Here is a 57,671-nt window from a genome sequence, read left to right on the forward strand (position 1 = left end):
GTTTCAATCCCGGGTCGACCGCACAATGCCCATTCGGCTGATGCACTACGTTGCCTGCTTCTATGACCATTTGCTAAAAGCGAAAGCGACCACGCCCGGTAAAGGCTTGCCGCCCGTGTTCCCTGTTGTGTTATATAACGGGACAGAACGCTGGTCAGCCAAGCATGATATATACGACATGGTGCAGCCTACGCCACCCGTCTTTTTACAGCCTTACCAGCCGCATCTGCGCTATTATTTAATTGATGAAGGTGCTTACACTGATGAGGAACTAGCGCAGCGTCACAGCCCTCTAAGCGGTATATTTAGCATTGAAAACGCGGCCACGAGCTGGGAAAGCCTGCAACAAGCGGTTGACCGCATTGTCGCGATCATTCAGGCAGACCCCCATAAACCGCGCATTGACCCAATCATTACGCGCTGGGTGAAGCGCCACCTGCAACGGCTTGGCGCAGGCATCAACCTGGAAGCGCTTACAAGTTTGGTGGAGGATAAAAACATGTTGGCAGAAAACCTGGAAAACCTGGTGAAGAAAGAGCGGCTAGAAGGTCGTCAGGAAGGTCGCCAAGAAGGTCGCCAAGAGGCTGAGAAGTACGCGTTACAAGAAAAGCGTGAAACGGTACGCCACCTCTTATCGTTTGGAGTGCTAAATGATGAGCAGATTTCCGAAGCGACGGGCCTATCTATTCATGATATTGCAAAACTGCGTATCGAAGGTAAGCACTGACTGAGAAAGCAGCGCCCCGCGCTGCCGGGGGGTGGCTAACACAGCACACCCTATAGGCCAACGGCACAAATGTAGTGCGCGGTAAGCGAAGCGCACCCGCAATGCAGCGCATAGCGCTGCCGGGGTAAGGGCAGCTAGCGCCGCCATCGCCGAGTGAGCTCAGCTCCCACAAAACCGCTGCCCCGCTCATTGTGAGAAACCACCCGCAATGCAGTGCCACCCGCTGCCGGGGTAAGGGCAGCTAGCGCCGCTAGCGCCGCCATCGCCGAGTGAACTCAGCTCCCACAAAACCGGGTGTGTCGATGTGTTGGGGGGCTGTGTAGACTGCTTACTCACTCGGGCTGCTTTTGTGGGAGCCCACTTCAGTGGTGGTCCGACACATCGGCGAAGCAGCGCCCCGCGCTGCCGGGGTTGAGTAACGCAGCTCTATAGGCCAACATGGCCGCTAGCGCCGGGTAACCTCAGCCTCCACAAGAATCAGCATAAACGTATCCCCCACACAGCGCCTGCCACCACATGCCGTGTGTCGAATGTTGATAATCCCCTCATTACCAAAAATTACATAATTTTTTACGACTTCCCCCTAAAGATTTCCTTCGTTGCGCCGTTATTAAGTATAACGGCGCACAACACGCCGAACAGCGGGCCACGTGGCCAGTCTTATTGAAAGGGGAATACCACCATGTCAGTGATCAATACCAACATCACAGCAATGATCGGTCAGCAAAACCTGAGCAAATCTCAGAGCGCGCTGTCTACCTCTATGGAGCGTCTGAGCTCTGGTCTGCGTATCAACAGCGCGAAAGATGATGCAGCTGGTCAAGCCATCGCTAACCGCATGTCTTCACAGATCACTGGCCTGTCTCAGGCTCAGCGTAACGCCAACGACGGTATCTCTGTTGCGCAAACCGCTGAAGGCGCCCTGAACCAGGTAAACGACAACCTGCAGCGTGTGCGTGAACTGACGGTTCAAGCCCAGAACGACACCAACTCTGCTGACGACCGTAAATCCATCCAGGATGAAATCGATCAGCGTCTGACTGAGATCAACCGCATCTCTGAGCAGACTGACTTTAACGGCGTTAAAGTACTGGCTGAAGACCGCAACCTGTCTATCCAGGTAGGTGCTAACGACGGCGAAATGATCGACGTTAAACTGGAAAAAATTACTGCCGGCACATTGAACCTCTCCAGCTTCAATGTGAATGGCCCAGGTGAAGGCCTTGCCGCTGCAGAAACAGCTGACTACGAAAAAGCATACGGCAAAGCCACTGGCGTGACAGGCAATACTGTTTCTGCAGCTGGTTTCCGTGATGAACTGGCAACAAACCTGGGTATTGCTACCGGTTCTGTTACAACTGCTGGCGCTGCGCAGGTTGACGACAATGGTAACTGGTATGTAGATGTTACTATCACCGCTACAAGTGAATCAGAAGTAAAAGCGCTGGGCTTACAGGGTATTGAAGCCACTTCCGGCACTGCGGTTACCTTCCAGGTAGCACTTGAGCCTTCTGAAGCGGCTATCGCAAATGGCTCTACTGATGCTGCCTTCACTGTTGATGGTAGTAAGCTGGGCGCCAAAGATCTGTTAAGCGCTGCTACTTCTGACCCGATGGAGCAGCTTGATAATGCGCTAAAACAAGTTGATGAGCTGCGTTCAGGTTTGGGTGCTATTCAAAACCGTTTTGAATCCGCGATTACCAACCTGCAAACCAACGAAACTAACCTTTCTGCAGCACGCTCACGCATCGAAGATGCTGACTATGCCTCAGAAGTAAGCAACATGACTCGCGCACAGATTCTTCAGCAGGCGGGTACTTCTGTACTGGCCCAGGCCAACCAGGTTCCACAGAACGTTCTTTCTCTGCTGGGCTAATAAGCTGGCGCAGTACACTTCCGCTTTGTCGGATAAAATACAGGCCTCCTTTGGGAGGCCTGTCTTGTTTTGGGTGTTACGCGTTCAGTTAGTTAGGCTATCTATTAGCTGCTTTTCCTACCTTTGCTGCCTCTTCTATACGCGTATGCTACCCAGCAAATATAAATGCGGAATGCCTTCTCATGTCGAAAAAAACATCTGCTTCCATGCCCAGGAAAGCTCGCCAGAATAGCGTCACTGGAAAGAGTGTTCCGTCATCGCTGCATAAGGCAAAAAAACTGGCAGAGCGCCAACCGCAAAATGCGGCTGCCTGGAAACAGCTTGGGGCTGAGCTTTCAGAGGCAGGCTTGCGCCAGGAAGCGCTAGAAGCCCTTGATAAGGCGCTTATGCTGACACCTAACGATGCGGAGGCACTGGCTGTAAAAGGCAGGATTACTCACCAGCTAGGTGACCCCGAGCAAGGCTTGGCGCTCTTAAAAGAAGCGGTAAAGCGCCAGCCAGGTTTTGCAAAAGCCCAGCACTATATCGGTTATATTTACTACACGCAGGCGCGTTACGACGATGCCCTAACCTACGCAGATGAAGCGTGCCGCCTGGCGCCTAATGATGTTGATATGCTCAACACACTAGGCAACGTCTTGATGCAAAAATTTGAATATTCGCGGGCGCAGAAAACGTTAGAGAAGGCAGCGCAACTTGCACCAAATAATTATCTTTCCTGGAATAATCTGGGGAATGTATATAATGCTGTGGGCGACCTTGATAAAGGCTTGGATGCTTATCAACAAGCCCACCGTATTAATCCCCTGGCGCCTGGCCCTTTCTCAAATATTATAACTACATGCCATTATCATCCTCATAAAACGGCTGAGGAAATCACCGGCCTTTGTAAACAATGGGACAATAAATTTTCTGTTCAAACAACCATTAAATCCTACGACAATTTAGTAGACCCTCAAAAGCAATTAAGAATTGGGTTAATTTCTGACGGTTTTCGGGGGCATCCCGTTGGGCGAATGATAACGTCTGCTTTGGAGAATGTGTCGAAAGCGCAGATAGCCCTCTACCTCTATAGCACCAATAATGCGATTGATGGTATTACACAACGGTTACAAGCAGCATCTGAAAAATGGATGAGTATTCAGCCGCTTAATGATGAGCAAGTCGCGGAGCAAGTCGCCAGTGATAAGATTGATATTCTGATTGACCTGGCGGGTCATAATGCGGGCAACAGGGTTCTTGCTGTGAGTAGGCGTCCCGCACCGCTTCAGGTGAAGTGGGTCGGTGGTTTAATTAATACCACGGGGCTCTCTGCTATTGATTACCTTATTAGCGATAGCGTAGAAACTCCCGAGGGAGTGGATGAAGAGTACGTTGAAAAACTCATTCGCCTACCTAACGATTATATTTGCTATGTGCCTCCTGGTGGTTACGAACCCGAGGTAGGGCCCTTACCGGCACGACAGAACGGTTACATCACCTTAGGGTGCTTTAACAACGCGACGAAGCTTAACGATGTCGTATTAGAGCAGTGGGCAAAGCTAATGGATGCGCTGCCTAACTCTAAGCTAATGTTAAAGAGTATGCAGTATAAGAGCGAGGAACGTTGCCAGAAAATTAGAGAGACCATGGCACTGCATGGCATCGAAAGCTCACGGCTTATTATTGAAGGGCCCTCTTCGCACGCTGAATTATTGGATGCGTATAACAAGGTTGATATTTCACTGGACCCTTGGCCTTATTCAGGGGGCTTGACCACCTGCGAATCGTTTTTGATGGGCGTTCCCGTTGTAACGCTTCCCGGTCCTACGTTTGCAGGGCGTCATAGTGCGACCCATCTTGTTAATGCGGGTATGCCGGAGCTAGTCGTCACGTGCTGGGAAGAGTATAAGGCGCGTGTTATCGACCTGGCATCCGATCTCGATAGCCTGGCCGCTATCAGACAGCACTTGCGTCAAATACTGTTAGCGTCACCGGTGTGTAACGCCCCTCTCTTTGCGGGACACTTTACCGACGCCATGCGCGCTATTTGGCAGCGTCACTGCGAAGGTAAGCCGCCTGCTGCACTCACGTTCGATAAAGCAGGGCAAGTCACTTTCAAAGATGAAAGCGTACCGGTTGAAGTGGCTTATGCAATAGAAAACGAGGCTGCAAGTAATGATTTTAGCTGGTCGCTGCCAAGTAAAATCATAACGCTGGACAATGGTGCCGCGTTGCTGCGCCAACAAGGGGTAGAAGGGCTTCGCCAATTAAAGGCATTCGGTATTGTGGCATTCGACCCGGCGAGTCATGTGCAAAACGCTGACCAGTTCCAGGGCAGCGATGATATCCAGGTTTTTCCTCACACCGCGCTTGGTGATGGCAAGCCCGCAACGCTTTATGCCTGTTTAGATGAAACGTTGAGCAGCACGCTTGAACCTTTGCCTGAGCCGACAGGTAACGAGGCTTTAGCGACGCAAGTGCTGGCCAAACTACCGATCAGCACCATTACGTTAGATAGCATCGAAGGTTTGGAAAGCCTTGACTGGTTGATTCTTGATGGCCTTAATGATGCTGTCGCTATATTGGAAAATGGCGAAGCATCACTAAGTGAGACGTTGGCAATTCAAGTGCGTATTGTGTTTCAACCTACCCACTATCGTCAGCCAAATCTGGCAGAAATACAGCATTGGATGTCCCGGCACGGTTTTCGTTTCTATCGTTTTAATAATACGCAGCATACTAGCCAATTGCCCGATTCTGTTCCTTCGGCGCTTCGCCAGGCAACGGAGCTACAGTCCGCCGATGCGCTATTTTTACCCAGCCATGCGCGGATGAGCACGCTCTCTGATCAACAGCGAATCAAGCTCGCATTTTTGCTGCATACCGTATATGGCATCAAGGATATGGCGTATCACGTCTTGGCGGGAGCTGATACGGAGAAAGCTGAACAGTATTTGTTTACGGAAAAATTACTGGAATCCAGTACTGATGATTCTGCTAGCAATAACCTGGATGAAGCTGCTTCTGAAATGGCTTGCTCCTCGGTAAGCCAAAGGCAGCCTGTCGCTGATAATATTTCTCAAGATATTGATGCGCTCTTAAGTAGCGATACTGTGTTCCAACAAAAAAGTGTAGACAAGGCCGCTGGGAATGATGCTAAGCCTGTTTCAACGCCTACTAGCGCACAGACGAATAAAAAAACTACAAACTTGTGGGAGCTTGAGGAGCCAATCCAGGTAGTGGATGTCGGCGCAAACCCTATTGATGGAACGCCGCCTTATGCCGGGCTTCTTAAGCGTGGTTTGGTGAGTCTAGTGGGTTTTGAGCCACAGAAAGAGGCCTTGCAAAAGCTGCTAGAGATGAAAGGCCCCAATGAAACGTACCTACCACATGCGGTTGGCACCGGCGAGCGGACTAAACTTTATATCTGCCAAGCTTCAGGCATGACTTCAACACTTAAACCTAATAATCAGGTGCTTGATCACTTTCAGGGCTATCCGATTTGGGGGAAAGTTAAATCGATCGAAGAAATCGATACTGTCCGGCTGGATGATGTCGCTCAAATTCAGAATATCGATTGGTTAAAAATTGATATTCAAGGCGGCGAATTAAATGTTTTCAAAAATGCTGAAAATAAGCTAAAAAATGCATTGGTTATTCAAACTGAAGTAAATTTCATACAGCTTTATGAAAATCAGCCTCTTTTCGCTGAGATTGATCAATGGATGCGCGCAAATGGCTTTATGCTGCACACGCTTTTGGAGCAAAGAAGGCGCCTGTATGCGCCGATGAAAATCAATGGTGGAATTCATCAGGGTATCAATCAATTGACAACTGCGGATGCAGTTTATGTGAAAGATATTAACCGGGTGACTGAACTCACTGAAGATGAAGTTAAAAAGATGGCTTTCATCTTACATGAGGCTTATGGAAGTTATGATTTTTCTCTTCGCTTGATAAAAACTTTCCTGGTTGATAGTTTTGAAAATGAATATGTTAAAAAAGTAAATAAGCAATTGCCTTTAGTTGTAAATAAAAATGTAGATTTTTCTTTACAGCATTGCTTTGTTGTGGGTTGTGGGCATACAGGCACCACATTGATTGCAACGATTCTGGGCGAGAATGATGCTATATATTCGATTAAAAGAGAAACAGGCTGGTTTTTAGATAACCAAGATATTGATAGTGATTTGTATAAAGAGGAGTTGCTCGCCAGAGGGTTGTGTAGTGATTGGCTTTGTGAAAAAACACCTCGCCATGTGTATTGTTATGAAAAAATAATGGCGAGATTTACTGATGCTAAATTTATAGTAATGACAAGAGAAGCAAAAGATGTTGTTGCTTCAATCAAAAATCGTACTGGCGATTTTTCTCAGGCATTGAATCGATGGCTAAACGATAGTAAGAAGTCTCTGGAGGTAAGTAGGCAGAAAAATTCGCTTTTGATACACTATGAAGATGTTGTTATCGATACCGAGAACACTATTCAAAAAATGTGTGACTGTTTAGGTGTTCCATTTTCTCAAGCCATGCTTAACTACCATGAGTCAAAAAAGGACTGGTTTGGCGTCCATCCGCAAAAAACTGATGGCAAGGGTGAGCAAGCTCACTTAGAGCGCCGTGCTTGGCAAATGCAGCAGCCAATTCAAGATAGAAGGGGGATTTGGAAAGATATATTAACCAAAGAAGAAGCAGAAACGGTTGATGAAGCATCTAGAAAAATTATGCTTGAGTTAGAGCGTATTTCAAAACCTTGAAAAATGACTTTCTCATTTGCAGCCTGAACGTATGACTTCAAAGGTTGTTTCAGACGAACTTTGGGCCATTTCTGTTACCTACGCCCCAAGTCAGTGCTCGTGGCGGCAGGTCACCTATAGCCTATCGCACTGCACTGACAGGCATTGTTTTCGTCCTTCGTTCAGGCATTCCATGGCGCATACTGCCGCAGAAAATAGGAGTGGTTCGGGCGTCACCTGCTGGCGACGATGACGGGATTGGCAGCAAGCAGGTGTATGGAATGCCTGCATCAAACCCTCTTGCAGCCATTGCACAGCGCTGACAGGCTCGACTGGTCAAGAGCTTGCATGGACAGCGCTACCGTGTCAGCCAAAAAAAGGGCAGCTATCGGCGTCGACAACCTTGCTGGATCAATCATGCCGTAGGCGAAACATTCAACCCCGTATCGCGCGGTGAGGTGTTGAAACGTGTTTTTGGCAGATTTTTTAGTTGTGTGCATAGATTCTGTGGATAAGGGGAGGGAGTTAATAGCTCTCCATACCTGACGACCAGTTGAGTTCTTGTAACTCACTGGTAAAGTTTTTTATAGCCGGGCCGATAAGCAAGTAATTACTACTAATAGGCAGGCCCGTTAATGGCGTCGATCCATACCAATTTGCCATCTATGAACGGCCAGGCGAACCTGAAGCGTAATCAGTCTGCGCTGGCGACATCCATGGAGCGCCTTTCATCCGGCTTGCGTATCAACGGCGCTAAGGATGATGCCGCAGGCCAGGCAATTGCTAACCGCATGACCAGCCAGATTAGCGGGCGCGGCATGGCGATGCGTAATGCCAACGATGGCATATCGTTGTCGCAAACCGCACAAGGCGTGCTGGAGGCGGTGAACGGTAAGTTGCAGCGTATCCGTGAGCTTACTGTGCAGGGATTGAGTGAAATTTATAACGGCGAAATGGGCGACCGTATCCAGGCGGAGATTAATCTCAACCTGAAGGAAATCGAGCGCTTGAACCAGGTTGCCGAATATAACGGCATTCCGCTTCTGGATGGCACAGCGGGGCATCTTTCCCTGCAAGTAGGCGCCAACGATGGCGAAACCCTGAACGTTAATTTAGGCGCCCCCGGCTTTAGTGTGCAAACACTGGGGCTTAAGGATTTTACCTTTCAGGGCGAACCCGGCACCATCACGCATACTGACACACTGCCGGGCCGCTCGGCGCGTATTCCTATCGACGATGCGGAGTATTCACGCGTTGCTTATGTGCCTGCTGATAACGAACCACATTTAGTGCGCTTCAATAACCGCGATGTTATCCAGCTAGGTGGCGATGGCGGGCAGCTTAAAAATGTATCGATTAGCGCATCACACGATACGGATACCCGCAATAACGACGTAACGATTAATGTTCGAGAGGCAGTGACTGAACGCACATTAGGTGAAGTTATATACTCCCGAAGCGCTGTCGACTTGGACGGCAATAGTTGGCCGTTAGGTAGCGCGGATATCGTACGTTCGGGAGGAGAGTATTGGATAGCGCGTGGGAGCGACTATACGCCCGTTGAACTTATCATGGATAACAGCCAGCGAAGTGTGGTGGCTCAGGTGCTGGAAGACACGCATGTAGCCCCGGCTGATATGCCAGGCCCCATTAGTGAAGTACGTTATATGCCAGCAGTGCAAAAAGGCAGCGCGGACTATAGCCTGACTCTGGATGGTCAGGATGAAAGCAACAGCGGCAGCATCTCTCTAGTACAGTTAAATAGCACTTATTATGTCGAAGAGCAGTTGGCGGGGGAGCAGTATGCGTATTATCCCGCTGATGTGACCAGCCAAACAGGTGGTTCGGAGAGTACGTTCACCGTGGTAAGTGAGCGTACACCAATGGGGGCGGTCACCGACCAGCCTTTTGTTGCTGGGTCATCGTTCGTGCATTTTAAGCCGAGTAATGCCAATGTGCAGGTTAACTATGTCGAGTTAAACGGCACAACGCATCAAGATGTCATGGCAGCTGAGCCTGAAAATGGTTACGTGTTTAATTTAAACGCCTTGTCAAATGGCAGCGGTGCGATGAAAACAGCCAACATCGTGCTGAACCAAAAAGGCGAGCATTTGCTGCAAACCGTTAATGGAAACGGTGACGTAATCCTTTATTACCCAGTGCGTAGTTCACTGAGTACAAACGTGGATAACAACCTGACCACGGTAACAATACGTGAGACAGATGAAGCACGCCGCATCCGCAACCCTGCTGATCCACTGGCGACATTAGACCGAGCAATCGCCCAAGTGGATAACAAGCGCAGCGAGTTTGGCGCTCTGGATAACCGGCTATTAGCCATCATTGAAAATCATGACGAAACCAATCGTCACCTTTCCGCCGCCCGCTCGCGCATTATGGATGCTGACTACGCCGTGGAAGTGACCAACATGACCAAAGCACAGATTCTGGAGCAGGCAGGTGCTTCTGTACTGGCCCAAGCAAACCAGATCCCGCAGAACGTTCTGTCTCTGTTGGGTTGATCTGAAGATTGATGATAAAGCCCATGCTTAATTGCTAGGCACCCTAAACCGGCTCCTTCATGGGGCCGGTTTTTTTAGGGGGTCGTGTGAAAACGAATGTGCAGGCTATTTCTGCCTACGATGTTATTTATGATGTAGTGCCTAATTCTGATGTTGTTGAAAAGCAGGAGGGAAGCAACCTTGATGTTGAAAATGCTGCTCAGCTTTATCGGTGAGTGCAAGTTCATCAGAAGGCGGATTAAGCGCTTTGCAGCGTACAAGCCAAGAGAGTGAATATGCTTCCCAGTGAACATGAACGCGTGGTGCTTGAGCTGGAAACGCTCATCTGTGAAACCCAAACAACCATCGAGCAGGCCGAAACCCACGGGCTAGATACAACCATGCCCGATGATTATGCCCACCTTCTTGATATCCTCGATAAAGCGATCAAGCAGCAGCACGACCATACGTTAGCGATGCTGGAAAACGACGGCTAGCGGTTAATTTTACACACATGCAACGGATGTTTTGCCTTGCTCGCGTCTCCATCATGCCACTAATTGCCTAGCTCGCTAAAATTGCTTTTTTGCCATACTGGCCGATACTTTTCGTCTAACAATAAAACGTGGGTTATAAGCAATGAATGCGCATACGCTGGCGCTGACCTGTGCCATTGGGGCCGGGTGGTTAAGCTTTAATACATTGGTGGTGGCTGGTTATTTATTGGTATATAAAAGAGAGACGCTGGGGCTGGGAGAGCGGAATAGCTTTTGGCTAACGGTTGCGGGTAAACGTGATGAAAAATCCGCGGCTTCCCCTGCGGTTCCCCCACGCTCACAGCCTAGCCAAAAGCCTATAGAAGAACGTGTGCCCATGGGCTTGCCTGAGCAAGAAGAGCCGTTCCTGGAGGAGCCCATTGGCAAGCCTGAAGAGGTACCTACGCATGTATTTTACGTAATGTTCCAACAGCCGAGCATTGAGCTTAATCAGAAGGTGCAATTAGTCCTGAATAAATGGGGCGCTTACTTCGATGCAGAGTTGAAAATTTATGTGGCATTGGGCGTTACCCCACAAAACCCCTTACGTATTGCCAATGCGTATCCGCCTGGCTTGATGCCTACAGAAGAGGTATTCCAACAAGAGGACCACCTGCTGGGCGGGGTCAGCATTATCCTCAATAAGCCCAAGCGCAAACGTGGCTTTGACAAAGTGCAATTGGGCAAAATGGTGGAGTTGAGTGAAGAACTTGCCGCGTTAGGTGGGGCCTTGCTTGATGAAGAGCGCCAGCCAGCTTCGCGTAAAACCATCAGGGATATTACTGGCGGTTAATGCCCATTATGACTGCGCTATTAAGCGTGGTGGTAATTTGTAGCTACCTTTCTATTAGTGCCTGCTATCAAACACGTAGCGCAGAGTGGTTTCGCTTGCCAAACTCTAATAACCTCAATGCATAAAAACTATTTTTAATATTCTTTTTTGTGTTTATGATGTGCGTGTAACGGCTACGCTGCCTTTGCGCCTGCCACGCCTACACTCTGCAAAAGGCAAATGATCTTTGCCGATGAGGATGCTTCTGATGACTCGATCACGTCGTTTAAACACGTTAGTCGCCGCGCTTACCTTAAGTGTGGCAGGTGGTTTTGCTGCGGTTCAGGCCCAGGCAGATACCCTACGAGTGGGCATGTCGGGCGGCTATTTCCCGTTTACCTTTGTGGAGCGCGACGAACTCAAGGGTTTTGAGGTCGATGTCATGAACGCGGTGGGGGAGGTCACCGGTGATGATGTCGAGTTTGTCACGGCGAGTTTTTCGGGACTAGCAGGTATGTTGGATTCTGGCCGCATCGACACTATTGCCAACCAGATAACGATAACGCCGGAGCGTGAAGCCAAGTATGTATTTACGGCGCCCTATGTGTATGACGGTGCGCAGGTCGTTGTCCGGAAGGGTAACGATGCTATTAACGGCGTTGAGGATCTTTCCGGTAAATCGGTTGCGGTTAACCTGGGCTCCAACTACGAGCAGTTGTTGCGCGAGCTGCCGAACGCCGACGAAATTGATATCCGCACCTACGAATCCAACGTAGAGCAGGACGTAGCATTGGGGCGCACCAATGCCTTTATTATGGACCGCGTTAGTGCGACTCAGGTGATTAAGGAGCGCGGTTTGCCGTTGGAGTTGGCGGGCCAACCCTTCACGGTTATCGAGAATGCGCTGCCGTTTCGTGACAACGAGGCAGGCAATGCCCAGCGCGACCGTGTGGATGAAGCGCTAACTGAGCTTCGCGATAACGGCACGCTGCGTGAAATTTCCGAAAAATGGTTTGATACCGATATCACGCAGCAGCCGGAATAACCGCTACGCTGTAAACGGAAGCCTGTATTGAACGCGGCCGTGGGTAATCCACGGCCGTTTTGCTTATAAGCGATGCTGACATGCTAAACCTGGATTATATGTGGGGGCTGTTACCGGTCCTTTTAAGCTATGTGCCGCTCACGCTTGAAATGGCGACCCTCGCCATGCTGCTGGCGCTGGTGCTTGCCTGTCTTCTGGCCGTGATTCGCGTGACCCGTGTGCCGGTGTTGAACGGCTTTTCGCTGCTGTTTATCTCGTTTTTTCGCGGGACACCGCTGTTGGTTCAGCTTTTTCTGTTCTATTACGGGTTGCCCCAACTGGTAGAGGCGTTGGTGTCGATTAACGGCATAACCGCCGCTGTCATGGGCCTGACGCTGCACTTTTCCGCCTATATGGCTGAGTCTATTCGGGCGGCCATTGTGGGGATTGACCGCAGCCAGACAGAAGCGGCGCTCTCTATCGGCATGACGCAGTCGCAGCTAATGCGGCGCATTATTCTCCCTCAGGCGACCCGTGTGGCGACGCCCACATTGATGAACTACTTCATTGATATCATCAAGGCGACGTCGCTGGCCTTTACGCTGGGCGTCACAGAATTGATGGGAGCCACACAAAAAGAGGCCGCCAGCAGCTTTCTCTACCTGGAGGCTTTTTTACTCGCGGCGATGATTTACTGGGTCATAGTGGAAATTCTCTCCTGGGGGCAGCGTCGCCTGGAAATTTACCTGAATAAGGCGTACCAACGATGATCTCGCTTGAGGCCGTTACCAAGCGCTTTGGTAAACAAGATGTATTCACCGACATTGATTTGTCGCTTGAGCGGGGCGAGATCATTGTCATCATTGGCCCTTCAGGCACGGGTAAGTCAACGCTATTACGCTGCATTAACTTTTTAGAGCGGCCTGAGTCTGGGCGTATTACCGTTGGCGATGTGCGCGTGGATGCGCAGCAGGCGAGCCGTGCCGATATTTTAAAGCTGCGTCGGCGTACCGCGTTTGTCTTTCAAAACTATGGTTTGTTTGCCAACAAAACGGCGCTTGAGAACATCAGCGAGGGCATGATCGTCGTTGATAAAATTCCTAAGGAAAAGGCCCATTCCCGCGCCCGAGAAATTCTTGAGCGGATCGGGCTTTCAGATAAAGCCGATGCTTACCCGGCGGCGCTTTCTGGCGGGCAGCAGCAGCGTATCGGCATTGGCCGCGCCATGGCCGCGAACGCCGATGTCATTCTGTTTGATGAGCCCACGTCATCGCTGGACCCGCAATGGGTGGAGGAAGTGCTGAGCTTGATGAAGCAACTTGCCGCCGAGCAGCAAACCATGATTATCGTTACCCACGAGATGCAGTTTGCGCGTGACGTAGCGGATCGCGTGATATTTATGGATGAAGGGAAAATTATTGAACAAGCACCGCCCGAGGAGCTGTTCACCGCTCCCAGGGACCCGCGCACGCAGCATTTTCTGCGCAAAATTCTTGCGCCAACAGGCCAGCCGCTGCCTTAAAGCGTGCTGCTATTAGTGGTAGCCGCTATCTTTCATGATTACATCACCGGGCTGAAAATCGTGGCAACGTTATCGCCGATGCGGCGTAACAACGAGCGATGAATGACCTGGTCGGGGGCCACTTCATTGGCATCGGAAAGCCACGCGTTTTGGCGTTCTCTAATGCTTTTCGCTACGTCGGGTGAGTGCAGTAGAATATTATTCTCGAAATTAAGTTCAAGGCTGCGCCGGTCCATGTTCGCTGAGCCGACTAGCGTCACTGCTTCATCCACCACCAGTGTTTTTGCGTGTAAAAGGCCACCACGAAATTCGAATATCTTCACGCCAGCGGCAACAAGCTGCGCGTAATAGGCTTTGCTGATGGCGCCTACCACGAAGGAGTCGTTGCGTTGGGGCAGGATGAGCGTGGTTTGAACGCCGCGCCTGGCGCAGCCAATCAGCGCTGAAAGCAGCGAGGCGTCCGGAACAAAGTAGGGGTTCGAAATCACGACTTCATGCTGGGCGCAGTGTAGAAGGCTGGAAAACACATCCGACATGGCGCCTTTAGGTGACAGCGGCCCGGTGCCAAAGGCAATAGCCGCGCTGGCGCTGTTCATGGCTTCCGTGCTGGTTTCTGTGCAGGATGGCGGTACTTCCCAAGCGACATCAAGGTGCTCGTTGGATTCGATCAGCCAGTTGGCCGCAAACAGCAGCTGGTTTTGTATCACTACTGGCCCCTCGAAACGCAGCATGATATCCACCCAGGGTGCATACTTTGCCTTGACACGAAACTCGGGGTCGGCGCAGTTCTGGCTTCCGCAGTAGGTTAGTCGGTTATCCACCACGACGATCTTGCGATGGTTTCTAAGGTCTGCGCGGTTTCCAAGCAGTGCGTCAAGCCCAAAAGAGACCTTCAGCGATACGCACAGTTGAACACCGGCGGCTTTCATTGCGGCCCAGTGCTCTGAACGGGTAAGCGCTCGCGAACCAATACCGTCCACAATGATGCGGCATGTCACGCCACGTTCAGCCGCGCGCTTAACGGCCTCTACAATCTTGAGGCCGTTGTTGTCAGTAAGCCAAATATAAAAGGAGATATGAATGCTCTCCTTGGCGGCATCGAAGTCTTCCACCATCGCGTCGATCGCTGCGTTGGAGTCGGCGGTTAACGTGGCGGTGTTGTGGTCAGTGACGCCGCTATGCGCCAGATGCTCACAGGCGCGAAAGGCGGGCCGAAAACGATCTGGCACATGCTCCAGAGCCGATGTTTTCCCTACGTTATAGGCTTTCACCAACCGTGTGACGGTGCCAATTGCTTTGCGTCGTGACCGGCGCGATATCCAGGGTTCGCCAAGTATCAGGTAAGCAATGATGCCTAAACCAGGTAGAAACGAGAGAATCAATATCCATGCGGCTCGGGAGGCGGGCTCTTTGCCCTCTACCGTCAGCACGCGGATCACCAGGGCGACGTAGGCCAGCATATGAGCGGCAAACCAAAGAGAAAAATCCGACATAGTGAGTCCGTCTTTAATAGTGAAGTTGTTCGAAAGTATGACTATCCCTGAACGCCATAGGGCCTCCATTAGTAGTCACGGGGGGCCGTGCGGCTAACGCAGGCCTCAGAGGTAAATAAGCTAGCGGATCGGCCGCCAAAGAACGCCGCTGCAAACACCGGTTTTTTATATTTAATGGCAATAATGTAGAAGATGCTGGGCAAAGTCCATGTCGCTTCTTTTGAGAGCGCCTTGTAAACCATTCGGTTAGCCGACTGATGCAATAAAACATTGACAACGTGTGGCAAGCAAGAATAGTGCGTGATAGACTACGCCATCCTCTCAGACAAGACCCGTGGGCGGGCAGGCAATTTGACTGCCAGCTACACTATTTGACAGAGCTTAAAGGCTTGTCGAATCAATTGGTTGTTAAGGAAAGTCGCGTTATGGGCAGCTTTTAGAGTGAACATGAGCGTGGCGAACACATAGTTAATCCGTTGCCGAATTTGCGGCAACCTTTATTCTCCAAGGAGATACCTGTGGCGAACAGCAAGCAAGCACGCAAGCGCGCCCGCCAGGCCGAGACTCGTCGCGTCCTGAAAGCCAGCCAGCGCAGCATGGTCCGCACCTATATCAAGCGTGTGATCAAAGCGATCAACACCGGCGACCACGGCAAGGCGATGGAAGAGTTCAAGGTAATGCAGCCGGTCGTTGACCGTATTGCTGATAAAGACGTGCTGTCCAAGAAGAAAGCAGCGCGCCTGAAAAGCCGTTTGAACAAGCGTATTAAGGCACTGGCGGCGTAAGCCGGCAGGCGCCATAAAAAAAACCGGCTACGGCCGGTTTTTTTGTGTCTGATGGTTTTATCTAATGACTCTATGATGGGTATTGGCCATCCGCGCCTATGGATCCAAAAATGACCTCAAACACGCCGCCGAATGAAACTTCCGCCGCGCCTGGCGCGCCGCCACGCCGCGGGCTAATGCGCTCGGGGCTGGTGGTCAGCTCCATGACCATGCTTTCTCGCGTGATGGGCCTGATCCGTGACGTGGTGGTGGCGACGCTTTTGGGCGCCGGGAATGGCGCGGATGCCTTTTTTGTCGCTTTTAAAATTCCTAATTTTTTGCGTCGCCTGTTTGCTGAAGGTGCCTTTAACCAGGCCTTTGTGCCGGTGCTTTCCGAGTACTCGACCCAGCGCAGTAAGCAGGAAATTCGCGAGTTACTCAACGCCGTAGCCGGTAGTTTAACCGCGCTGCTGGCTTTGATTACCGCGCTTGCGATGCTGTGCGCGCCCTGGCTTATCTGGGTGTTTGCGCCCGGTTTTGGCAGTGACCCCGCCAAGCATGCCTTGACCGCCGATATGCTGCGCCTCACGTTTCCGTATTTGCTGCTGATCTCGCTCACGGCTTTTTCTGGCAGCGTGCTAAATACCTGGAACCGTTTTGCAGTGCCCGCCTTTACGCCGGTTTTGCTCAACCTGTCACTCATTGGCGCCGCGCTCTTTTTAATGCCGTTAATGGATGAGCCCGCCATGGCGCTGGCCTGGGGCGTGCTGATTGCAGGTGCTGCCCAGCTGATTTTCCAGGTGCCGTTTTTAATCCGTTTGGGTTTGATGCCCACGCCTTGGCCGAACTTCGCTCATGAAGGCGTTAAACGCATTTTAAAGCTGATGGGCCCGGCGTTGTTTGGGGTTTCGGTCTCGCAAATTAACCTGCTGCTGGATACGGTGTTGGCGTCACTGCTGGTGGCGGGCAGTGTCTCCTGGCTTTACTACTCTGACCGCTTGGTAGAGCTGCCGCTCGGCGTCTTTGGTGTGGCGATAGCTACGGTGATATTACCCGCGCTTTCCAAGCGCCACGCTGAACAGTCAAAGGCGCATTTTGCCGCCATGCTCGACTGGGCGATCCGGCTAGTGCTTTTGGTGGGCCTGCCTGCCGCACTGGCGCTGGCGGTATTGGCCGAGCCGCTATTGATCACGCTATTTCACTATGGCGCAATGACCGACCACGATATTCAGATGGCCGCGATGAGCCTGCGTGCCTATGCCTTTGGCCTGGTCGCCTTTATGCTGATTAAGGTATTGGCGCCTGGTTTTTTTGCCCGCCAGGACACCAAAACGCCGGTGAAGGTGGGTATTATCGCCATGGTCGCTAATATGGTGTTCAACCTGATGTTGATTTGGCCGCTTGCCCATGCCGGGTTGGCGCTTGCTACGGCGCTTTCGGCATTTTTGAACGCGGGTATGCTGGGGGTGTTGCTGTACAGGCAGGATGTGCTGGTTTTCCAGCCGGGCTGGGGTCGGTACGCGGTGCAACTGCTGGGCGGTAGCGGTTTGATGTGTGCCGCGCTCTATATGGTGTCGCCAGAGTGGCACGCGTGGCTTGCGTTTAGCCTGTGGCAGCGTGTTGCCTGGGTGGCCGGGCTGGTAGGTTTAGGGGGCGGGATTTATGTTGTCTGGCTTACCGCGCTGGGTCTGCGGCCACGGCATTTTAAAATGCAGAGCTAAACCCTACAGCGGCAATGCGTGGCCGAACGCTTAAAAGTCACGTTGGATCGGCAGAGAGTTAGACATATATCACGGTAGGTTCGCTATAATCAGAGCTTTTTAAGCTTCACCCAAACCCAACAAGGCTTGGGAGCGGCAAATTATTAACACGGCTGAGGTGCCATGCGCGTCATTCGAGGACTGCACAATCTGGTAGCGGCACAGCGTGGCTGCGTCGCTACTATTGGAAATTTTGACGGTGTGCATCGTGGCCATCAGGCAATTTTGCAGCAGTGCCGCGAGCACGCCGCACGCCTAAACGTGCCGCTAACCGTGGTCGTGTTTGAGCCCCAGCCGCGTGAGTACTTTGCGGGTGACCAGGCACCACCACGGCTAACGCGCTTGCGTGAAAAGGTGCGTCTGTTGGGCCAGTACGGCGCTGAACAGGTGCTGTGCCTGCCGTTTAATAATGCCCTTAGAAGCCTGACCGGGCGCGAATTTATTGATCAGGTGCTGATCGAAGGGCTAGGTGTTAAACATCTGGTCGTTGGTGATGACTTCCGTTTTGGCTGTGACCGTCAGGGCGACTTTACGCTGCTGGCAGCGGTGGGCGAAGAGCAGGGCTTTGGGGTTGAACATACCCGCACCTTTACGGTTGAGAACGAGCGAGTTTCAAGCTCACGCGTGCGTACCTTGCTTGCCAGCGGTAACTTTGCCGCAGCGGCCAATCTGTTAGGGCGGGCGTATTCGCTGGATGGGCGTGTGGTACGTGACCAGCAGCTTGGTCGCACCATTGGTGTGCCCACGGCGAACCTGCCCCTGTTGCCTCAGCCCTTAACGCTGCGCGGTGTTTATGCCGTTGGGGTGACGCTTGAAAACGGCCAGCGCTACCACGGAATTGCTAACGTCGGCTTTCGGCCGACGGTTGGCTCCAAGCGGCCCACGCTGGAAGTTAACCTGTTTGATTTTGACGGTGACCTCTACGACAAACGCATGACGGTATTTCCCTGTGCGCGGCTTCGTGGGGAAGTGAAATTCGACAACTTTGATGCACTAAAAGCGCAAATTGAGCGCGATCAGGGCCAAGCGCATCGCTACTTCGCGACGGCAGTCACTGACGGCCATAACGCGCTGCCGCTAGCCTCGGCCCCTCTTGGGCGTGAGGCTATGGTCTCCAAGGCTCAGGCTTCCAAGCCCCAGGTTTCCAAGACTCAGGTTTCCAAGACACAGGTTTCCAAGACAATTTCTTCTGATCCTTCTTCGGCGGATGACGCTGCCGATGCTAACAACGGCTGACCGAACCATGGACTATAAGCACACGCTAAACTTGCCTGAAACCGACTTTCCTATGCGTGGCATGTTGCCTAAGCAGGAGCCGGGACGCGTTTCACGCTGGCAAGATATGAACCTGTACCAGCGCTTGCGCGAAGCGCGTGCTGGCGCACCGCTGTTTGTACTGCACGATGGCCCTCCCTACGCCAACGGCAGTATCCATATTGGTCACGCCGTTAATAAAATTTTAAAAGATATTATCGTTAAATCGAAAAACCTGGCGGGCTTTGATGCGCCTTACGTGCCGGGCTGGGACTGCCATGGTCTGCCCATTGAGCACAAGGTAGAAACCACGCACGGTAAGCACCTGGCGCCTGCAAAAGCGCGAGAGCTATGCCGTGAGTACGCGGGTGCTCAGGTTGAAACACAGCTGGCTGATTTTGTGCGCTTGGGGATTATTGGTGATTGGAATCATCCCTACCGCACCATGGACTACGCCAATGAAGCCGGCGAGATTCGCGCACTGGCCGACATGGTCGAAGCGGGCTACGTCTTTAAAGGTCTGAAGCCGGTTAACTGGTGCTTTGACTGTGGCTCGGCGCTGGCTGAGGCGGAAGTCGAGTATCAAGACAAGAAGTCCGACGCGATTGATGTCGCCTTCCCGGTGGAAGATGCCGATAAGCTGGCCGCTGCGTTTGGCTTAACCGCGCTGCCCAAACCGGCGGCGGTGGTGATCTGGACCACCACGCCGTGGACCATCCCCGCCAACCAGGCGCTCAACGTTCACCCCGAATTTACCTACGCGCTGGTCGATACCGGCGAGCGGCTGTTGTTGCTGGCTGAAGAGCTGGTCGAAAGCTGCCTTGAACGCTTTGGTTTACAAGGCGAGGTCATCGCTACCACTCGCGGTGAAAAGCTAGACCTGATCAACTTCCGTCACCCCTTCTACGATCGCCTATCACCGGTTTATCTGGCCGATTACGTCGAGTCTGAAGTGGGCAGCACCGGTATCGTTCACTCTGCGCCTTCTTACGGCCTGGATGATTTTAATACCTGCCGCGCCCACGACATGAGCTTTGACGACATGCTGAACCCGGTACAGGGCAACGGCGTGTACGTTGATGATCTGCCTTTCTTCGGCGGCCAGATGATCTGGAAAGCTAACCCGAACATCGTCGCCAAGCTTGAAGAAGTGGGTGCGCTGATGGCGCATAAGCCCATCGTGCACAGCTACATGCACTGCTGGCGCCATAAAACGCCGGTCATCTACCGTGCGACAGCCCAGTGGTTTGTGGGCATGGATATTCAGGGGAAAGACGGTAAAACCCTGCGTGAGCGTGCGCTGGAAGGCATCGAGGCGACCCAGTTCACCCCCGCCTGGGGGCAGGCGCGCTTGCACAGCATGATCGCTAATCGCCCGGACTGGTGCATCTCGCGTCAGCGTAACTGGGGCGTGCCGATTCCGTTCTTCCTGCATAAGCAAACCGGCGAGCTGCATCCGCGCACCATTGAGCTGATGGAAGAAGTCGCCAAGCGCGTGCAGGAGCAAGGCATTGATGCCTGGTTCAGCCTCGACGCCGCTGAGCTGCTGGGCGCGGAAGCCGCCGAATACGACAAGACGACTGATACGCTGGATGTCTGGTTTGACTCCGGCACCACGCACCGCCATGTGCTGCGCGGCTCTCATCCGCATGGCCATGAAAGCGGCCCGCGAGCTGATTTGTATCTGGAAGGCTCTGACCAGCACCGCGGCTGGTTCCACTCGTCGCTACTGACCGGTTCAGCAATTGACGGTCACGCGCCGTATCGTCAGCTATTGACCCACGGCTTTACCGTCGATTCGCAAGGCCGTAAGCAGTCCAAGTCATTGGGTAATGTCATCGCGCCGCAGTCGGTGATGGATAAGTTGGGTGCCGACATTCTACGTCTCTGGGTGGCCTCGACGGATTACTCCAATGAAATGGCCGTGTCGGATGAGATCCTCAAGCGTACGGCGGACGTGTATCGGCGTATTCGCAACACGTCGCGCTTTCTTTTGGCCAACTTGACCGGCTTTGACCCGGCGCGCGACATGGTGGCTTTTGAGGATATGATCGCTCTGGATCGCTGGGTCGTTGACCGCGCACTGCAGCTCCAGGAGCGCATTCAGAAAGCGTATGAAGAGTACCGCTTCCTGGACGTGTATCAGCAGGTGCATACCTTCTGCGCGCGCGACCTGGGCGGTTTCTATCTGGATATCATCAAGGATCGCCAATACACCACGCAGGCTGATTCGCTGGCACGCCGTAGCTGTCAGAGCGCGCTCTATCATGTTATCGAGGCGCTTTCGCGTTGGGTCGCTCCGATTCTCTCCTTCACCGCTGAGGAGATTTACGAGCATATCCCGGGCAAGCGTGGCGACAGCGTGCTGCTGGAAACCTACTATACCGACCTGAAGCCCCTTGATGCTGACGCTGAGATGGGGCATGAATACTGGGAAGCAGTGCTAGAGGTCAAGCAGGCGGTGAATAAGCGCTTGGAAGAAGCGCGTAGCGAAGGGGCCATCAAAGGCTCGCTGGACAGCGAAGTCACCCTTTACGTCAGCGACGAACTCAATGTGTTGCTGTCACAACTGGGCGACGAGTTACGCTTTGTGCTGATTACCTCGGAAGCGACCCTCAAGCCGCTAGCGGATGCCGAGGCATCTGCCTACAGCGAGCTAGAAGGGCTCAAAGTAGCGGTGGTCGTCAGTGCGTTTGAGAAGTGCGAACGTAGCTGGGAGCGCCGCCCTGACGTAGGCTCGCATCCTGAGCATCCCACGCTGTGCAAGCGCTCGATTCTTAACCTGCCGGATGGCCCGGGTGAGGTGCGTCACTATGCCTGAGTCGGTCTCGTCCAACGCGCGGCCGCCCATGCGCCAGCCGCTGCGCTGGCTGTGGTTGGCCGTTGCCGTGATTGTGCTGGATTTAGCCACCAAGGCGATTGCCAGCAGCCAGCTGGGGTATCTGCAGCCGGTAGAAGTGCTGCCGTTTTTTAACTTCACCTTAATGCATAACACGGGGGCGGCCTTTAGTTTTTTGGCTTCCCACCCTGGTTGGCAGCGTTGGTTTTTCGCCATTATTGCCATTGGTGCAAGCGTGGGCCTGACCATCTGGCTTTCGCGGGTCAGGGCCGATGAAAAGCTGCTGGCCATTTCGCTTCCGCTGATTATCGGTGGGGCGCTTGGGAATCTCTATGACCGCCTGGTGCATGGCTACGTGGTCGATTTTTTATCGTTTCATGTGGCCGGTTGGTACTATCCCGCCTTTAACGTGGCAGACATCGGGATTACTCTGGGGGCCATTGGGTTGATTTGGGAGTCAGTGATGGGCGACCGGCGGCGTAAAAAAGCCCACTCAACGAAGTAACCCGCGACCTCTAACTCGGTTAGCATTAATCAGGCCCTGGTGGCAGTATGCCAGGGCCTTACCACATAGCGAGCAGTGTAATGAGTGATTACCTGATTGATGAGGGGATGGAAGTGACCCTGCACTTCACCCTGAAACTTGAAGATGGCACGGTAGTAGACTCTACCAAAGAGAAGGCACCGGCCACCTTTCAGTACGGTGACGGCAATTTGCCACCCGGCTTTGAGCACCCGGTTAAAGGCATGACAACGGGCGAGACAGGTACTTTTCAGGTCTCTCCCGAGCATGCCTTTGGGCAGCACAATCCGCAAAATATCCAGACGTTAAAGCGCGCTGATTTTGGCGATGAAACGCCTGAAATTGGTATGGTGATGTCGTTTGCCGATAAAGCGGGAACGGAATTGCCTGGTGTGGTCAAAACCATTGAAGGCGACCGCGTCGAGGTGGATTTTAATCATCCGCTGGCGGGGCGCACGTTAACCTTTGAGGTTGACGTACTGGATGTAAAACCGGTTACAACGCACTAGTCTTTAGCATTAGCTGGGTTCTTATTCACTAAACGGTGCGGTAACGCATCAAGGCACTACTATGCAATCGACGCAAGCACAGCCCATACAGATCAAATTGGCCAATCCGCGTGGTTTTTGTGCCGGCGTGGATCGCGCTATAGACATCGTCAACCGTGCACTGGATGTGTTCGGGCCGCCTATCTATGTGCGCCATGAAGTTGTCCACAACCGCTTTGTAGTGGAAACGCTGCGCGAGCGTGGGGCTGTCTTCGTGGAAGAGCTCGACGAAGTGCCGGATGACGTGATCGTCATTTTCTCTGCGCATGGCGTGTCTCAAGCCGTACAGTCCGATGCTGACCGGCGTGGGCTGAAAGTGTTTGATGCCACTTGCCCGCTGGTCACCAAGGTGCATTTGGAAGTCTTGCGCTACGCCAAGCGGGGGCACGAGTGCGTGCTGATTGGGCACGCAGGCCATCCCGAAGTAGAAGGCACCATGGGGCGCTATGACACGGCGCATGGCGGTCGCATCTATCTAGTCGAAGATGAGCAGGACGTTGCCAGCCTGGAGGTCAAGGATCCTTCCAGCCTTGCCTTTGTGACCCAAACGACGCTGTCGATGGATGACACGGCCAAAGTGATTGATGCGCTGCGCGAGAGGTTTCCCGAGATCAGTGGGCCGCGTAAAGATGATATTTGTTACGCCACACAAAACCGTCAGGATGCGGTGCGTGAACTGGCCGCGGACAGTGATCTAGTGCTTGTAGTGGGCAGCCCCAATAGTTCCAACTCTAACCGCTTGCGCGAGCTTTCCGAGCGTATGGGAACACCGGCGTACCTGATAGATAATGCCGACCAGATTGAGCCAACGTGGCTTGAAAACGTCGGCCGCATCGGCGTAACGGCGGGTGCCAGTGCCCCGGAAGTGCTGGTGAAAGGCGTAATTGGCAAGCTTCAGTCATTGGGTGCTTCCATGCCGGAAGAGCTAAAAGGCCGCGAGGAGAGCATTACGTTCTCCATGCCCAAAGAGCTGCGCGAGCAGGTAATCGTCAGCAGCTGATGCACTGCGTATGCGGTGGCTGATGCAGGAGCATCACGTGAGGTTTTCGCTTTATCCTTACTCTATTCGCGCAGGCCGCTCGATAGAGCGTCAGCGCGGTTTTACGCTTCTTGAGCTTGTGGTGGTGATGGGCATTCTCGGCCTTGTCGCTGGCATGGCTTACTCTGCCTACACCCGCTACCTGCAAACATCCCTGCGCACGGATGCGCATGCGGGGTTAAGGCAGGCGGCGGCTGAGCTAGCGCGCTGTCACGCCCGAACCTACTCCTACCAAGAGTGTGAGATGTCCCGCTTGTCACCAAGCGGGCATTATCGCATTGCCTATTCTGAACGCCAGGACAGTCGCTATGTGCTAAGCGCGTCGACTGAGCGAAAAGATGGCTGTGGCCAGGCCATAACGCTCAGTAGTCAAGGTGAACGCTTGCCCGAGACGTGCTGGTAAGTGCGGCGCCAAGAGGGGGTTACTCTGGTTGAGGTGTTAATTGCCTTGGCCTTGCTGGCGTTTGGGCTGATTGGCATCGCCGCCATTCAGCTAACGTCGCTGCAAAGTGCCGCTTCGGGCTACCAATACTCCGTGGCAAGTGTGGCAGCCCTGGATGCCCAGGAGCGCGCCTGGGCGCAGCTGGCGGCGAAGCAGAACTGCCGACACCTCACGGCGGGGCTGGAGAGTGACTGGCAGGCCGAGTGGTTTACGCCTTCACAAGCACCGCTTAACGGCGCAACGGGCACGGTTGAGAGTGCTTTTGTATCCGGAGGCTGTCAATTGACCGTCTCCATTACGATGCGTGCACGGCCTTCCCATCAAGCGGCTGACCATTTTGACTACGTGTTTACCTTGCCCTTTATTGAAGCGCGCTATGCTGGCGAGGCGCCTAATGCTCAATAAGCGCCAAGGGGGATTTACACTGGTTGAAATGATGGTCGCGATGGTGATCGGCGCCATTATTATTTTGGGTGCAGGCCAGCTTTTGTTAACCACTGTGACGACCTTTCAGCGCGTCGAGGCCATCAGTCGCGAGCAGGAAGCGCTTGTTTTTGCCGTTCAATCGCTCACCCGGGACATTCGTAAAGGCAAGGCAGGCCAATATGAGATCAATGACTCGCTGGTCGATGCGACCACCTGTGCATTACGCCATAACAGCCAGCCCTTGATAGAAGGGCTTTATAAAGGCGGTCACGCATGCGACTCGCTTAGCCTGTTTGAGAAAGACGCCGGTGGTATAGCAGGGCTTTATCGGATAACGCTCCAATTTGCGGGCGAGCGCCAAGCACCGTTTGTATGGCATGTGATGCAGCGTGATCACGTTATTACGCGTCGTACACCTCTTCCCGCCACGGAGGGCAGCCCATGAAGCATCAGCAGGGTGCTGCGCTGGTGATCGTTATGGCACTTCTTTCTGCCGCGCTGCTGCTGGGCGTAGCGAGTATGCGGACGGCGTTAGTCGATGAGCGTTTGGCGGGTAATTTTCGAATTGCCGTTCAGGCCCAAATGCTGGACGAGAGCCTGCTGGCTGTCTTGTCGGACCGCCAGTATGCAGCATCGCGGGATGCCTTCTTGAACCGTTTACTAACGTATCCACCCGCCTTCAATATCGGCGATAAGCGACAGCTGCAAAGCGATGATAGTCAGGCGTTGTTGCCACGCCAGGCGCTCAACGCACTGCTTGAGGCATTGCCAATAGCGCAAGCCGAGGGCCAAAGGCGGTTACTTGATGACCTCATCATTGATATTGAACGGCTGGCGGATCAGCGCGTTGCCATCACGGCCAGAAGCGGTGGTACGTCTGCCAGTACACACGCTGTTTTTGTGAGGCAAAGCCCGGAAGAAGCAACGTGGCGGCTGGCAGGATTGCGCTGATGGCATTCGCCACGCGTAAATCTGCGCGTTATGATAGGGCTATTTGCCCAAGAGCCTAAACACAATGAGTCAAACTGCTAAAACCCGCGTCTTAACCGGTATTACGACGACCGGTACACCGCACTTAGGCAACTACGTTGGTGCGATTAAACCGGCGATTGAAGCAAGCCAGGACCCCAATGTTCAGTCGTTCTATTTTTTGGCGGATTACCACGCCCTGATCAAGTGCCAGGACCCTGCGCGCGTGCAAGCGTCACGCCTGGAAATTGCCGCTACCTGGCTGGCGCTTGGGCTGGATACCGACAACGCCATTTTTTACCGCCAGTCTGATTTGATTGAAGTTCAAGAACTCTCGTGGATGCTTTCCTGCGTGTGTGCCAAAGGCCTGATGAACCGCGCCCACGCCTACAAGGCCGCCGTGGCTGAGAACGAAGAAGCAGGCGACCAGGACGCGGACAAAGGCATCACCATGGGGCTTTTTGGCTATCCGGTATTGATGGCTGCCGATATCCTGATGTTCAACGCCAAAAAGGTGCCGGTAGGGCGCGACCAGATTCAGCATATCGAAATGGCACGTGATATGGCCGGGCGGTTCAACCACCTCTATAAAGGGCAGTACTTTACGCTGCCCGAAGCGGTGGTGAATGAGAAGGTGGAAGTGTTGAAAGGGCTGGACGGGCGCAAAATGTCCAAAAGCTATAACAATACGATTCCGCTGTTCTCACCCGAGAAAAAGCTTCAAAAGCTGGTGCGTAAAATCAAGACCAACTCGCTTGAGCCCGGCGAACCGAAAGACCCGGATACCTGCACCCTGTTCCAGATATACGCGGCATTTGCCAATGAGAGCGAAACGTCTGCTCTGCGTGAACAGTACGCCGCCGGTATTGGCTGGGGCGATGCTAAAAACCAGGTGTTTGAGTATATCAATGCGCAACTGAGCGAACCCCGCGAGCGCTACAATGCGCTAATGGATGACCCTGCCTATATTGAAGCGGTGCTGCAAAAAGGCGCTCAGCGTGCTCGGGAGGAGGCTGCGATAACCATGGATAAACTGCGCTCAGCGGTCGGCCTTGGGCGTTTTATTTAAGCTTATTAGCGGCTGAGTAACTAAAAACCCCTTCCAATTGGAAGGGGTTTTTTAATGCGAGCATCGAAAAGGTTTAGCCTTCGATAGGTGCGCGCCAATCGTCCGAGCCAGAGGTGCCGGCAACGGTGTGTTCCCAGTCAATCTTACGGTACGCCAAGGAGACGTCCATCAACTGGGTGAATTCTGACTTGTTAATGTCCTGAGCGTGCGGCATGCGCAGGTTGATATCAACAATAGTGGCATCCGTCAGTGACGTGGTGAAGAAGTGCTCTTGCTTGCCTTCCACAGAGGTGCGGTACCATTTCAGTGTCACATTGGGCAGCATCTCACCAGAGGCGAGAGCGTTATACATCAGTGGCACAGACTTGTTTAAAGCAACTGTGAAAACGAAGGGTTTGTGGGCGCGCTGACCGGAAGGCTGGCCTGACTGCGGGTCAGTTGGCACAGTGACGACATGCTTGAACTCTTGTACCAGCATTTCGTCTTCGTGGCCCTCAACGTAGATGTTGCCTACGGAATCAGGTGTAAAAGCACCGGCAGTAATGTTGCCCTGAGTTTGGCCTTCGATGCTGATATAACATGGTGTTGGCATAGTCTGCTCCTTGACGAAAAAGTGAATAATGTCCAGTGGACACGAATATAGAGGGCAAGTGCTATGCCATTGTTTTTTTTTGTTTATTATTCATAGGGTTATTTGTTTAGTTAGTTATAATTAGGCAATGGTTCGCTTGTTTTCAAGCAACTCCTTGCCTGCCTGGCAATAAATTGCTTGTTTTCGCGCTAGAAATAGGTATGTGCGTAACTTTGTGTATAAAAAGATTCTTTTTGTATCTTTGGGTAAGTAGTGTTGTTCGTGTTTGTTATTGGCTTGGCCTGTTTTACAGCTAAAAACAGCCTTGGCCTCCTCTTATTCTGTTTCCTTTCCATGAAGATTGCGCTTAAAAGTGGGTAATCATGTAAGCCATCACTGATAGTTTTTGTAAGATATTTCTTACAAGCGCCTTTTCTAAAAATATAATATTTAAGTCTTGCTCTAATATGCTGCGTTCTTCGCGGATAATCCGGTTAAATGGACGGTTTTTCACTGCCAGCGTTTTGTCTCCACTTTTTGGGGGCAGGTAGAGAATTTATCCCTGTTTCGCTAACGTTGCCTGATTGAGAATTGTTCACGGTTACATTAAGAAACTTCTTCCAGGGCGGAGTGACATGGCTAAACAAGGAACCGTTGCGCCTAAAGAGCGCATCAACATTAAGTACGTGCCAGCTACCGATGGCCAACAGGCTGAGACTGAGCTTCCGTTAAAATTGCTGGTTGTTGGCGATTTTAAAGGCGGTGAAGAAGAAACCCCTATCGAAGAACGTCAGGCTGTTTCGGTTGATAAAAACAACTTCCAGTCTGTTATGCGTGAAGCCGGACTGACGCTTCAAGCTGCTGTGCCTAATCGCTTGGACGATAGCGAAGAGCCGTCGGATATGGCGGTTGATCTCACCTTCAAATCGCTCGACGATTTCTCGCCAGATGCCATTGCCAAGCAAGTTCCCGAACTGCGTAAGCTGGTCGAGTTGCGCGAAGCCCTGGTAGCCCTTAAGGGGCCGTTGGGCAATGTCCCGGCATTTCGTGACCGTTTGCAGAAGCTTCTTGAGAACGATGATGCTCGCCAGCAACTTTTGAACGAGCTGGAACTGCTGGATACCGATAGCACGAGCGAATAACGGTTTATCGCAAGTAGCGCACCTATCAAACGGTAAAACGAATTCGAGGCACAGCAATGAGCAAAACGGCTAAGCAGCAAGCAGCAGTAACAGAAACAACAGAAGGTTCGCTTCTTGATCAGGTCATGGCCCAAACGCGGATGGCCCCGGCAGATGAAGGCTACGACGTTGCCAAGCAGGGCGTGGCTGCCTTTATAGCAGAGCTTTTGAACAGTAACGATGAAGCACCTACCGTCAATAAATCACTTGTTGATAGCATGATTGTTGAGCTTGATCGCAAAATTAGCTATCAAGTCGACGAAATTCTGCATGAACATGATTTCCAGCAGCTGGAATCTGCCTGGCGTGGTTTGAAGCTGCTCGTGGATCGCACTGATTTTCGTGAAAATATAAAATTAGACGTTCTACATGCAACAAAGCAGGAACTGCTTGAGGACTTTGAATTCGCCCCTGAAATAAGTCAAAGCGGTCTCTACCATCACGTTTATAACGCGGGATATGGTCAATTTGGTGGTGAACCTGTTGCCGGCATCATTGGGCATTACGATTTCACGCCTTCCACCCCGGACATGAAGCTTCTGCAGCACTCCGCAGCCGTAGGTGCAATGGCGCACGCTCCCTTCATGTCGTCGGTCGCGCCTTCCTTCTTCGGTATTGATAGCTTTGAAGAACTGCCTAACATCAAGGATTTCAAGGCTATTTTTGAAGGCCCGAAATACGCGCGCTGGCGCAGCTTGCGTGAGTCCGACGATGCACGCTACCTGGGGTTAACGGCGCCACGTTTTCTGCTACGCACTCCGTACGACCCTATTGAAAATCCGGTTAAAACCTTTAACTACCGCGAAACGGTTAGTGAAGATCACGAGCATTATCTCTGGGGCAACACCTCCTACCTGTTGGCCGAGCGCTTAACGGACAGCTTCGCTAAATACCGCTGGTGCCCCAATATTATTGGCCCGCAAAGTGGCGGTGCTGTCGAAAATTTGCCGGTGCACACTTATGAGGCTTTTGGCCAGCTACAAGCCAAAATCCCGACCGAAGTATTGATTACTGACCGGCGCGAGTTTGAGATGGCCGAAGAGGGCTTTATCTCACTAACCATGCGCAAAGGCAGTGACAATGCTGCTTTCTTCTCAGCTAACTCAGTGCAAAAGCCGAAGGTGTTTCCTAATACCGCTGAAGGTAAAGCGGCGGAAACAAACTTCAAGCTGGGTACACAGCTTCCCTACATGTTCATCATTAACCGCTTGGCGCATTACATCAAAGTGCTGCAGCGTGAGCAGATTGGTTCCTGGAAAGAGCGCCAGGATCTTGAACGCGAACTTAACGCATGGATTCGCCAATACGTAGCTGATCAGGAAAACCCGCCATCCGATGTGCGCAGCCGCCGTCCGCTGCGTGCCGCCTCGATTCAAGTATCCGATGTTGAAGGCGAGCCAGGCTGGTACCAGGTCTCAATGGCAGTACGCCCGCATTTCAAATATATGGGGGCAAATTTTGAGCTATCACTGGTCGGACGTCTCGACAAGGAATAAAGGGCTGGCGAGGTCATGGCAACTGGCAGTAGTAGCTTGTTAAGTAGTCGGTTGTTTGAACGCCTTGCTGCACCCCATCAACCTGCGACTCTTAAAGAAGAGGAGCGGTTGATGGAGGTGGTCGAGTCGATCAAACGTCACTTGGTTGAATTGCTTAATAGCCATCCAGGCAACAGCCCCTGCGCGCCTGAACTGGGCCTGCTTGATTTCAATGACGCCACCATTGGTGTGCTGGACCTGGAACTCAACATCCAGCAGGCCATTCGCCAATGCATTGAACAATTTGAACCGCGTGTAAAGCGGGTTGATGTCGAGTCGCTGCCCAATTCCGGCGACCCGTTGCAGCTGCATTTTCAGGTTCATGCAACGGTAGCGTTAGGCAGGGACAGTGCGCTCACCACTATAGATCTACTGTTAAACAACAAGCGTTATCAGTGTCTCAATTGATGGACCCAAGGGGCACACATGCTCAACCGTTATTATCGCGATGAACTCAATTTTTTAAAACGCCAGGGACGCGAGTTTGCTGAAGCAAACCCGAGCCTGAGCCGGTTTCTGTCTGAACGAAGCACGGACCCGGACGTTGAGCGGTTGCTTGAGGGCTTTGCATTCCTGACCGGGCGCATGCGAGAAAAAGTGGAAGATGAGTTCCCGGAACTTACTCACTCATTGATCAGCATGTTGTGGCCGAACTACTTGCGGCCCGTGCCAAGCATGACCGTTGTGCAGTTCACGCCCATGTGGCACTCCTTGAGCCAGCATCAGCAGGTGAGCCGGGGAACCGAGCTTGCCAGTAACGCTGTTGAAAACACGTCTTGTCAGTTTCGTACCTGTCATGACGTTAGGCTTTATCCGCTGGAGCATGCAGGTGTAGAGGCGCGGCACACGCGTGAAACCTCACTTGTCGAGCTAGCGATGGATGTACAAAGTGACCAGCCCATGAACGAAATGGGGATAACGTCACTGCGTTTGCACTTGGGAGGCGATACTTACACAGCGCGCACGCTTTATTTGTGGATGAGCCATTACCTTTCACGTCTTGAACTCGACATTGATGGGAACCGTCAAACGCTTCCTGCCAGTGCGCTGAAGGCCGTGGGGTTTGAGCGTGAGCAGGCATTGCTACCCTATCCAAGCAATGTGCACCAGGGGTATCGCATACTGCAGGAGTATCTCTGTTTTCCAGAGGCATTCCATTTCTTTGATGTGCTGGGACTGGATCAGGCGCTACCGGCAACGCCTGCGCAACGGGTCACGCTTCGGTTTGTTTTTGCGCGGCCGTTGCCTACGGATGCTCGCCTCCAAAACGAACACCTGGCGCTTTACTGTACGCCTGCCATTAATCTTTTTGAGCATGATGCAGAGCCTATCGACCTGACGGGCGAGCGTAGCGAGTACCGCATTAGGCCCAGTAGTAAGGCGCCCTCGCATTATGAAATATTCAGCGTGGATAATGTGTCAGGCCGCCTGGAAGGCGAACAAAGTAGCTCGCAGACCGTTTCGCGGCGATATGTTCCCTTTGAGAGTTTTCAGCATCAGATTGAACGGGATAGAGGGCGCCAAGCGCTTCACTTTCGTGTGCGTGTTGGCAATAGCCTGCGCAGCGATGGGTTTGATCACGATATTGCGTTTATACGTGAGGATGAGCAGGAGTGCCTGGGGCGCCGGGAAACCGTTTCTCTTGCGCTGACCTGTTCCAATCGGGAACTGCCAGAGCAGCTAACCGTTGGCGATATATGTGTCGGCACGGAAAAAAGCCCCTCGTTTGCCACGTTTTCCAATATTACCCGGCCCACTCCCGTGCTTCGGCCAGCCATTGACGATGGGTTGTTATGGATACTGATTTCAAACCTGTCGCTTAACTATCTTTCGCTGCTCAATCGCGATGCGCTGTGTTCGGTATTGAGAGCGTATGACTTCCGCGCCCTGGTTGATCGTCAGGCCGAGCGCATTGCCCAAAAACGTTTGGCGGGCATTATCAGTATCGACACACAGCCGGTTGATCGTCTTCGTAAAGGCCTACCGGTGCGCGGTTTGCGCTCCGTCATGACGCTTGATCAGGATGCGTTCGGCGATGAAGGCAGTTTGTACCTGTTTGGCAGCGTGCTCGCCCGCTTCTTATCACTTTACGCCAGCATTAATTCGTTTCACGAGTTGCAGGTCATTAATCGCCATAACCAGGAACGCTACGTATGGAGCCTACAGGAAGGGCAACAGCCACAGATGTAGCGTTGGCACCCCTGATTCAAAAGGCGCGCCGCTACGAGTTTTTTCAACTGGTCGAACTGCTGCACCGGCATCACGAAGATGATCAGGAGCAACGCCATAGTGAGGGCGTGCCTTCTTTTCAACGGGTGCGCTACAAGGCCTCATCCTCGCTCGGTTTTCCGGGAAGCGATGTGTTGGCACTGGGCGTTGGTGAGCGTGGCCAGTATGAAATGGAAGTGAGTTTCCTGGGACTGCAGGGGGCGCAATCTCCGTTACCCAGCTACTACCTGGAGGCACTGGCGCATGAGTCTGCGCATCAGGAGGGCGCGGCAGGCGACTTTTTGGATTTTTTCAATCATCGCCTGTTGACCCTGATGCATCAGAACTGGCGGAAGTATCGTCACTACGTGCGCTATCAGGACAATGCGCGGGATGGCTTTTCAGCAGCCGTCTTTGCATTGGTGGGGCTTGCCGACAGTGACCTGCGCGGCGAGACCCCCATCAACTGGAGCAAGATGCTGGCTTATGCGGGGCTTCTGGCAGGTCGCTCACGCTCGCCGGATGTGGTCACTGGTATCGTCAGCCACTGCTTTGACTTGGCCAGTGTGGACATCGAGGAGTGGGTTCACCGTTGGGTGGAGATCCCGCTGAACCAGCGTAGCCGCATGGGAATGACGGGAATGACGCTGGGTGAGGACATGGTCGCAGGCGAGCGTGTGGCCGATGTAAAAGGCAAATTTGCGCTGTGTCTGCGTGGCTTGACCCTGGAGCGTTTCCGAGACTTTCTGCCCGATGGGGAAGAGCATCAACCGCTAAAGACGTTGGTTAGCTTTGTACTGCGAGAGCCGCTCGCCTATGACCTGGAGCTTGAGCTGCTGGAAAGTGAGGTTAAGCCCATGCGCTTGGGTGATGGTGGATCATGTCAGTTGGGCTGGACAACGTTTGTAGACCCTGATGGTGACGATACCTCTACGCGTCGCCGTGTACGCATTCAGATGATGAGTTAACGCATGCAAGTCGATCCGTTTGACGCCGTGACCTTAGTGGTTATGAACAGCGAACAGCTGGAAGGCTGTTCGTCCAGTAGCTATGTCTTCCAGGGGGAGGGAGGAACGCTTGGCAGCAGTGATTACGATGACTGGTTGCTACAGGACCACGCCGGAAAAGTGCGCCCTCAGCATGCCGAGATTACCAGGATGGATGGCAAGTTTTGCCTGATTGACTCAAGCGGCCACACGTATATCAATCGCGCCACGCTGCCGGTAGGGCGCAATCGTAAAGTTGCCCTGCGCGATGGTGATGAGCTGACGATTGGCGTCTATCGCCTGAAAGTACACTCAGGCGACCGGCACGCCTGGCAGCCTGGGGTCCATTCGCTCACCACGCTGATTGATGAAGAGCAAGACGACGTCACGGCGCATGAACATGCCGCTTGGCCGGTGGGAAGTAGGCAGGAGCGGCAACACCCTACTCAGCAGGAAGACCCTATAGAAGCGTTAGGCGGTGTTGTGCCCGGGGCCATGCAGCATGACCCCATGGTCGCGCTTGATAAGGAGGCCGCGCCACCCTCCACGTTGGAGCCATTGGATGCGAATCCCGGCTCGTACCGTAGCCACGCCAACGAGTGGCCACAGAAAGAGCATCGCGATGACGCGGTGCGCCTTCCCGATATCAAACCCTTGAATGGCACGACAAAACAGAGGAGCAGTGGCATGGATGAACGGCAGCTAAACGACTTGGAGCGCTCTGTTGGCGAACAGTTAGAAGATCGCTGGCAGCAGCCAACCACTCAGGCGCTGGGTCATATAGGTGCCGACCCGTTGCTGAGAGGGTTAGGGCTTGATCTGCCTTTTCGAAATAGTGAAGAACAGCAGGCGTTCCTGGAAGAGGCGGGCCATACGCTACGCGCTACTATCGATGGTCTCCGGTTACTGCAACAGAGCCAAAACGATAGCAAGTACCCGCTTCGCGATCGGCGTTTGCAGCCTATTGAAGATAATCCTATCCGGCTTGGCCTGTCGTTTGAAGAGACGGCAGAAACCATGTTCTCTGCACAACGCAGCCCCGTTCACCTGTCAGCCCCTGAAGCGGTTGCTGAAAGCCTGCGTCATCAAGGGCAGCATCAGGCAGCGGTTGAAGAGGCCATCGGTCAAGCGCTGGGTGCCATTTTGGATGCCTTCTCTCCCGAGGCGTTGCTCAAACGTTTTCACGCCTATCGAGGCGCTGGAAATCGCATTGAGAACGAAGATGGCTGGGCCTGGGAGATGTATCAGCACTATTACCGCGAGTTGAACTCTGGCCGTCAGCAGGGCTTTCAAAAGCTTTTCTGGGAAGTGTTTGAGCAAGGCTATGACCAGTCCGTACGCCGCCAGCAACGGGAGGGTGCATGAGCGCCTCAGGCCTGAGCGTGACGCTAATTCGCCTTGCCGGGCTGTTCTGCGTGCTTCTTCTGTTGGCCGGTTGTGCATCGACTCGGGAGGCTGCGGGTAAAACGTGGCAGGTAATGCGCGATCCCTCCATTCCCGTCGGCTACCCCGAAGAGCGCCCCACGACGGTGGATCTCAGCATGGTGGCCGAGCCCAACATGAACCCCAATGTGGAAGGCGATGGCGCGCCGCTACGTTTTCAGGTGCTACAGCTGAAAGATGACTCCATGTTGATGGCTGCTGACTTAAGCCAGCTGCAGGAAGACCTGGAGGGAGCGCTGGGTACGAATTACCTGACCCATGACGACTTTACCTTGCTGCCGGGCCAGTGGAAGTTCTATGAACCGTTCGCGGTTGATGAAGAAACACGCTACATCGGGCTAATTGCTTTTTATGCCACGCCTAACGAGGCGGAATGGAAAAAAGTCGTGAAAGTAACCAGCAGTGGAGAGCATTACCACCTGTTGGTTCACCTCCGTGACAATGAAGTTGAGCTAAGGAAGGAGGAGTAATGGCTAGCCGGAATCGAGTGGTATGGAGCGAAGGCCTGTTTATCAAGCCTCAGCACTTCCAACAGCAGCAACGTAGCCTTGAAGGGCTGTTGGACACGCGTCTAAAAGGGGTCAGCCACTACCTTTACGGGTTTTTGTCCCTTGAGTTGAATAACGAATTTCTAAGCTTTGGGCGGGTAGCGATCAGTCGGGCCAGCGGTGTCATGCCTGATGGCGTGGCCTTTCATTTGCCTGTCGACGATGTCGAGCCAACGCCGCTTGAAATTGATGATGCAAGCATCACCAACCAGGTCGTCTATCTTGGCTTGCCGCTGGCAACCGATGGGGTGGGCGAGGTGCGCTGGCCAGGCGATGACCTTCCTGCCCGTTATCGTCACGCATCGCGTAGCGTACGGGATCTTCACTCACAAGATGGCGCCACCGCCGAACTTGAAGTCGCCAGGGTGTCGCCGCGCTTACTGCTGGAGCGTGATGACCGCAGTGGCTATGCCTGTCTAGCCGTGGCGCGCATCGTTGAGCGTCGGCCAGACGGTAGCCTGGTATTGGATGAACAGTTCCTGCCCACCCTGCTAAACGTGCAAGCGGCGCCGGGGTTACAGCGCTTTGTGGGCGAAATGGCGGGCCTGATGCGCGAGCGCGCTCGCAATATCGCCCAGAGGCTTTCTACGCCCCACCAGGCAGGCGTTGCGGATGTGGCTGATTTTATGCTCCTTCAGCTGCTTAATCGTGCTCAGCCTCGCTTCCAGCATCTGGCGCGTTTGGGGCAGCTGCATCCTGAGCGTCTCTACGACACCATGCATGAAATCGCCTGTGAGCTGGTGACTTTTACGGATGAGTCCCGGCTGCCGCCCGAATGCCCGGCCTACGACCATGATCACCCCGAACGGGCCTTCAAGCCGTTGATGAAAATGCTGCGCCAAGCGCTTTCTACCGTGCTTGAACCACGGGCAGTGGCTATCCAGTTGCAGTCACGCCGCTTTGGCCTGCTGGTCGCACCGCTTTCTGATCTCAGCCTGATCGAATCTGCCGAGTTTATCCTTGCCGTGCGCGCTGACATGCCCAACGAGCGCCTGCGCAAGCTGTTTCTTCAGCAAACCAAAGTCGCCAGCGTCGAGCGGATCCGTGATCTTATTAGCCTGCAATTGCCCGGCATACCGCTTGAGCCGCTGCCGGTGGCACCTCGCGAGCTGCCTTATCACGCAGGCTACACCTACTTCCAGTTGGACCGCCAAAGCGAAGCGTGGGGAATGCTTAACGGTGCCAGCGGCTTTGCGTTCCACGTGGCCGGGGAGTTTCCGGGGTTGGAAATGCAGTTCTGGGCGATCAGGAGTTAAACCATGCAACATCTTGTCACTGATGGGCAACGCTCGACGCGTGGGGTTGCCGCGCCGCAAAAAATGCGCCACGAGGACCTCATTAACGAGCGAGGGTTAGAGCACCTCATTCATAGCCATGCAGAGCAGCTGGACGCTGACGAGGACTACTGGTTCCGGCTGCGCGGGCATAACCTGAATCCCTTGGTAGATGCTGCCAGCAGCCTGTTAGGCATGGTGGTTAGAGTTCGCCAACTTGATAGCGCGAGTGATATCGAGCGTCTTTACCGCCAAGTGGTGGATGAAATTGCGGCTATTGAGATCGAACTGACCGAGCAGGGCTATGATCGCGCCACGCTGCTTGCCTACCGCTATGTGCTTTGCTCCTTTATCGACGAAGCGGTGATGGGTATGCCTTGGGGGCGGCAAAGCAAGTGGGCCGAACACTCGTTGTTAACCCGGTTTCATAACGAAACATGGGGAGGCGAAAAAGTGTTCTCCATTCTGGCGCGCCTGCAGCAAGAGCCTCAGCGCTATCGCGACATGCTGGCCTTTATCTACCTGTGCCTGTGTCTTGGGTTTGAAGGCCGTTATCGCGTCATGTCCCATGGCCGCGATGAATATGAACAGATTGTTCGCGCGCTAGGCGACCAGCTCTCCTCTCTGGAACAACCCGCTGAAGACACACTGACTCAGCCGCTTAAAAACGTGGTGCAGGGGCGCTCTCAGCGCACGGGTAGTTTTCCGACCTGGGGAATTTTTGCGCTCTTCGGCATCGCCATGGTGGCTGTTTATCTAGGGTTCTCATGGTCGCTTGATCAGCAGGCCGAACAGATTACGACGCTTCTTAACCAACTTTATCGCTAGGAGATACCATGCTCAGGGTAGAGCTACCGGCGCTTATTGACCGCCTTAATACGATTGCTCGCCAAGGGCTTGAGCAAGCGGCCGTGCTGTGCGCGCAGCAGCAGGCGCCTGAGGTTACCGCCGGGCATTTGCTACAGGCGATGCTTGATCAACCCCTATGCGATGTACGCTGTATCTGTGAAGACCTTGAGGTCGATACCGCTGCCTTGCGTGCCCAGTTGGCAGAAGAAACGCGCCCGCCGCGCAATCTGGAGGTGGCAACTCCCAGCTTTTCACCGTTGCTGGTTGAACTGCTCCAGGATGCGTGGCTACTGGCATCCACCGAGTACCAGCATCAGACGCTGCGTAGCGGTGCCGTCTTTACTGCTCTTTTGCATAACCCGGAGCGCTATCTTGGCGCGGGTTCAGTGCGTTTGCTTGCCGAGATTAACCGGGAAAACCTGCGCCGCCACCTTAACCGCTTGACGGCTGATTCGGCAGAGGCGCCTCAGGAAGCGAGTGCCAGCACTCAGCGTGTAGGCACGCATGGCTCTGGCGATGATAGTGCGCTTGCACGCTTTGCGACCTCACTTACGGAGCAGGCACGCAAGGGTGAACTTGACCCTGTACTTGGCCGGGATCCTGAAATTGACCAGATGCTCGATATCCTTGGGCGTCGGCGTAAAAATAACCCTATTGTGATTGGCGATGCGGGGGTCGGCAAAAGTGCGGTGGTAGAAGGGCTGGCTGCACGTATTGTGGCAGGCCAAGTGCCTACCGCGCTGGCAGGTGTAGAGCTATTGACGCTGGACCTCGGCGCTTTACAAGCGGGTGCTGCGGTCAAAGGCGAGTTTGAAAAACGCCTTAAGGCGGTGATTGATGAAGTTAAAAACGCCCCGTGCCCCACGCTACTGTTTATCGACGAAGCGCATACGTTAATTGGTGCCGGTAATCAGGAAGGTGGTGGCGATGCGGCCAATTTATTGAAACCGGCGCTGGCGCGTGGCGAGCTACGCACGATTGCCGCGACGACCTGGCGCGAGTACAAAAAGTACTTTGAGAAAGACCCGGCGCTTTCACGCCGTTTCCAGCCCGTCGCGCTTTCCGAGCCCAGCGTCGATCAGGCCTTGGTCATTCTACGCGGATTACGAGACGTGTATGAGCGTGCCCACGGCGTACTGGTCGGCGACAGCGGCCTGCGCGCGGCGGCGTCTCTTTCTGCCCGCTATTTGGCCGGTCGTCAATTGCCGGATAAAGCCATTGATGTACTGGATACGGCGTGTACACGGTTGGCGCAAGCACTGGATACGCCGCCGCGCAAATTAAGTCACCTGCAAAGCGAGCACACCGCTGCCCTGCGCGAGCGCGATCACCTGGCTCGCGAACAGTTACTGGGCCGTGAACCAGATGCCTCGATGAGCCAAGCGCTTAACGAGCGTTTGATGTCGCTTGAAGCTGAACTCGCCACGCTTGAAGCCGCTTGGCACGAGCAGCGTGAATGCGTTGATGCGATTGTGACCCTGCACCGCCAACTGTTGGATGCCGATGGCGTCTATGACAGCGATCAAAACGACGATCAACATGCTGAACTTGCCGAGCGTGAACAACAGCTGGCGCGACTGCAGCAGTCTCATGCGCTGGTCAATCCAAGCGTTGAAGAGGCCCAGATCGCTCAAGTCATTGGTGACTGGACGGGCGTACCGGTTGAGCGGATGACCAGCGATGAGCTGACGCGTTTGACCGAACTCCCCGCTCACTTGGGCGAACAGATTCAAGGCCAGAACACGGCGATCGAACGTATTCACCGCCATCTGCTGACGGCGCGTGCCGATTTGCGTCGTCCGGGTCGCCCGTTAGGTGCTTTCCTGCTTGTTGGCCCGAGTGGCGTGGGTAAAACGGAAACCGTGGTACAGATTGCCGACCAGCTGTACGGCGGTCGCCAGTTCCTGACCACTATCAATATGTCTGAGTATCAGGAAAAGCACACGGTTTCACGGTTGATAGGTTCTCCTCCTGGCTATGTAGGGTTTGGCGAGGGCGGGTTACTGACCGAAGCGATACGCCAGCGCCCTTACTCGGTGGTCCTGTTGGATGAAGTCGAGAAAGCTCACCCTGATGTGCTGAATCTCTTCTACCAGGCGTTCGATAAAGGCGAGCTGGCCGATGGCGAAGGGCGACTGATCGATTGTAAAAACGTACTGTTCTTCCTCACCTCTAACCTGGGCTACGAAGCGATTGTGGCCCACGGGCAGAATGCCACAGCGCTGGATGCGGCGCTTTATCCCGTGCTTGCCGAGTTTTTCAAACCGGCTCTGCTGGCGCGCATGGAAGTGGTGCCTTACTTGCCGCTGGATAGCGATACGCTGCGCGACATTGTTAAAGCCAAGCTCAATACCCTGTCAGCCCGTATCCGTGAGCGTCATCGTCAGGCGGATGTGGTGCTGGAAGAGGCCTTGGCTGAGGCGATATGTGCACGTGCCACACGCAGCGAAAACGGCGCTCGTATGTTGGAGTCAGTGATCGATGGTGAGCTGCTGCCGCCGCTTTCCAAGGCACTGCTTGAGCGCATGGCGCGCCGTGAGGCGGTTTCCAGCGTAGTGCTGGGCGTCGACGCGCAAAGCGGCACCTTCACGGCAGAGGTTGCCTAGCCCATGACGGAGCCTGCTGTTCCCACTACCGCTGGTTCGGCGCTATCGGCTGAGCTTTCGGCCATGCCGTTGGCGTTAACCCTGGTGGAGAGCCTCAGCGCTGCTGCTCTGCGTCAGCGCTCGGCCACGCTCTTGCAGCGCCACCTTGGGTTGGCGCTCGCGGAGTGCCTTTACATTGATGGGAGCGGGCGCTGGCTGGGTCGAGATGTCGGCGAGGACCAGTTCGACTGCGGCGACTTTCATCATCCCTATGCGCATGTTATTCGCAGTGGCAAGCCGCTGCTGCTTAGCGTTGCTGATGCACGCATTCGCTTGGATCATCCCGGCTTCCAGTCCCAGGTGGCATCGCTAGGCGCTTCACTGCATCTTCACATTCGGCCACTGCGTGGAGGGCAAAGCGGGCGTGAATGGTTGGGAGTAATCGTGCTGGCGGGTACGCAAGCACGGTTGAAGGTGCTCGCTGAAGATCCCGGCATGGCAGCGTTTGAAGGGCTTCTGTGTCGGCTATGGACGCGACTTGCCAGGGAGCAGGGCGAGCGTCACCGCTCGCAGATACTGCAAGACTCCTTGACCAAACTGAACGATGGCGCGCGGCGTCAGGCGCTGGCTGATCGGCTAGCTGAGGAGCTGCTCGGACACTCTAGCGCCATGCAGGCACTGCGTCGGCATATCGTACGAGCGGCAGAGACAAACCTGGCGGTACTTTTGCAAGGTGAAACCGGTACCGGCAAGGATCGCGTAGCGCGCGCCATGCACCAGCTTTCGGCGCGCGCGGAAGGCCCCTTTATGGCGATCAATTGCGCCGCCATCCCTGAAACGCTGCTGGAGTCTGAATTGTTTGGGCATGGTAAGGGCGCGTTCTCGGGGGCTGAGCATGCTCGAGAAGGGCTTATCAGTCAGGCTGATGGCGGTACGTTGTTTCTCGATGAGATCGGGGATATGCCGCTGGCGCTGCAAGCCAAGTTGTTACGCGTACTCGAAAGCGGTCGCTACCGCCCGCTGGGAGAAAACGAGGAGCGCTGCGCCGACCTGCGCGTGGTGGCTGCAACGCACCAGCCACTGCGTGAACAGATCAAGGAACAGCGATTTCGTGCGGACCTTTACTACCGGCTCGGTCAGTTTCCGATCACCCTGCCGCCCCTGAGCGAGCGCCGGGATGATATCGCCCAGCTAGCACAATCCTTTATTACCGATTTCTGCGCCCGAGAGGGGCGCGACGAAATGGGAATTACCCCAGCGGCCTTGCGCCTGCTTTATCGTCGGGAGTATCCGGGCAACGTCCGTGAGCTTAAAAACGTGATTGATTACGCCTGTGCGATGACACCTCACGATGCAGACATTGATACGTACCTGCTGCCCGGCGAGCAAGGTGGCTTTTTAACCGGCAGCGGTTTGGAAGAAACGCCGCCACCTGGCGAAGACGCTACGCTGGCACTGCCCAACGACATTGTTGATCTTCGCCAAGCGATGCGTGATATCGAATCCATCATTATTCGTCAGCGATTGAGTCGCTTTGGTGGTAATCGTGCGCAAACGGCGCAAAGCCTTGGGCTGCCCAAGCGAACTCTGGCTCATAAATGTCAGCTACTGGAACTGGATATTAAATGAACGCGATGCTGCTAAAACGCCAGTGGACCATCGGTGGCTTGCTGATGCTCTGCCTGTTGGCCTGTGCGCCTTCAAAGGCAGATGAACAAAGCGGATTGCTTAAGAGCGCTCAAACCTGTGCGGAAGAGACCTCGCGCCTGGAGCGACTGAATTGCTATGACGCGCTTTTTCTGGAGGCAAATCTCAGTGTTGGTGAAAACGAACTGCCCGCGCTCTGGCGAGCCATTGAGCGTCAGGAGTCAGCCCGGCCTGATGACAACGTTGGGCTGATAGTGAATGAATCCGGCGAGAGCGTGCTGATCAGCGTGCCCGCACTGGGAACGACACCACCCAGGCCCATCATGGTGGTGGCCTGCGAAAGGCTGATCACTCGTTTCCAGCTACATCTTCCCACGCCTATCAGCGGTGCCCGAGTGGACCTGCAGATCACAGGAAATGGGCGTGCAGTGCAGCAGCAGTGGCGCATACGCGACGGTGGCCGGGTCGTTAGTGGTGGGCGTGGACTACCTGCCATCGACACGCTGCGCCAATTGCTTGATGCCAATGAAGTCACGCTGCGCAGCGATATAAAAGAACTGGATGGACTGCGTTTTAACGTGGCGGGGCTGCGCCAGGACATTGCCCCGCTACGCGAAGCGTGCCGCTGGTAAGGAAGGTTTTATGCGCATTACTGCCGAGTCACAACTAGCCCCCTTACTGGCACCCTTGGCCGCCAATGCTCAGGGGGAGCAGGTGGGCGTTCCCGTTGAAGATAGCAATGACTATCTGACGCTGGATGAGGAAATGATGAAGATAGGTTCGCTCCAGCACGCAACGGTGGAGTGGGACGTCGCCGAGGCGCTGGCCATCCGTATGCTGAGCGAGCGAGGCAAGGACCTAAAAGTGCTGGGGCATTTGATGCACTGTATGCAGCACGGTAGTAGCGGCGTGCGCTTTGCACTCTCGCTTCGTTTGCTTGCCCGGAGTATTGCCCAGCCCTGGTGGGAACAGGCTTACCCGTTTGCAGGAAAACGCGGCGCCAAGATGCGCCCCAGGCTGTTTCAGCAGTTAATCCAGCGCAGCGTCAAGCTCGTATCAACGCTCGATTTTCACAATGCCGATGATGAGTTTGAAGCGTGCCAATCCTCGCTGAAAGAGCTTGAGCATCAGGTGGCCGAGAAGTCGCTGCCGGACGAGGCGGTTGCCGAATTAAGCCGCCAGTTAAACGCCAAGCGGCCCACTCAACAGCCTGCGCAAGCCGCTTCTCAAGCGCCTTCTCAAGAGTCATCCGGGCAGGCAGCAGGGCAATCTGCTGGCCGCCAGGAGCAGGCCACCACCACGCCTTCAGCGGCCAAGGCGCCTGAGCTTCGCCTGGAGGCGGGAAACGAGCGTTCTAACCGTCAAGCGCTGCTCAAGATGGCGGAGTTTTTAGGCGAGCAATCGCCAGGAGAACCCTTAGCCTACCGCCTGCGCCGTTATGCGGTATGGAGCACGATTCAAGCGCTGCCCGCCGCCAAGGAGAACGGCAAAACTGAACTTGCGCCGGTGTCGGCTGATCGTGTCGCTGATTATCGTGAGGCGCTAGCCAAGGGGGGAGACAACGAGCTTTGGCAGCGTATCGAAAATAGCCTGGCGCTAAGCCCCTATTGGTTGGAAGGGCATCGCCTGAGCGCCGGGCTTGCCAAGCAGCTTGGCCACACCCGCTGCGCGGAGGCGATCCGAGATGAAACACTGCGGTTTGTAGAGCGCTTGGCGGGTATCGAGGCGCTTACTTTTAACAGCGGCGCTTTGTTTGTTGATGAAGAAACGAAGCGCTGGCTATACAGCACCGAAAACAGCGGCGGCGCGGTTGGGGGTGGCGAGGCTTGGCATGCCGGGCTTGAAGAGGCGCGCGAAGCCGTGGAAAGCGGCGATATAGGCAAGGCGCTAAAGGTGCTTGATCAGGGCCTAAGCAGTGCCAGAACACCAAGGGAAAGTGCGTACTGGCGACTGGCCAGTGCTGATTTGCTGCATGAGACAGGGCTGGAAAGCCTGGCTCAGCAGCACTATCGCACGTTGCAGCAAACGGTAACTGCGCTTGCGTTAGAGCAGTGGGAACCCGCGTTGGTATCACGCTTGAACGCTGCGGTCCAAGAAACGCACTGATAACGGTCATCATTAAAGGGACGAGGGATAAGGCTAATGTGGTCAACCATAACGTCGAAGCTGAGCCGCTGGGTGCCTGGCTTGTCGCGGGCGCAAACAGCAAAAAATCGAGCCAATGCTCACGGCAATAAAGCCAAAGGGCTGCTGCGGCTATCCACGCTGCTATGGGCGCTACTGTTGGTTGTCCTAGTGGTCGCAATCTGGTGGTTGGGGCCACGCTGGGAAGTGGGTGACATGATGCCTCTTGCCCCGCTGACCAACCGCCTGCTGGCAACGCTAGCGGTCGTAACGCTCGTTGCTGTTATATGGGGCGTACGTCTTGCCCGGCGGCTACGCAGCCTGGATGACGAGCGCCAGCAAGAAGAAGCGCGCCTGCAAGACCCGATCATGTCTCAGGTTGAGCGTCAGGAAACCTCTCTTAACCTTGCGCTCAACGAGATTTCCGACAGCCTGGGGGGCAGCAACAGCCGTTATCGCTTGCCGTGGTATTTGGTGATGGGCGTGGAAAATGCTGGAAAAACCAGCCTGATCAACCGCTCCGGCCAGAACTTTGCCCTCACCCATGTCATGAAAGCCTCGGGGCAGAGCAGTAAACAAGGCCAACTGGGGTTCGATTGGTGGATTGGCGATAAGGCCGTACTGATTGACCCTGATGGCGAGCTGTTAACCCAAGGGGCAATGGAAGGAGGCGAGCCTCAAGAGCTTCAGCGCAGGCTGTGGGACCACTTTGTTGGCTGGCTGGAGCGTAATCGCCCCCAGCGCCCGCTGGATGGTGTCGTGCTGGTGCTGGATCTTGCACGACTAAGCCATGCCCAGGTTGCCGTTCGCAAAGCCTATGCCGCGCTTCTGCGCAGCCGATTACGCGAACTGATGGAGCGTCACGGCACTCGCCTGCCCGTTTACGTCACGTTCAGCAAGATGGATTTGCTGCACGGCTTTGATGATTTCTTTCGTCACTACTCTCGTGCTGCTCGCCGAGCGCCGCTGGGCTTTACGTTTACCCCTGCATCCATGGACACCCCGGGCAAGTGGGAAGCAGAGTTCGAGGCCGACTACGACGCCATGCTGGCGCGCCTGAACCAACTGATGCCTTCCATGCTTTCCGAGTGCCGCGACCGTGAAGAGCGTGAATCCGTCTTCCGTTTTGTGCGGCAACTGGCAGGGCTGCGCGAGGTGCTGTTTGGCTTTTTGACGGAGGCACTTTCCAGTGACCGCTTTTCAACCGCTGCCATGGTGCGTGGTGCCTACTTTACGTCGGTGTATCAGCAAGGCGTGCCGGAAGACCCGTTCGTGGATGCTGCTGCCCGGCGCTATGGAATGGATGACAGTGTTCAGCCTGCTCATCGGGCCACGCGCAGCGCGCTCTACTTTACCGAAGAGCTGTTCGATAAGGTTATTTACCCGGAGGCGGGGCTTGCCGGTGACAACGCCCGAGTTACTCAACGGCGCAGGCGCGTGCGCAAGGCAAGCCTGGCGGCATGCCTGGTGCTAGGGGTTATTCTGGTAGGCGGTTGGACGCATTTTTATCAGAAAAACAGCGTATCGCTCGCGGCGGTTGAGCAGCGAGCAGAAACCTTTTTGGCCACCCAGCCTGAAGCCTTCCAGAGTGATGATCCCACTGGTTTTGAACTACTGGACCCACTTGACCGGCTGCGCTATGCCCTGGAAACGTTCGACGGATACCGCACACATACGCCTTATTTAGCGGATATGGGGCTGTATCAGGGGCATGTCATTGGTGCCCAGGTGGAACGTGCCTATCTTGCCATGCTGGAGCGTCAGTTCCTGCCCGCGCTGATGATCGGCATCATGGACGATATGAACCGCGCCGAAGAGGGCAGTAACACGAAGCTTTCTCTATTGCGTGTACTGCGCATGATGTCGGATGCCAGTGGCCGTCAGCCGGAGCGCGTTGAGCGATTTATGGCCAACCGCTGGCAGGGGAGCTTTCCCCAGCAGGGCGAGGTTCAGCAGCGACTATTGATGCATTTGGACTACGCGCTGGAACATAGCGACCTTGAAGGCCGTATTGCCGAAGGCAGCCCGAGCGCCGAGCAGGCTATGGCCCCGCTTCAGGGAAGTATTGCCGCCTCTCAGCAGGAGTTGTCACGCCAGCCCATCGACGAACGGGTATACGCTGCCCTTAAGGCCGCCGGTAATCGTCAAGGGGAGCCGTTGGACCTACGCCGCAGCGTGGGCACGCTGTTCAACACCGTGTTTATGTCGCGTAACGATGACCCTGAAAATGTGCGCTTGCCGCATCTGCTCACCCGCGATGGCTTTGAGAACTACTTCCTACAAGAGCTTGACCGGGCGACGGAGCTTGCTCTGATTGATGTCTGGGTGCTGGGTCAGCGCGATAACATCAATTTCAGCGAAGCCGACCGGCAGCAGCTTCAGGTGGCCCTGCGTGAGCATTATGTAGGGGATTACCATGCCAGCTGGCGCGATGCCCTGCGTGATACCCAGCTAGTGCCACTGCCCGATATTCATCAGGCCATTGTGGTGGCAGATGCTCTGGTGGGCAGTCAGCGTCCGCTTGACAGGTTGTTGGCCGCGGTGGAACGCAATACCAGCCTCTACCCCGAGCTCCCCGACGATGACGAGCAGGCCCGTGAGGCGCTCCGCCAATCGCAGCGTTACCAGCTTGCGTTTGCCATTGAGCAGCCGTTCACGCCCATCAATCAGCTAAGCCAAGCGCGTAACAATAATCCCTCTTCGCTTGAGGAGATTAAAACGGCGGTAACCGCGTTGCGTGATTACTTGATGGAGATTGAGGAGTCGAGCAATACAGGGCGTGCCGCCTTCGTTAGCGTGCGTGACCGCCTGTCGCTGCGCGGTAATGACCCCATCTACAACCTGCAGCGCATTGCCGATAGTACGCCAGAGCCGGTGGGCCGCATGCTGCACAACCTGGCCGACCAGAGCTGGCAACTGATGATGGCCAGTGCCACGCGTCACCTTGAAAGCCAGTGGCTGGATGACGTGGTCGCGCCCTATCAGGAGCGCCTGGCAGGCCGCTACCCGCTGGCGCCTAATGCCAGCCAGGAAGTGGCGCTGAGCGATTTTGAGGACTTCTTCGCCCCAGGTGGCACGCTGGACACCTTCTACCAGGACAGCTTGCAGCCTTTTATCGAAGGTGCGCCTGAGTACCTGGTGGATGCCGAAGGTAATTCGCTGCTGCGCGACAGCCTGTACACCGCCATTCAGCAGGCCGAGCAGATCCGTCGCGCCTACTTCAGCCGCGACGGCGCGCTGGACGTGGAGTTTGCGCTTGAACCCATCAGCCTTTCACCGGACAAGCGGCGCAGCGTGATCAGCGTCGATGGGCAACTGATCGAGTATGCCCACAGTGCTAGCCAGCGTGTGTCGATGATTTGGCCAAACGCGCTACGCGGCGGCACCGAAAGCCGCATCACCATGGTGCCGAGCGAGGTGAACCGCTCACCGCGCAGCGTTACCCAGGATGGCGCCTGGGCATGGTTTCGGCTTCTGGAACAGGCCGATATTACCAGTGTAAGCGAGCGCGAACTTGAACTCAGGTTCAACGTTGACGGCGGCACCATGCGCTATCGCCTGTTTGCCAACGGCGCGCCTAACCCCTTCACACGCCCGCTGGCGGCAGGCTTCCAACTGCCGTCTGCCCTTTACGCCGAGCGAGGTGGCAATGCTGACCAAACTTAAGCAGCTGTTTACCTCGGGCGGGGTAACGCCCGCCACACGCCAGCGTCATGGCGCAAAGCGCTCGCGCCCATTGGAGGATGCGCGCAACGAGGATATCGACAGCTTTATCGAGGCGGTGTATCACGCCGATGCAAAAGGCCACTCACCATGGGTGCTGCGCGATAAAAGCGTGCTCGACACGTTGCGTCGAGCGCTTGAATTCACCGTTAATCGCCAGGTGTGGATGCAGCGGGAAAATGGCCAGGTAGTGCACTGGCAGGGCCGCCTGCTAGCACTTCGTCATGGTGAAGGCCCACCGCTGGGTATGGTGCTTGTCTGTCGGCCTGATGACGAAGCCGCCTGGCAGCTCAAGTTTTTCTATATCAGTCGGGAGTGGAAGGGCAGTGGCCACGGTACTCGCCTGCTGATGGCGATACGGCGCAGCTTAAGTGGCGTACCACTGCAAACACGCCTGCCGCTGGCCTGCCATTCGGCCATCGACAGCCTGGAGGCGGCAGGCTTTACCCGTCAGCACGTGGATGCCCTGGAAGTGGCAAGTTACGAAGCCCCCGCTCAGTGGGATGAGTAGCCCGCCAGCACGACAGCAGAGTGGCAGGCAGGACGGAAGATACGGGACCAGAAAAGGAGCAGTGGTAATGGGCCAGAAATTTGTACTCGTAGGTGATATAGGAACCGACCATGATGGTTATCCCCCTACGCCCGTCATTGCGGGTAGTGGCACGGTCATCATGGATGGCAAACCGGTGGCCCGAGTAGGTGACCCGTTAGAGCCTCACGATAAGCCCAATCACCCCCCGCACCCACGGGCGATAGCCCAGGGTTCCGGCACGATTCTTATTGACGGCAAACCAGCTGCTTTAACAGGCCATGCGGTCGATTGCGGTGGTGTCGTCATTGGTTCAGGTTCAGGAGAGGGCAGTTAAGATGGCAAGCACAGGATTGCAATTTACCCTGACGTTACCCGGCGTTGATGATATCGCGGTGATCGACTTTACCCACCGCGAAGCGCTCTCCCAGCCTTTTGAACTGGTACTCAACCTGGCCAGCCGCGACGGCCGCCTGGACGCCGCCGAGCTGCTGGACCGCGAAGCCACCCTGACCGTTTGGCAGGATGGTGAAGCGTTGCGTCACGTGCACGGTATCGTTAGCGAGTTTGGTCGCGGCGACCGCGGCCATCGGCGCACCTTCTACTCCCTGGTGCTGCGCCCGGCGCTCTGGCGGCTTTCGTTGCGCCATAACTCGCGTATCTTCCAGAAAGTCGACCCGCTAACCATCATCAATACCCTGTGTGATGAGCGCGGCATTACCGATGTGGCCTTCGCCGTCACCCGCGAGCTGCCCGAGCGTGAATACTGCGTGCAGTACCGCGAGACCGATCTGGCATTTATCGAACGCCTCGCCGCCGAAGAGGGCTTGTTCTACTTCCATGAATTTGAAGAGAGCGCTCACCGGCTAGTGTTTGCCGATGATCCTCAAGTGCTGGCAAATTTAGGCGAGCGCACCTACCACAGCCGTGCTGGCGGCACCGCGCCCACCCGCCATGTGCGCAAGCTCAGCCACACTGCCCGTGTGGCGGCGGCCACTGCCACCCTGAAAGACTACAGCTTCAAGAACCCGGCCTACGCCCAACTGCACGAACACCTGGGCCGCGACGTGGAAGCTCACGGCCAGCAGACGGATTACGAACACTTCGATTACCCCGGCCGCTACAAGCAGGACGCCTCGGGCCAGCCGTTTACCCGCATCCGTCTGGAAGAGCTTCGCCGCGAAGCGATCACCGCGAATGCTGAAAGCGACCTGCCCGAACTTGCCCCCGGCGTGCGCTTCAGCCTGACCGACCACGACACGCAAAGCCTTAACCGCGACTGGCAAGTGGTAGAGGCACGCCACGTAGGCGAGCAGCCCCAGGCGCTGGAAGAAGATGGTATGACGCACAGCGATGCCAGCGGCATGACACGCTACGCCAACCAGGTCACCCTCATACCCGGCGACGCCCCCTGGCGCCCCACGCCCAATCCCAAACCCCGCGTGGACGGCCCCCAGGTCGCGTTTGTGGTCGGCCCGGAAGGCGAGGAGATCTACTGCGACGAACACGGTCGCGTAAAAGTACAGTTCCCTTGGGACCGCTACGCCGAACCCAATGAAACCGCCAGCTGCTGGGTGCGTGTGGCTCAGGGCTGGGCAGGCGGCGGTTATGGAAGCATTGCGATTCCGCGCATCGGCCACGAAGTGATCGTTTCCTTCCTCGAAGGCGACCCCGACCAGCCGCTGGTCACCGGACGTACCTATCATGCGGGTAATCTTTCACCGTACCCCTTACCCGAGCATAAAACCCGTACCAGTATTAAAACCCAGACCCATCAGGGCGAAGGGTTTAACGAACTCTGTTTTGAAGACCAGGCGGGGGAAGAGTTCATCTACATGCATGCTCAGAAGAATCTGGAGCTGCATGTCCTGAACTCCCGCCAGAAGCGCGTCGAGTTCGATGATACCGCCACCATTGGCAATAACTCACACCTGGCGGTGGCCAAGGATCGTGTGGAAACCATTGATGGCAATCGTGATGTCACCGTGCACACCAACCACACCGAACAGATCGATGGCGAGCGCGGGTTAAAGGTTGGGGGCAACTATCAAACCCATGCCAATGGCGATATTACCTTCAAGGCCGACGGCGAACTCATTCTCGATGCGACCAAGATCACGCTGGTCGCGGGCGGGTCGGCACTGGTACTCTCCGGCGGCAGTGTGGATGTGACACCGGTACTGAACGTGGGTTCGGCATCACCTAGCGCCGCAGCTCTGCCACCGGTGCCTGCCGTACTGGAAGTAGCCGCGGGCGAAGGCAGCCCCTTCGTGTCTCACTGTCCGCTGGAAGAGGAGTAACCATGGCGACGCCGGATTACTGGGTTGCCCGTTGCCATATTGTGGCCAATACCCCGGCAGCCAGACAGTGGGAGGAAGAAGCCGATGAGGCCGTCGTTTCCGTAGCGGTACTGGCCGCATCAGAAGATGAGGTGCGTGCGCTTCTTCAAACCCGGCTCCAGGAAGAAGGCTTGAGCCTTCTGAAGCTGGAGTCAGTGCAAACGCTTTTACAACGCTTTCGGCGCCAGGGAATGTCGCAGATGCTGGTGGAACTGGCCCATGCGACGTCATCTAAACAGCCGGTGGTGTACGGCGAGATGCTGCCCCTCATCGCCGAGCCGGAGCCTGTTGTGCCCGCGCCTTACATTGCCCCCATGACTTATAGCGAAACCTCATGGCAGGCATTGCTGAGTGCCAACCAGCCGCCCCTATGGGCAGTGGTGGACGGGGTGAACTGTCGCGAGGTGCAGGCACGCCTGGCTCAAACCGATGCGCAGCATACGTGCCTGTACGCCTCTACCAATGCCACGACTCAGGCCAATGCCCCCTGGCTTGTGCGTATTGAAGCCGACAGCGACATTCGCACTTGGCTGGAAAGCCTGCCCCAGGACCAGCACTGGGGCGTGCTGTTTCACTCCCACGCCACGCTCAAGCAACTGCGCACGCACCTTCGCAAGTTCACCATGCTCTGGACGTCCGCCAACGACCAGGCCCCGGTGTACTTCCGCTTCTACGACCCCCGTGTAGCCCTGGATATGACCCAGGCGCTCGAGCCCTGGAAGCTGGCGGCCTTTATGGCGCCGCTGGAAGCGATCATCGCGCCGGTGTCGCCGCTGATGGCGTTGCCATCGGAGCTAACGCTAACGCCGTCGGTAGCACTTGATACCCAGGCAAGCGAGGTGCAGGGCCGGCTGGTGCAGGTGTCGCTGAGTAGCCAAGCCCGCGATACCGGTAGGCAGAGCCGTCAGTTTGCTATCGGCCAGGAAGAGTTCGAACGCTTTGGCGTCCTGATGCAGCAGCGCGCCCAGGCGAACCTCGCCCTATCGCTTGGTGAGCAATACCCCCGAACCTTGATTGACCAACGTTTGTCAGCTGTTCAAACCGCCGCACAACTGGGGCAACGCTACGGGCTGGGGTCCAAAAAGCAGGTGCGAACGTTGACGAAGTGCGTGATCGAGTTTGGTGAAACGTTCCCCGACGGCCACATTGAGGCTCAGCGCATCCTGGAAAATCCCAAAATGGCTGGCTGGCGAAAGCGTGACCAGTTGGATGCTTGGCTACCCCGAGGACGCATTCGGCATGTGTTACTCGCACCGTATCGTCATGAGGAAGGCAATATGCAGCACGACAACTATCGACCCATTGTCAGTGAGGAGCGGTCATGAGTTATCAACCGACTCTTGAGGACATGGCGTATCTGGTGCAAGAGCAGTCAGAGGCTTTCAGACAGCCTGAAAGGTTACTAAGCAGGATCCAAAATGCGATGGCGAACGACGATAGCCATCCAGGAACGGTCGTCGCTCAGGGGCAAGTCAGCAATAGTATTTATAGTGAATATGTCTCTAGCGGCGCTGACCGGCTCACTGAAAGCCCAATTCCTTGGGAGCCAGCAGACGGAGAAAGCCGTCAAGACCCTGAATTTGGTGAAATGTGTGTTATATGCGCTTCGCAAACCCCTTGTATCGAGAAGGTTGAAGTTGTCTGTCACGGTGGTAGCAATGCACGGGTAGTTTTGCAGGGCGTAAATGAGCTAGAAGATACCGACTGCAAAATCTATTTCGTAGCCGACCAAGCGGTAGCGGGGGAGTTGAGCTTTGAAGGATTTCTGAGCGGTTCGACGTTCAAGGATGAGGGCACTGTCACCATCATGCTTGCCGATGACTGCCCACATCAAATGCACACGTTGTATTGGACCGAAGAGTTAAGGGGTACGCCTATTGGCTCGGGAGTTGAGATACCATTTAAAGTTGAAACGAATCCCCGCTCTCCTCTGACCAACATTCCTCGGTTAGGGGATTATGGCCTTGCTTTCGAGACGGCTGTCATTATTCTCGATATCATCATGAATCGAGGCATCATGGCAAAGGAGGAGCAATTCAGGATCAGTTATGACGGTACAAGAGACTTTCTTTTTACCTCTGTCACTGTGCCTAGCCTGAAATTTAAAGGAAAAGTGAGTGTACAGCCGCCTCAAATAGGAACCGAGAATATTCCACGAAGTGAGGCTAGGCGATTACGTGTTGAATTGGATATGGGGAGTAACCCCAGGCAGATTACGCATGAGCAGGGCTGGCAAGTCGATGCTGAAATAGGCGTAACGTGTGGCAGTAATACCAAAAATATCAAAGTAGGAAAATATCGTAGCGCAACCACGACCTACGATAGTGCTCCATCGCTTCGCAGGCAGCAAAATGCTCGTCAGCAAGGGAGTTCAATTGATCAATTTATTGATTCGTTGACAACCAATGCCAAGAGCTTGGCAAAAAGGCTGAGTACTGAACATGATACAGATAAATTAGCCAATATTTTTACGGTAGGCCCAAAGCTAAGTATGCAAGTTGGGACCGAGCAGATTGAGCAGGATGGAGGCCCTGAGCTTACGTGGAAGCTAGATGTAGGCCTTTCGTTGGATTTTGCATTTGGTGTCAAGGTCGATATTTATCTAGCGCTGAAGCGTGCGTTAAGAAGGCTGCCCGTCGTTACTCCTTTAGGAGCAGCGGCTCATACGCTAGTCACATTCTTGGAAGATGCGGAAACAGGAAGAAACCTGCTTGTTGCCCAATATCAAATTGATCCTTCGCTTTTCATGGCAATCTCGCTTGGGGCGGGGTTCAAGGCATCGGAGGATGCTACTGCCGATGAACTGCTTGGAGGCGTTTACGACTTTCATGAGGGGAAATTCGACGAATCAACTGTCAGAGGTCAGGTTGAAGTCAAACTTACCGCTAAGGCCATGGGCGGTATTCTTGGCTATTTTGACTCGATCATCACCGATAGACATGTTTTCAAATACGAGGCTGAAGTCGTTACCGAAGGTGGTATTCGAATTAAAACAAACGAAGGCCGTTGGGGGTATCAGCTTTACCACAAAGGCGCTGCCTTAAAAATAAAGTCGTTCAAGAAAGTGAATGTAGAGTCAGGTGGTCGACAATCAGATGCTGGTGGTCGCCCAAGCCCCAGTTCTAATAATTCACGACAAGCCGTACTAAACACCATGACAATCAACTGGGTTGAAGATTCAGAAAATACTAACACTTACCCCCTCGCAGAGGGCTATACAGGGGAGTTTATAACTTTCTCATGAAAACATTAGTGGCGTTATTACTATCTTTTTTAGTTATGATGGAGACACAGGCAATGGCCCAAGAAACACAGTACCAGTTCGGCGTACGCTGGAGCGTGAATGGGTTGGCATCTTCAGTAGACATGCAAGAGATAATGCTAAATTTTTCAGGGGTGCCGGGGCATCAAAATACAATGCTGCCAGCATCCCAATACATACGTAATGGTCGTAACGAAATCCAGTTCTACGCATGGCCAGTGCCCTCTGATAAACCATTTGAAGAGCAGCATGAGTTGCGCCTCTCCATGGAGTATTGGGAGCAGGGGGAAAACCCCAACACTGAAGCCAAAACCGCCTTTGAGGTTGTTATACAACCTGGTCTCGAAGGTTTTAAACCAGAAGTTGTTAATGTAGATGATCAAGCTCCATTAAATGTGGTAGCTAGTTCCATCCGTTGGGATGATGACTATTTCAGACTGGAGGTGCCTTTTAACAACCGTCAGCCGATGCCCACTTGGTGCTGGGAGGAAGGCGACGTATTAAGAGACAGTAATGCTACCCGTGATAGCCTAGCCCGTGAATATCGCCGACTATATACACTCTTTGAGGCCCAAGATAACAATGCGCTAATGGACGCATCGAAAACCATGATTGAAGAGCTTGCTTTAGCTTCAGGAGAATCCGAAGCCTACGTGCGCCAGCGAGCAAGTTTTAGCATGTTCTTTGATAATCCTAACCTTTTCCAGCTAGATCCTTTTCCAGAAGAGCCGATGACATTGAATTTAGGAGCGGATAATCGTGTGGCTTGGCTTACCCGTGAGGGAGTAGCAGCGCCGATTCGATTTGGGCACGCAGGAAGTGATGAACAAGTCTCAAACGTAAGACTCTACTTCATCCAACGCGATGGCCAGTGGGAAATCTGCCGATGAAACCCGTAGCTCGTAAAGGCGACCTGCACAGTTGCCCCATCCATGGCCACGGCACTACCGAAATCACCTCCGGTTCGCCCTCTCAAGTAGAGGGCCAGCCCGTAGCGCGGGTGGGGGATAAAACCGGCTGCGGTGCGACCATTATCGAAGGTTCCAGCCACTCCCATCATGATGGCCGCCCCACGGCATATCTTGGCTGCAAGACGGATCATGGCGGTGAGATTATTACCGCGTCGAGCAGTGCTAAGGTCGAGCCCTAAACCGCGTGTAGGCCAGCTGCTGAATCCGCGCTTCCCTAGGCAGGCGGCTACGGCAGTATCGTCATCCCCAAGATTGGCCACGAGGTCATCGTTTCCTTCCTGGAAGGCGACCCGGATCAGCCGTTGGTCACTGGGCGTACCTGTCACGCGGATAATCTTTCACCGTACCCATTTCCCGAGCATAAAACCCGTACTGGCATTAAAACGCAGACCCATCAGGGCAAAGGGTTTAACGAACTCTGTTTCGAAGACCAGGTGGGGGAAGAGTTCATCTACATGCATGCCCAGGAAAACATGGAGCTGCATGTTCTGAACTCCCGCCAGAGGCGGGTAGAGTTCGATGACATCGCGACCATTGGTAATAATTCCCGCTTGTTGGTCGCCAAGGACCGCATCGAAACCATTGACGGCAATCGCGATGTCACCGTGCACACCAACCACACTGAACAGATTGATGGAGAGCGCGGGTTAAAGGTTGGGGGTAGCTATCAAACCCGTGCCAATGGCGATATTACCTTCAAGGCGGACGGGGAGCTTATGGCGCGTGTCAAAGAGCAATGTCTGCTGGCCGCAGCATGTCAAAACCTCAAGAAGATCGCGCAGGCGCGTTGGCGCTGGCTTTTTTACGTGTTGTTACGTCACCTGAGGGCTCATATGGCTTATCAACGGGCGCGTGAAGAGGCAACCAAAACAATGGACAAGCTTCGTTCAGCGGTCGGCCTTGGGCGGTTTTGTCTGATGGATGATTGACGCACTTTTTAGCGTAAAAAAGCCAGCCTCAACGAGGCTGGCTAGCGGTTTTCAATGACTGCCCAACTGTATTACTTCACTACCGGGCAACGCTCGCGGCGCAGTGACTTCATTAGTGTGTCATCGACGTCCAGGTGGCCTTGAGCAATGCTGGCGGGTGTCAGTGCCAGCCATTGGTTCAGTGAGACATCGCGGTAGTCGCCCTTGTTGAATACGTTGAGAACATACACTGGCTCGTCACCGATATTCTCAATGTAGTGCGCCAGGTTTTTTGGCACATAGCCGACGTCGCCGGGGCCGTAGTTAAAAGTACGCGCATTGCTGACAGCATTGAACACCGTCATGCGTGCTTGGCCAGACAGGTAGTACTGAATTTCATCAGCATCGGGGTGTCAGTGAATTTCTCGCATACCGCCGGGCTCAAGCTTAATCATCAACATCGCCATGGTCGTGACGTCGAAACTTTTCGAATCGATGATTTTGGTCGCGCCGCCTTGCCATGTGTTTTCAGGAATATCGCCTCCCCGGAACACATATTTGCCGGTCATGTTACCAGCGCCGAGCTCTTCGCGAACCTGCTCAATGGGCGCTGGTTGTGGCTGACGGAAAATATACTTTTCAGAAGGCGGGATGTTGTCGAAGGCACTTTCCGGAACACCGAAGTTCTTGGCCAGCACCTCTTTCGGCATATGTGCGAAGAGCTCTGTGACGAGCAGTGTCTCGTTTTCGGAGAAGTTACCGTCATTGAAGATCAGCACGAATTCGGTACCTTCTTCAAGACCCTGAATGGCATGTGGAACGCCTGCGGGGGCAAACCAGAGATCACCTGGCCCGAGATCTTCAACCAGCGTTTGACGGTTTTCGTCAACCAGGTAGAAACGCACGCGGCCTTCCGTTACATAGGCCCATTCGGCTTCTTTATGCCAATGGAGTTCACGAATAACACCAGGGCCAAGGCGCATATTAACGATAGCGAGTTCTTCCAAAGCCGGGCACTCGCGCAGCGTCACTTCCCGCGCCCAGCCGCCGTCTTCAAGACGGTTATGAGCCATGGCGAACGGAAACTTCAGGTTCGGGATCCCGGCATTGTCGGTTTCTGGAGGCAGGAAGATATCTGGGTTCATTTTATCCAGAACAACATTACGTGGGCCTGGGTCGTCAGCGCCCTGGGTTCCGCGAATGGGCTGAGGTACGTCTTTATCAGTCATGGCTTTGCTCCTGTATTTACTTACAACGTATTGGTCAATGTAGTTATTGTTACAGTTGAAGTGGATAACAGCCGGGTGATGCTATTCAGAAATTAAACGAACTCCTCACTCTCCTTCGCGCTATATAACCGTACGGCCAGAGCATCAAACTCCAGGTTCGATATGTCTGCTTTAGAAACGTTATCATTGAACTTTCAAGATAAAGTGGTGTGCTATTTTTCTTAGGCACCTGCAAGTCCACTGCCAACCATATCTAGCGGCTTAATAGTCTTGTCGAAGAGTTCGGCACTAACCTTGCCTGAAGCCAAGGCAGCATCACGCAGGCTTGTGCCGTCCGCGATTGCCTTTTCGGCTATGTGCGCTGCATTTTGATAACCGATCACGGGCGATAGAGCCGTTACTAGCATCACACTTCCTGCGACGTATTCTTTGATTTTCTTCTCGTTCAGTTCCGTGCCTTCCACAGAAAACTCACAAAATCTACCGCATCCATCGGCGATAATCCGGGCAGAATGCAAAAAGTTATTGATGATCACAGGCCGCATGGCGTTAAGTTCGAAGTTGCCTTGGCTGCCAGCGACGGAAACAGCTGTATCGTTGCCCATTACCTGGATAGCAATCATGACGATTGCTTCGCACTGGGTTGGATTAACCTTTCCAGGCATGATAGAAGAGCCAGGTTCGTTGGACGGCAAGGTGAGTTCGGCGAAGCCGCAACGCGGTCCAGAAGCCAGCCAGCGCATGTCGTTGGCAATCTTCATTAACGCTACTGCAAGCCCACGAAGTGCTGCATGTGCTCGGACCATTGCATCCAACGAGCCTTGTGCGGTGAACTTGTTAGGTGCTGTAATGAAAGGCTTGAAAGTCAGTTCGGCGATTTTTGCAGCAACGTCGACGGCAAAGCCTTTAGGCGCATTCAGGCCAGTGCCAACGGCCGTTCCACCGACAGCCAGCTCG

At 54.4% G+C, this 57,671-nt stretch carries 48 protein-coding genes and 2 pseudogenes (1 of these 50 running past the window's edge); 45 read left to right on the top strand and 5 right to left on the bottom strand.

Going from position 1 to position 57,671, the window contains the following annotated elements; translation table 11 throughout:
* The 11 genes and pseudogenes from ACT3T6_RS14280 to ACT3T6_RS14330 all read left to right on the top strand — a co-directional run.
* Window positions 1–727: Rpn family recombination-promoting nuclease/putative transposase (locus tag ACT3T6_RS14280; protein WP_444625955.1), on the top strand; the 727-nt coding region annotated here is incomplete at its 5' end.
* A gap of 682 nt (window positions 728–1,409) precedes the next feature.
* Window positions 1,410–2,603, top strand: coding sequence for a FliC/FljB family flagellin (locus ACT3T6_RS14285; RefSeq protein ID WP_193054751.1), 1,194 nt, complete (start codon window positions 1,410–1,412; stop codon window positions 2,601–2,603).
* Window positions 2,604–2,785: 182 nt separating this feature from the next.
* Window positions 2,786–7,342 (top strand): FkbM family methyltransferase, encoded by a 4,557-nt coding sequence (locus tag ACT3T6_RS14290; protein WP_193054750.1) that lies wholly within the window; start codon window positions 2,786–2,788, stop codon window positions 7,340–7,342.
* Between the two features lie 44 nt (window positions 7,343–7,386).
* Window positions 7,387–7,699 (top strand): annotated as a pseudogene (locus ACT3T6_RS14295) (transposase); the annotation flags it as partial.
* Window positions 7,700–7,956: 257 nt separating this feature from the next.
* The gene (locus ACT3T6_RS14300; RefSeq protein ID WP_192528333.1) at window positions 7,957–9,843 is read left to right on the top strand and encodes a flagellin N-terminal helical domain-containing protein; all 1,887 of its coding nucleotides are present in this window, start codon (window positions 7,957–7,959) and stop codon (window positions 9,841–9,843) included.
* 86 nt (window positions 9,844–9,929) lie between these two features.
* Window positions 9,930–10,058, top strand: coding sequence for a hypothetical protein (locus ACT3T6_RS14305; protein WP_264298682.1), 129 nt, complete (start codon window positions 9,930–9,932; stop codon window positions 10,056–10,058).
* A gap of 60 nt (window positions 10,059–10,118) precedes the next feature.
* The gene (locus ACT3T6_RS14310; protein ID WP_192528334.1) at window positions 10,119–10,319 is read left to right on the top strand and encodes a hypothetical protein; all 201 of its coding nucleotides are present in this window, start codon (window positions 10,119–10,121) and stop codon (window positions 10,317–10,319) included.
* A gap of 142 nt (window positions 10,320–10,461) precedes the next feature.
* Window positions 10,462–11,151, top strand: coding sequence for a cell division protein ZipA C-terminal FtsZ-binding domain-containing protein (locus ACT3T6_RS14315; protein WP_193054749.1), 690 nt, complete (start codon window positions 10,462–10,464; stop codon window positions 11,149–11,151).
* A gap of 247 nt (window positions 11,152–11,398) precedes the next feature.
* Complete coding sequence (locus tag ACT3T6_RS14320; protein WP_172118968.1) at window positions 11,399–12,175, top strand: amino acid ABC transporter substrate-binding protein; 777 nt, start codon at window positions 11,399–11,401, stop codon at window positions 12,173–12,175.
* Window positions 12,176–12,255: 80 nt separating this feature from the next.
* Window positions 12,256–12,924 carry an amino acid ABC transporter permease gene (locus ACT3T6_RS14325; RefSeq protein ID WP_172118967.1) on the top strand — a complete coding sequence of 223 codons (669 nt, stop codon included), beginning with the start codon at window positions 12,256–12,258 and terminating at the stop codon, window positions 12,922–12,924.
* Entirely contained in the window at window positions 12,921–13,676 is a 756-nt protein-coding gene (locus tag ACT3T6_RS14330; RefSeq protein WP_193054748.1) for an amino acid ABC transporter ATP-binding protein, read from the top strand. Before ACT3T6_RS14325 ends, ACT3T6_RS14330 begins: the two co-directional genes overlap by 4 nt.
* A 38-nt stretch (window positions 13,677–13,714) precedes the next feature.
* Here the strand turns inward: ACT3T6_RS14330 and cls are convergent, their stop codons facing one another.
* Entirely contained in the window at window positions 13,715–15,169 is a 1,455-nt protein-coding gene (gene cls, locus ACT3T6_RS14335; protein WP_193054747.1) for a cardiolipin synthase, read from the bottom strand.
* 518 nt (window positions 15,170–15,687) lie between these two features.
* Between cls and rpsT the strand changes: the two genes are divergently transcribed.
* The 12 genes from rpsT (at window position 15,688) to ACT3T6_RS14395 (ending at window position 26,802) form a co-directional block, all read left to right on the top strand.
* Window positions 15,688–15,954 (top strand): 30S ribosomal protein S20, encoded by a 267-nt coding sequence (gene rpsT / locus ACT3T6_RS14340; RefSeq protein ID WP_009097974.1) that lies wholly within the window; start codon window positions 15,688–15,690, stop codon window positions 15,952–15,954.
* Window positions 15,955–16,064: 110 nt separating this feature from the next.
* Window positions 16,065–17,654 carry a murein biosynthesis integral membrane protein MurJ gene (gene murJ / locus ACT3T6_RS14345; protein WP_193054746.1) on the top strand — a complete coding sequence of 530 codons (1,590 nt, stop codon included), beginning with the start codon at window positions 16,065–16,067 and terminating at the stop codon, window positions 17,652–17,654.
* 162 nt (window positions 17,655–17,816) lie between these two features.
* Window positions 17,817–18,929, top strand: a complete 1,113-nt coding sequence (ribF, locus tag ACT3T6_RS14350; RefSeq protein WP_193054745.1) for a bifunctional riboflavin kinase/FAD synthetase — start codon at window positions 17,817–17,819, stop codon at window positions 18,927–18,929.
* Window positions 18,913–21,768 carry an isoleucine--tRNA ligase gene (gene ileS / locus ACT3T6_RS14355; protein ID WP_226913625.1) on the top strand — a complete coding sequence of 952 codons (2,856 nt, stop codon included), beginning with the start codon at window positions 18,913–18,915 and terminating at the stop codon, window positions 21,766–21,768. The genes ribF and ileS overlap by 17 nt, the downstream gene beginning before the upstream one ends.
* Window positions 21,761–22,291: a signal peptidase II gene (gene lspA, locus ACT3T6_RS14360; protein WP_193054744.1), complete on the top strand. Its 531-nt coding sequence runs from the start codon at window positions 21,761–21,763 to the stop codon at window positions 22,289–22,291. The genes ileS and lspA overlap by 8 nt, the downstream gene beginning before the upstream one ends.
* Window positions 22,292–22,371: 80 nt before the next feature.
* Window positions 22,372–22,818 (top strand): FKBP-type peptidyl-prolyl cis-trans isomerase, encoded by a 447-nt coding sequence (fkpB, locus tag ACT3T6_RS14365; RefSeq protein WP_193054743.1) that lies wholly within the window; start codon window positions 22,372–22,374, stop codon window positions 22,816–22,818.
* Window positions 22,819–22,879: 61 nt separating this feature from the next.
* A complete protein-coding gene (ispH, locus tag ACT3T6_RS14370; protein WP_193054742.1) occupies window positions 22,880–23,857 on the top strand; it encodes a 4-hydroxy-3-methylbut-2-enyl diphosphate reductase in 978 nt (325 codons plus the stop codon).
* A 37-nt stretch (window positions 23,858–23,894) separates the two neighbouring features.
* The gene (locus tag ACT3T6_RS14375) at window positions 23,895–24,299 is read left to right on the top strand and encodes a type IV pilin protein (RefSeq protein ID WP_287078285.1); all 405 of its coding nucleotides are present in this window, start codon (window positions 23,895–23,897) and stop codon (window positions 24,297–24,299) included.
* Window positions 24,300–24,743, top strand: coding sequence for a type IV pilus modification PilV family protein (locus ACT3T6_RS14380; RefSeq protein WP_193054740.1), 444 nt, complete (start codon window positions 24,300–24,302; stop codon window positions 24,741–24,743).
* Window positions 24,733–25,209 carry a PilW family protein gene (locus ACT3T6_RS14385; RefSeq protein ID WP_192528343.1) on the top strand — a complete coding sequence of 159 codons (477 nt, stop codon included), beginning with the start codon at window positions 24,733–24,735 and terminating at the stop codon, window positions 25,207–25,209. Before ACT3T6_RS14380 ends, ACT3T6_RS14385 begins: the two co-directional genes overlap by 11 nt.
* Window positions 25,206–25,715: a PilX N-terminal domain-containing pilus assembly protein gene (locus ACT3T6_RS14390; protein WP_193054739.1), complete on the top strand. Its 510-nt coding sequence runs from the start codon at window positions 25,206–25,208 to the stop codon at window positions 25,713–25,715. Before ACT3T6_RS14385 ends, ACT3T6_RS14390 begins: the two co-directional genes overlap by 4 nt.
* Before the next feature lie 64 nt (window positions 25,716–25,779).
* Complete coding sequence (locus tag ACT3T6_RS14395; protein WP_193054738.1) at window positions 25,780–26,802, top strand: tryptophan--tRNA ligase; 1,023 nt, start codon at window positions 25,780–25,782, stop codon at window positions 26,800–26,802.
* 73 nt (window positions 26,803–26,875) lie between these two features.
* Here ACT3T6_RS14395 and ACT3T6_RS14400 read toward each other — a convergent pair whose 3' ends face one another.
* Entirely contained in the window at window positions 26,876–27,394 is a 519-nt protein-coding gene (locus ACT3T6_RS14400) for an Hcp family type VI secretion system effector (RefSeq protein ID WP_193054737.1), read from the bottom strand.
* A 614-nt stretch (window positions 27,395–28,008) separates the two neighbouring features.
* On the opposite strand from ACT3T6_RS14400, the gene tssB reads away from it, so the two are divergent.
* From tssB to ACT3T6_RS14510, 22 genes are all read left to right on the top strand, one after another.
* Entirely contained in the window at window positions 28,009–28,515 is a 507-nt protein-coding gene (tssB, locus tag ACT3T6_RS14405; protein ID WP_193054736.1) for a type VI secretion system contractile sheath small subunit, read from the top strand.
* 56 nt (window positions 28,516–28,571) lie between these two features.
* Window positions 28,572–30,050 (top strand): type VI secretion system contractile sheath large subunit, encoded by a 1,479-nt coding sequence (gene tssC / locus ACT3T6_RS14410; protein WP_193054735.1) that lies wholly within the window; start codon window positions 28,572–28,574, stop codon window positions 30,048–30,050.
* Between the two features lie 15 nt (window positions 30,051–30,065).
* Window positions 30,066–30,497: a type VI secretion system baseplate subunit TssE gene (gene tssE / locus ACT3T6_RS14415; protein ID WP_193054734.1), complete on the top strand. Its 432-nt coding sequence runs from the start codon at window positions 30,066–30,068 to the stop codon at window positions 30,495–30,497.
* A gap of 18 nt (window positions 30,498–30,515) precedes the next feature.
* Window positions 30,516–32,279, top strand: coding sequence for a type VI secretion system baseplate subunit TssF (gene tssF, locus ACT3T6_RS14420; protein ID WP_192528348.1), 1,764 nt, complete (start codon window positions 30,516–30,518; stop codon window positions 32,277–32,279).
* Window positions 32,243–33,265, top strand: a complete 1,023-nt coding sequence (gene tssG, locus ACT3T6_RS14425) for a type VI secretion system baseplate subunit TssG (protein ID WP_193054733.1) — start codon at window positions 32,243–32,245, stop codon at window positions 33,263–33,265. The genes tssF and tssG overlap by 37 nt, the downstream gene beginning before the upstream one ends.
* Before the next feature lie 3 nt (window positions 33,266–33,268).
* On the top strand, window positions 33,269–34,648 hold the full coding sequence (gene tagH, locus ACT3T6_RS14430; protein WP_193054732.1) for a type VI secretion system-associated FHA domain protein TagH: 1,380 nt from the start codon (window positions 33,269–33,271) through the stop codon (window positions 34,646–34,648).
* Window positions 34,645–35,196 (top strand): type VI secretion system lipoprotein TssJ, encoded by a 552-nt coding sequence (gene tssJ, locus ACT3T6_RS14435; RefSeq protein WP_193054731.1) that lies wholly within the window; start codon window positions 34,645–34,647, stop codon window positions 35,194–35,196. The genes tagH and tssJ overlap by 4 nt, the downstream gene beginning before the upstream one ends.
* Window positions 35,196–36,530: a type VI secretion system baseplate subunit TssK gene (gene tssK, locus ACT3T6_RS14440; RefSeq protein ID WP_192528352.1), complete on the top strand. Its 1,335-nt coding sequence runs from the start codon at window positions 35,196–35,198 to the stop codon at window positions 36,528–36,530. Before tssJ ends, tssK begins: the two co-directional genes overlap by 1 nt.
* Before the next feature lie 3 nt (window positions 36,531–36,533).
* A complete protein-coding gene (icmH, locus tag ACT3T6_RS14445) occupies window positions 36,534–37,376 on the top strand; it encodes a type IVB secretion system protein IcmH/DotU (RefSeq protein ID WP_192528353.1) in 843 nt (280 codons plus the stop codon).
* 8 nt (window positions 37,377–37,384) lie between these two features.
* Window positions 37,385–40,003, top strand: coding sequence for a type VI secretion system ATPase TssH (gene tssH / locus ACT3T6_RS14450; RefSeq protein WP_193054730.1), 2,619 nt, complete (start codon window positions 37,385–37,387; stop codon window positions 40,001–40,003).
* A gap of 3 nt (window positions 40,004–40,006) precedes the next feature.
* Window positions 40,007–41,611, top strand: a complete 1,605-nt coding sequence (locus tag ACT3T6_RS14455) for a sigma-54 interaction domain-containing protein (RefSeq protein ID WP_193054729.1) — start codon at window positions 40,007–40,009, stop codon at window positions 41,609–41,611.
* Entirely contained in the window at window positions 41,608–42,261 is a 654-nt protein-coding gene (gene vasI / locus ACT3T6_RS14460; RefSeq protein WP_193054728.1) for a type VI secretion system-associated protein VasI, read from the top strand. The genes ACT3T6_RS14455 and vasI overlap by 4 nt, the downstream gene beginning before the upstream one ends.
* A 10-nt stretch (window positions 42,262–42,271) precedes the next feature.
* Window positions 42,272–43,735: a type VI secretion system protein TssA gene (gene tssA / locus ACT3T6_RS14465; protein ID WP_193054727.1), complete on the top strand. Its 1,464-nt coding sequence runs from the start codon at window positions 42,272–42,274 to the stop codon at window positions 43,733–43,735.
* Window positions 43,736–43,771: 36 nt separating this feature from the next.
* Window positions 43,772–47,419, top strand: coding sequence for a type VI secretion system membrane subunit TssM (tssM, locus tag ACT3T6_RS14470; RefSeq protein WP_193054726.1), 3,648 nt, complete (start codon window positions 43,772–43,774; stop codon window positions 47,417–47,419).
* Complete coding sequence (locus tag ACT3T6_RS14475; protein WP_192528359.1) at window positions 47,403–47,987, top strand: GNAT family N-acetyltransferase; 585 nt, start codon at window positions 47,403–47,405, stop codon at window positions 47,985–47,987. The genes tssM and ACT3T6_RS14475 overlap by 17 nt, the downstream gene beginning before the upstream one ends.
* 67 nt (window positions 47,988–48,054) lie before the next feature.
* A complete protein-coding gene (locus tag ACT3T6_RS14480; RefSeq protein WP_192528360.1) occupies window positions 48,055–48,342 on the top strand; it encodes a type VI secretion system PAAR protein in 288 nt (95 codons plus the stop codon).
* A 1-nt stretch (window position 48,343) separates the two neighbouring features.
* Window positions 48,344–50,305, top strand: a complete 1,962-nt coding sequence (locus ACT3T6_RS14485; RefSeq protein WP_193054725.1) for a type VI secretion system Vgr family protein — start codon at window positions 48,344–48,346, stop codon at window positions 50,303–50,305.
* 2 nt (window positions 50,306–50,307) lie between these two features.
* Window positions 50,308–51,669: a DUF4123 domain-containing protein gene (locus ACT3T6_RS14490; RefSeq protein WP_193054724.1), complete on the top strand. Its 1,362-nt coding sequence runs from the start codon at window positions 50,308–50,310 to the stop codon at window positions 51,667–51,669.
* Window positions 51,666–53,588 carry a hypothetical protein gene (locus ACT3T6_RS14495; protein WP_193054723.1) on the top strand — a complete coding sequence of 641 codons (1,923 nt, stop codon included), beginning with the start codon at window positions 51,666–51,668 and terminating at the stop codon, window positions 53,586–53,588. Before ACT3T6_RS14490 ends, ACT3T6_RS14495 begins: the two co-directional genes overlap by 4 nt.
* The gene (locus ACT3T6_RS14500; protein WP_226912147.1) at window positions 53,585–54,496 is read left to right on the top strand and encodes a hypothetical protein; all 912 of its coding nucleotides are present in this window, start codon (window positions 53,585–53,587) and stop codon (window positions 54,494–54,496) included. The genes ACT3T6_RS14495 and ACT3T6_RS14500 overlap by 4 nt, the downstream gene beginning before the upstream one ends.
* Window positions 54,493–54,756: a PAAR domain-containing protein gene (locus ACT3T6_RS14505; RefSeq protein ID WP_193054722.1), complete on the top strand. Its 264-nt coding sequence runs from the start codon at window positions 54,493–54,495 to the stop codon at window positions 54,754–54,756. Before ACT3T6_RS14500 ends, ACT3T6_RS14505 begins: the two co-directional genes overlap by 4 nt.
* A gap of 87 nt (window positions 54,757–54,843) precedes the next feature.
* Window positions 54,844–55,506: a bacteriophage T4 gp5 trimerisation domain-containing protein gene (locus tag ACT3T6_RS14510; RefSeq protein ID WP_444625956.1), complete on the top strand. Its 663-nt coding sequence runs from the start codon at window positions 54,844–54,846 to the stop codon at window positions 55,504–55,506.
* A 71-nt stretch (window positions 55,507–55,577) separates the two neighbouring features.
* On the opposite strand, the pseudogene ACT3T6_RS14515 reads toward ACT3T6_RS14510, so the two are convergent.
* From ACT3T6_RS14515 to fumC, 3 genes and pseudogenes are all read right to left on the bottom strand, one after another.
* Window positions 55,578–55,886, bottom strand: a pseudogene (locus tag ACT3T6_RS14515) (cupin domain-containing protein); the annotation flags it as partial.
* Window positions 55,887–55,898: 12 nt separating this feature from the next.
* On the bottom strand, window positions 55,899–56,714 hold the full coding sequence (locus ACT3T6_RS14520; RefSeq protein WP_226912146.1) for a cupin domain-containing protein: 816 nt from the start codon (window positions 56,712–56,714) through the stop codon (window positions 55,899–55,901).
* A 221-nt stretch (window positions 56,715–56,935) separates the two neighbouring features.
* Window positions 56,936–57,671, bottom strand: partial view of a class II fumarate hydratase gene (gene fumC / locus ACT3T6_RS14525; RefSeq protein WP_193054720.1) — the 3' portion only. Its footprint extends 722 nt past the window's final position; 736 of the gene's 1,458 nt are visible here — the last part of the coding sequence; the start codon falls outside the window, past its right edge — the gene reads right to left on this strand; the stop codon is at window positions 56,936–56,938.

It is taken from the genome of Halomonas sp. 72 (assembly GCF_052379785.1).
Lineage (GTDB): Bacteria > Pseudomonadota > Gammaproteobacteria > Pseudomonadales > Halomonadaceae > Vreelandella > Vreelandella citrativorans.

Excerpts from the sequence above, each read along its gene's own strand:
- ACT3T6_RS14285 (WP_193054751.1), top strand. The coding sequence starts at position 1,410 with ATGTCAGTGATCAATACCAACATCACAGCAATGATCGGTCAGCAAAAC.
- ACT3T6_RS14290 (WP_193054750.1), top strand. The coding sequence starts at position 2,786 with ATGTCGAAAAAAACATCTGCTTCCATGCCCAGGAAAGCTCGCCAGAAT.
- ACT3T6_RS14300 (WP_192528333.1), top strand. The coding sequence starts at position 7,957 with ATGGCGTCGATCCATACCAATTTGCCATCTATGAACGGCCAGGCGAAC.
- ACT3T6_RS14310 (WP_192528334.1), top strand. The coding sequence starts at position 10,119 with ATGCTTCCCAGTGAACATGAACGCGTGGTGCTTGAGCTGGAAACGCTC.
- ACT3T6_RS14315 (WP_193054749.1), top strand. The coding sequence starts at position 10,462 with ATGAATGCGCATACGCTGGCGCTGACCTGTGCCATTGGGGCCGGGTGG.
- ACT3T6_RS14320 (WP_172118968.1), top strand. The coding sequence starts at position 11,399 with ATGACTCGATCACGTCGTTTAAACACGTTAGTCGCCGCGCTTACCTTA.
- ACT3T6_RS14325 (WP_172118967.1), top strand. The coding sequence starts at position 12,256 with ATGCTAAACCTGGATTATATGTGGGGGCTGTTACCGGTCCTTTTAAGC.
- ACT3T6_RS14330 (WP_193054748.1), top strand. The coding sequence starts at position 12,921 with ATGATCTCGCTTGAGGCCGTTACCAAGCGCTTTGGTAAACAAGATGTA.
- cls (WP_193054747.1), bottom strand. The coding sequence starts at position 15,169 with ATGTCGGATTTTTCTCTTTGGTTTGCCGCTCATATGCTGGCCTACGTC.
- murJ (WP_193054746.1), top strand. The coding sequence starts at position 16,065 with ATGACCTCAAACACGCCGCCGAATGAAACTTCCGCCGCGCCTGGCGCG.
- ribF (WP_193054745.1), top strand. The coding sequence starts at position 17,817 with ATGCGCGTCATTCGAGGACTGCACAATCTGGTAGCGGCACAGCGTGGC.
- ileS (WP_226913625.1), top strand. The coding sequence starts at position 18,913 with ATGCTAACAACGGCTGACCGAACCATGGACTATAAGCACACGCTAAAC.
- lspA (WP_193054744.1), top strand. The coding sequence starts at position 21,761 with ATGCCTGAGTCGGTCTCGTCCAACGCGCGGCCGCCCATGCGCCAGCCG.
- fkpB (WP_193054743.1), top strand. The coding sequence starts at position 22,372 with ATGAGTGATTACCTGATTGATGAGGGGATGGAAGTGACCCTGCACTTC.
- ispH (WP_193054742.1), top strand. The coding sequence starts at position 22,880 with ATGCAATCGACGCAAGCACAGCCCATACAGATCAAATTGGCCAATCCG.
- ACT3T6_RS14385 (WP_192528343.1), top strand. The coding sequence starts at position 24,733 with ATGCTCAATAAGCGCCAAGGGGGATTTACACTGGTTGAAATGATGGTC.
- ACT3T6_RS14390 (WP_193054739.1), top strand. The coding sequence starts at position 25,206 with ATGAAGCATCAGCAGGGTGCTGCGCTGGTGATCGTTATGGCACTTCTT.
- ACT3T6_RS14395 (WP_193054738.1), top strand. The coding sequence starts at position 25,780 with ATGAGTCAAACTGCTAAAACCCGCGTCTTAACCGGTATTACGACGACC.
- ACT3T6_RS14400 (WP_193054737.1), bottom strand. The coding sequence starts at position 27,394 with ATGCCAACACCATGTTATATCAGCATCGAAGGCCAAACTCAGGGCAAC.
- tssB (WP_193054736.1), top strand. The coding sequence starts at position 28,009 with ATGGCTAAACAAGGAACCGTTGCGCCTAAAGAGCGCATCAACATTAAG.
- tssC (WP_193054735.1), top strand. The coding sequence starts at position 28,572 with ATGAGCAAAACGGCTAAGCAGCAAGCAGCAGTAACAGAAACAACAGAA.
- tssE (WP_193054734.1), top strand. The coding sequence starts at position 30,066 with ATGGCAACTGGCAGTAGTAGCTTGTTAAGTAGTCGGTTGTTTGAACGC.
- tssF (WP_192528348.1), top strand. The coding sequence starts at position 30,516 with ATGCTCAACCGTTATTATCGCGATGAACTCAATTTTTTAAAACGCCAG.
- tssG (WP_193054733.1), top strand. The coding sequence starts at position 32,243 with ATGGAGCCTACAGGAAGGGCAACAGCCACAGATGTAGCGTTGGCACCC.
- tagH (WP_193054732.1), top strand. The coding sequence starts at position 33,269 with ATGCAAGTCGATCCGTTTGACGCCGTGACCTTAGTGGTTATGAACAGC.
- tssJ (WP_193054731.1), top strand. The coding sequence starts at position 34,645 with ATGAGCGCCTCAGGCCTGAGCGTGACGCTAATTCGCCTTGCCGGGCTG.
- tssK (WP_192528352.1), top strand. The coding sequence starts at position 35,196 with ATGGCTAGCCGGAATCGAGTGGTATGGAGCGAAGGCCTGTTTATCAAG.
- icmH (WP_192528353.1), top strand. The coding sequence starts at position 36,534 with ATGCAACATCTTGTCACTGATGGGCAACGCTCGACGCGTGGGGTTGCC.
- tssH (WP_193054730.1), top strand. The coding sequence starts at position 37,385 with ATGCTCAGGGTAGAGCTACCGGCGCTTATTGACCGCCTTAATACGATT.
- ACT3T6_RS14455 (WP_193054729.1), top strand. The coding sequence starts at position 40,007 with ATGACGGAGCCTGCTGTTCCCACTACCGCTGGTTCGGCGCTATCGGCT.
- vasI (WP_193054728.1), top strand. The coding sequence starts at position 41,608 with ATGAACGCGATGCTGCTAAAACGCCAGTGGACCATCGGTGGCTTGCTG.
- tssA (WP_193054727.1), top strand. The coding sequence starts at position 42,272 with ATGCGCATTACTGCCGAGTCACAACTAGCCCCCTTACTGGCACCCTTG.
- tssM (WP_193054726.1), top strand. The coding sequence starts at position 43,772 with ATGTGGTCAACCATAACGTCGAAGCTGAGCCGCTGGGTGCCTGGCTTG.
- ACT3T6_RS14475 (WP_192528359.1), top strand. The coding sequence starts at position 47,403 with ATGCTGACCAAACTTAAGCAGCTGTTTACCTCGGGCGGGGTAACGCCC.
- ACT3T6_RS14480 (WP_192528360.1), top strand. The coding sequence starts at position 48,055 with ATGGGCCAGAAATTTGTACTCGTAGGTGATATAGGAACCGACCATGAT.
- ACT3T6_RS14485 (WP_193054725.1), top strand. The coding sequence starts at position 48,344 with ATGGCAAGCACAGGATTGCAATTTACCCTGACGTTACCCGGCGTTGAT.
- ACT3T6_RS14490 (WP_193054724.1), top strand. The coding sequence starts at position 50,308 with ATGGCGACGCCGGATTACTGGGTTGCCCGTTGCCATATTGTGGCCAAT.
- ACT3T6_RS14495 (WP_193054723.1), top strand. The coding sequence starts at position 51,666 with ATGAGTTATCAACCGACTCTTGAGGACATGGCGTATCTGGTGCAAGAG.
- ACT3T6_RS14500 (WP_226912147.1), top strand. The coding sequence starts at position 53,585 with ATGAAAACATTAGTGGCGTTATTACTATCTTTTTTAGTTATGATGGAG.
- ACT3T6_RS14505 (WP_193054722.1), top strand. The coding sequence starts at position 54,493 with ATGAAACCCGTAGCTCGTAAAGGCGACCTGCACAGTTGCCCCATCCAT.
- ACT3T6_RS14520 (WP_226912146.1), bottom strand. The coding sequence starts at position 56,714 with ATGACTGATAAAGACGTACCTCAGCCCATTCGCGGAACCCAGGGCGCT.